Below are 56,647 nucleotides of genomic sequence, written 5' to 3' on the forward strand. Positions count from 1 at the left end.
TTACTGTAATCCTCGTTTCAAAAACAAGGAAGAGGCTTACAATGCCATTTTTCAGTACATTGAATTTTACTACAACCGCAAACGAATGCACGGTGCGCTAGGGTATCTCTCTCCCGCTCGCTTTGCACAGCAATTTACTAAAAAATCCGTTGCGTGACTGTCCACTTTCTTGACAGAGGTCCATTTTTGCACTTAATTTCCATTAACCCTTAGCGGAAGAGGATTTAAGATACGATAATGTCGTTAATTACACTTCGAGACTTCTTCTTCTGACTTTTGCATGGTGATCCCATGAAAAAAAGCTTTTATATGTGTTAACGATTCTGAGCACAGCACAATCTCAGGGTAACGGCCCCCATAACGCTCGGGTCCAGGCAATCCGTAGTCCCGCACGCTCCATATTATTCTGGCTGACACTGCCATATGCAGCTTGTCCAGCTACCAGTTCACAGCCTGCCCTGTAGGCTTCATGCAAGCGTCTTTGCAGCAAAGCGCTCTGTAGCCCACGCCCCCGGAACGCTGGCAGTGTCGCAGCGAGTGCACAGGAAGCAACACCTTCATGAATATGCATTGCCGCTACAGCCGCAGCCTGGCCTTCCCAGTAGCCAAGGAATAGCTTCCAGCCAGAACGATGGAGCAGCCCGATATTATTGCTAATGAAATGCCCTTTAGCCTCCAAGGACATGCCGGAAGATAGACAATGTACCTCAGCATATGTGTCAAAGAGGTCCTCATCCACCACCTCAGCAACAGTGATATTCACGGGAAGCTGGGCTGGCTGCGCAAGCGGCAGTCCATATAACACGGATTGAAAACTGTGCTGGTACAGCCCGAGTGACGCTAATGTTCCCAGCAACGCCGGGCTGCTCTCCGGAGGATCAATTTCGATCTGAAAATTCCGCTCCCTGGCCCGGTAGAAATCTGCAATCGCTCCAAGCTCATCTTTCTCAGCGTCCGTGATCCCTTTGACTGAGTTAAAAAGCGCCCATGGCATCTCCTGTATGTAATAAGCTGTTGCTGCCCCGAAATGCCGAATCTCCACACCCATGGGGTTGCCAGATCGTTCGCCGATCGAAGTTATTCTTGAGGTGAAAAAGCCGATTTCTGCTTGCTGTAGCCGCTTGGCCAGTTCCTTGTTAACTACGGGTAAGCTCATGCTCATTCTCCTGTTCTTTTTCAATAATGCTTGCTATTCCACGTCAAAATCAAAATATTTCCCGGGGTAAGGTTCCTTCTTTAAAGTAAAATGCCACCATTCTTTGCTGTAGGGCTGGAAACCCTCCTTCACCATGGCATCCTTAAGGATTTTGCGGTTGACCATTTGTGTCTTGCTGATCAGCTTCGTATCGTAATATGAAATGGGACCGAAAAAATCATAAGGGCTACCCATGTCCACCACCGCACCGTTTTTTAGATAAGCCAATGTCAGATCCACCGTACTACCTCGTGAATGACCGGATTTACTGGAGATAAAGCCGAGTTTGAACAGATTCTTTTTATCGAGTGCGGGGTAATACTGCTGTTTCATCTTTATGTCTCTGGCGTCCTTCGACCATCGGATAAAATGATTAACCGCCTTTTGCGGTCGGTAGGTGTCATAGATTCTCAGAATATAGCCTTGGCGAGCCAGGTTCTCGCTGACTGCCTTAAGCGCATTAGCTGCGGGTTGTGCCATAATCGCTAGCGGCGCTTTATAGCCATCGATACGTTGTCCGACAAAGTTGTTGCTGCTGTAGTAGCGGATCTCATATTGCGCCGAAGGAATGATCTCGTCCAGGTAAACAAAACCCTGGGGTAGTTTATATTGCTTCTCCGGCGTAGACAACGGCTTGGATTGGTCGGCACTCTCGGAGTTGTGTATACTCCCGGAACTTACCTCAGCATACGCGGCTGAAGCATACCCTCCCAAACCCAAAGATGTCGTTAATAGCATGAGAGCTGCGCCTATACATGACAATCTTCTCAGCGCCTTTGTCTGCTGCTTCATGGTTACAATCTCCTCTTCCCTATCATTACGTTTACCTACTCTGTCGATCATTTTACTAGAAAAATACAATAAAATAACCCCCTAACTTCCGTTAAGGGGCGGAATTCATTATTTCACGTGTTTATCGAGGAACTGTTGCACCTCTGGTGTCAATTCTTCATTCGCACTATCCAGTAGTACCAATAGCTTCTCAATCGTCTGCAACAGCTCGCTACTACCCGGACCATTGATCAACACGGCCTCATACGCAGCACGAAGCTTTGGATTCAGCTTAGGAGTTTCTCCTACAGGTCCATCATAGGCGGGAGTATTGCTGGCACCAAAGAATACACGAGACAGCGACAGGTTCAGCTTTACAGCTTCCTTTCGGTTCGAAGCCGGGTATTTCTTAACAAAAGCTTCTTTGGAAAGCGCCCGTAAGATAACCTGATCCCAGCCAATAACGATCCCGCCATCACGGGTCATCGGCTGATTGGATTCGGCCGCCATAAGATCAATATACTCGGCAATATCCTTTTGAATAAAAGGCTTAAAGATCTTGAATCCTTCATAGTGCATAACCGGATAGTACATGCCTTCACTGCTATCCAGTTTGTAGCCTTTATCACGAGCTTCAATCAGTACAGCTCGAACACTGGGATCAGTAATTTTGCTCAGGAGGCCAGAGTAAGTCAGCTCCTTGGGGCGGGCAGCAGTTCTAATCGCCATCTGCACCTTCTCTCCATACATTTTCTCTGAGAAGATCGGGAGCTGCGCCACTTGGGCATTTTCCAGATGAAGTGTCATTACTGTAGCATACCAGACATCAACATCTTTAATGTGATTAATTAGATAATTGCGTGCTTGGGCCAAGCTGTCTGGGTTCTTCACATATTTTTCGAATTGCTTATACACAGTGTCCGTCTGCTGTGCAGCCGCAGCATGGGCCGCTTGAGGCTGAAATACAGCCGCTCCGGTTCCTGTCCCAAGCAGGACAGAGACTCCCAACAGAATGCTCCTGCTCCATACGCGCCCTACCTGATGATGTGGATTCATAAGTGCCCCCTCATGATAAATTCCAACTCATATTAATGTAGACGTTTTCCAGATATAGAAGGTTACACTTATTTTATTGGACGGATTGGAGCCTTAGGAATCATGTCTTTTCTCCGGTAGATACCGAGTAACAGCCCGACCGCAGCGAATTCGATAATGACATGACTTCCATAACTAAGAAACGGAAAAGCAATGCTGCTCAGTACCATCTTTCCACTCACAATAGACACCCCATAGAGTAGCCGTATAACGAGCATAATGCCGAGTGTCAGAACCAGTGCTCTGCCAAAAGGCTCTAGAATCAGATGTAGAGTCTTGAGCAGCCTGGCTGTAAACCATAACACCATCCCTAGTAGCAGCAGACCGCCTGCCCACCCAAAGCAATTGATGAGGTAAACGGGGAGCATGTCCGAGTGAATGAACCGAGTATTTTCCATAGTACTTCCAAACCCTTGTCCCCACCATCCGGCAGATGAAACTGCATTCTGAACCTGTAAATATAGATACCCATTCCCCTCTGCATAAGCTTGAGGCTGAAATGCACCTATGAGTCGGTCTTGAAGATAATCGGACCTCCAGATTTTCATACTGCCGAGCACCAGTAACGATCCTCCAGCTCCCAGTGCCCAGCGCCATTTTCCAGTACACCAGACATAAATAATCAAGGCAAGCAATGAATAGATGATTAGTTCAGCAAAGGAATGGGCAGCAGCCAATAAAGGAATCGGAAGCATTACTGCTACAAACTCCACCCAATGTTGAGTTAAGTTTGACCCGCCCTTGGGTTTTCGCTCCCCAGTCAATATTCCGGCTAACGCAATCCCCAATAGATATGGAATCCATGAAGTTAAATTAAAAATCCCGATACTTATGAATTGCAGCCTACCATTGATTGTGGAGCCTCCTGTTATAGAGGATATGATCATGGCGTTTAATAATATTAGGTACAATGGCCAAGAAAGCTTTTGCAGTTTGCGGAAATCAACAAAATACAATCCGGTCATGACCACAAGACCAATTACAACATAGACCGACTGATGATGGAACAGGCTTCTCCCCTGCATCGCACTGTCCGCACTGGCATCAGCGGATAACATTGCAATCAAGCTGACTACCGCAAACAACAACACAACTCCCAGCAGTCCCCAATTCATTCGCGGTTTATGTACACGGTTCAGCGTCTTGCCCAGCGACTGCGCATCGCCCATCTGGGCAACTGCCCAAGCCTCTGACTCCGCCAAGGAATAGCCATGTGCTTGTCGATCCTGAATTAACTCTTCCAGATGCCCGGCTAGCTCCTCCCGGATATCGTCATGCATGTCTTTGGCCCGTACCTCCCGGCACACCTGATCCAGAAAAAGCTTACGTTGACTCTCTTCGCTCATCATGCCCCTCCCTCCCCCAGCACGGTGTCTACAGCCCGTCGGAACAACAGCCACTCCGCTCTCTTCTCCTTAAGCTTCGCTCTTCCCTCATCCAGTATCCGATAATACTTGCGCTTCCGTCCATCTACTTCCATCCAGTAAGCTTCCACCCAACGTTCACTCTCCATCGTGTGCAGAATGGGATACAGCGTGCCTTCCTTAAGCGAAAATACACCTTGGGATCGGCTCTCCAGCTCTTTGATCATTTCATATCCGTACAGAGGCTTGTCTAGCAGCAGGGTCAGGATCAACGTCGCCGTACTTCCCTTCAGCATTTCTTTGCTGACTTTCATATGCTAACACTCCTTTCCATAACTGGTTGGCTAAAATAATACCTAGAATCACTATACATAGATTTACTATGTATATAATACACCAATATATGTAAAACGTAAAGACACAAGTAGAAACGGCTTTGCCGTCCTTTAAGGGACGGTATCCGTTTCAGCTAGAAATATAAGGATGATTTATAGCGTTGAACATATACATTCTTATAATTAGAAAAAACACACCCGCCGCAGCGAGTGTGTTTTATTTTTAATGAATATTAGTGCATTGGAGCTTGCGCTTTATGCTGAACAATAACACGTCTAATGAAGAATGCCAGTACCAATCCAACTACAGACATGATCAGACCGAATACAAATGCATTCTGTACACCCTGCGTGAATGCAGGAAGCAGATTGGCCGGATCGGCAGGATTGTCGACACCCTTCAGGTAGTTCTTCGAGCCTGCTGTCATGATGCTGACCGCAAGCGCCGTACCAATGGCACCCGCTACCTGTTGCAGAGTGTTCATGATAGCTGTACCGTCAGGATACAGCTCCATCGGCAACTGGTTGATACCATTTGTCTGTGCCGGCATGAAGATCATCGATACCCCGATCATCAAGGCGCTGTGCAGGACAATAATGAAAGCAACGGTCGAAGCCGCATTGATGCTGGAGAAGAACCACAGTGTAACTGCGACAATCACAAGACCTGGAATAACCAGCCATTTAGGACCGTACTTATCGAAGAGACGACCCATAATTGGCGACATCAGACCATTGATCAGACCGCCTGGCAGCAGCAGCAAACCTGCTTTGAAGGCTGTATAGCCTTGACCTTGTTGCAAATACATCGGCAGAATCAACATGGACGACAGGATAACCATCATACAGATGAAGACCATCGCCACACCGACAACGAACATCGGATATTTGAAAGCACGCAGGTTGATCATCGGCTTCTTCATTGTGTTTTGACGAATAACGAAGAGCAGCAAGGCAACCACACCTACGATGATAGACAAGATTACTTTCGGGCTGCCCCAGCCCTCGGCCTCACCAGCACTACTGAACCCGAAGACGATTCCGCCAAATCCTAGAGACGACAGGATGATGGACAATACGTCGATTTTCGGCTTGGTAACTTCGGTTACGTTCTGCATGTACACCATACCGAACAGCAGAGCAATGACCAGGAACGGCAGCGACAACCAGAAAATCCAGTGCCAGCTGAGGCTTTCGATCAACAGTCCCGCAATGGTAGGCCCAATCGCTGGGGCCACCATGATAACCAGACCGATCATCCCCATTGCAGCGCCTCTTTTTTCAGCCGGAATGATGACAAGGATCGTATTGAACATTAGCGGCAGCAGCAGCGACGTTCCCATCGCCTGTACCACTCTCGCCGTCAACAGAAACTCAAAGTTCGGCGAGATCGCCGCCAGGAAGGTTCCTATAATCGAAAAAATCACTGCAGCCGCGAACAACTGTCTCGTTGTGAACCATTGCAGAAGCATACCGGAAATCGGTACGAGAATACCTAGTGTAAGCAAGTAGGCCGTTGTCAGCCATTGTGCAGTTGACGGTGTAATTTGTAGTACATTCATCAGATCGCTTAACGCGACATTGAGTGCCGTCTCACTGAACATCCCGATAAAACCGCTGAGCAATAAGGAAATCAGAATCGGCATTGTCCTGATTTTTTTTTCTTCTGACTGTTGTTGCTTGTGTAAAGTTGTCTCCACTCTCTAATCCTCCTGAAAATCTGTATTATTCTCTCTCTGTTATGCCAAGCAAAGCCGGAACAATCTTGGCCGCTGCAAGCAGCGGTTGCTCATCCCGGTAAGTCAGCGCCTGAAGCAGTGATCCCTCTAGCAAGGACACCACTGCGGACGCCTGAGTCGTCGCCATTTCTTCTTCGGTACCTTCTGTCAGCAGACGTTCCATAATCACCTCCTGCCAGTCTTTAAATACAGATTGACACGCGGCTCGCAGCTCCTCGCTTATACAGGACGTTTCCACCGCCAACCAGAAGCTGAACGGAACTAAGCCTTCGAACGAAGTATCCACAGCATCCTTGGCCATTCCCAGAATAAAATCCTGTATCCCCCTCGCGGCAGTTTCCCCTGTCACCATATAATGTCTAAGCTTGCAGGCTACAATCTCACTGGTGCGGTTGATGCAATTTAAGGCCAATTCCTCCTTGCCATGGGGAAAATAATAATAGAGCGACCCCTTCGGCGATTCACTGTCCTTAATAATCTGGCTCAGACCCGTTGCATGATAGCCTTGCGTGAAAAATAGCCGCGAAGCAGTATCCAGTATGGCTTCACGTGCATTCGGCTTATTAGACAACCCGACACTTCCTTTGCATTATAACAATTGGTCTACATAATAAAACCACAGCTCAGGAGATGTGTCAATTTTTATTTTCTTAATGTTAAGACATTTTACACCAAGAACGATTTAACCATATCTTCCTCCATCCCCTTCTTTGTTTCGATTACACATCATTTACATAAAAAATACATTTATAAAAAAAAGAAGATGTCTTCCCAAACGTCAGAGCCACCGTTATACTATAATTATTCCAATATGATAGGTGTGATTAACGTGAGCAATGGTACCAAAGGTATTCCGCGACCACTTGTGAAAACCAACCAGAGCTTTATTGTTCTTTCTGTCCTTCTAACCTGGTTCACCGGGCAATACTGGATTCTTGCACTACCGCTCGCAGCCGGATTATCCGGCCTGATCTTCGGATATAACCCTGTTATCAAACTGGCTGCCCCTTTTCTTAGAAAAGAACGTTCCGCTTATGTCCTGGAAGATTGGGATCAGCAACAGTTCAACCAAAGTATCGCTGTGGGCTGCCTTACTGCCGGATTGCTCAGCTTCCTTGTGGGCTGGACCGTTGCCGCCTACATATTCACTGCACTGGTTGCTGTTGCCGCAACTGTAGCCATTCTCGGCTTCTGCATCGGCTGCTTCATCCACTATCAATGGAGAATGTATACCTACCGTCGCAAGCAAAGCAGCACACATTAAGACAGAACAAGAACCCCGGCCGGAGTTATGGACACGATTCCATATTTCTGAGCGGGGTTTATTTAATATATCAACAGGATCATTCGTCGGCTATATCCCAGCGATGGCGATACTTTTCCAGACGCGAATGGAGAAATGTCGGCGCTTCCGACAATAGCAGGCGAATCTTCACAATCCACTCTTCAAAAGAGGAGAATGAGGCGAACTGGTTCGCCATCTCTGGTGTCAGGTATAGAAAATACGGAGCCTTATATCTCTCCGTCAGATGACGAAGTGCAGAATCCAGTGGCGTATACTTCTTCCTCTTTCCTTCCCAGCCTTCAACCGTTATGAAGGATAATCCCTGTTCTCTTTTCCATTCATGCAGCCGATCCTCACGCTTGTAAAAAGATTGGACTGGCTCTTTGGACAAACGGCGCACGGTCTCTTCATGCAGCGGATAAAGCACCAGCTTCGTGAATTGGCGGTCAACAGCAGTCTTCGCCGCAACCGCAAGCTCCTGGTCTTTAATAAGCTCAAATGAATCGTAGAAAATCAGCGTACCTTTACGCTGCTCCACTGGCGGCTCGTAGCCGTAAGGGACGTGAACAATATCTCTTGGCATCATTTTCCTCCTATTTGATATGGTTATGTAGATATAAATGTATGAGTCACTCTTGTTCCAAACAAAAAGGAATGCGTTTACCGCATCCCCTATATATTTACTTCATCATCATTTGATTGTTGTAGTTTTGGATAAAATCGCGCATGCCTGCTCTAACTACATCCATGGAAACATCCGTTTCAGGAATAATCATCACACCTGAATTTGGACCTAAATATCTGGATGCACTAGCCCGTCGGCGTCTAAGGTAATATAATTTTGCCTGACTAGATGGACGTGTCTGTCGTGATACAGATACTACTCTCAACTTATCATTTATATTATGTCTAAGTCTTACTACCATGTAGATCACCGTCCTTATACATAGTATAACTCAATCAGTCGACGTGCTTCAAGGGTACCTATGGCCATTTGGCCCATCCCTGTATAAGCAGCATTAAATTCAGTTATGTAATATTTATCCAAATTACTTTTAGGCTTAAAACAAATAAAACCATCAAATCCAGCTTCGAAGCTTTTCCGGCAAGCTTCACCTAATAATATACTCGATACGTTAGTAAACGTTCTTGAAGGATTGTTGTGACGATTGGTAGGAGCGCTTTCAAGAAGTTCGACATAAACAAACCCCTCATCATATTTATAGGCGATTGCTCCCTGTATAGTTTTATTAGCATCTCCTAATACGAGGAGTTTATACGGTTTTGACAAACTTCCCTTTTGAAGATACTTACTCCAAGTGATTTTTCTTTCCCAGCCCAGACGCTTAAGAGATCGTGCCTCATCTAACTCCAAATCTAATATCTCTGAGTCGTAACTCTCACCGTCACTATGTTTCAAAACCCATTTCCCCATGAGTCCGCCTACTCCCATTAAATTTACTAATTGAGATTATATCACAGACATGGAGAGCTAAGGTGTGATCTTAGTGAAAGGCAACTAAAAAAGATACGATCAGAATATTCGAGGAATTCTTAAGAAATTTGCTAGAATAAACACAAAAAACCGGAACTTCCCTGCAAAGGGCAGCCCGGCAGTTAATCCTACAATTCTTTTTCCCTAAAAAGTTATGTTGTTCTATTCAGCATTGATTACCAGATTTACTTCTCACTGCATTGAGCCATCTGCCGTTCTTGAACAGGCGGTAAGCCCGTTCAATATCAACAGTCTGATTGCGGTCCTCCGACAGGAAAGGAATTTCGGAACGCAGCAGCTCATAGCCCGCCCCGGTACCCTCACCCAAGCGCAAGTCGCCACGAAGATCAATGGCCTGGGCAGCATGAATAGCTTCGATCGCCAGGATGTAAGTTAAGCGGTCAGCAATCTCTCGGAGCTTAGAGACGACATAAGGCGAGTTAGCTGCATGATCTTCAATATCTCCCGCCAGCGACATATAATCGGCAGAGACCGGATTGCTGAGATGACGGATCTCCGCATCTAGTGAAGTAGCTGTTTTCTGCACTGTGCAGAAGCCGACCGAACGGCTTGGATCAGCAGTCAGGAACCGGCTTAGGCCGGTAAAGCCAGGATCACCGAGCTTGATCATCCGGTAGCAGGAGCTTTTGGAGACATGATGCAGAGCACTGCCAAGCATCTCAAACCCCAACGTCCATGTCACAGGATCAAAGTTGGCACAAGACAAAATTCGCCGTTCTTCCGTTAGAACACAAGGATTATCGTCAGAGCTGTTGAGATGAAGCTCCAATTGCTGACGCGTGTAATCCAGAGCGTCCCGAGCGGCCCCGTGAATCTGGCAGGCATCCCGGAAGCTCAGCGGATCTTGCAGCGATTCCGGATTGAATCCGCTCCACAGATCGCTGTTCTTAAGGGCATCCCGAACCCGAGACAGACTTCCCAATTGGCCCGGGAACGGTCGCTTGCGATGCACCGATTCATCCAGCGGGCTGATATTCCCGCGAATGGCTTCCAGGGACAACGCGTAGACGTAATCTGCAGCCTCTAGCAGATTACGAATTTCGACCAGAGCCAAAGCCCCATGGCCTGCGGAGAGTGCATTGGAGCTTACGATGGCCAGCCCGTCCTTTGGACCGAGACTTAGTGGCGCCAGACCCGCTGCCGCCAGTGCTTCAAGAGCAGGCAATCGGCGACCGGCAACATCGACTTCTCCTTCGCCGATCATAGCCAGACCAATATGCGAAATAGTGGTGATATCCGCTGCGCCCACAGACCCGCGTAGCGGCAGAACCGGATGGATACCGAGATTCAGAAATTCTGCATAACGCTCGGCAATTTCCGGCTGGACGCCCGTCGCACCCGCCAGCAGGCTGTTGAGACGGGCCAGCATGACTGCCCGGACCACTTCCTCCGGTGCGTCCGGCTTTACACCCGCACTGTGCGATAGCAGCAAGTTGCGATTATAGGCTGCAAAATAATCAGAGTCGATTACCTTGTCCTTGTTCCAGCCCACTCCCCGATTCAATCCATAGACTGGCACACCTTCGGCGGCGAGTTCAAAAATCACCTTACGAGCCGCTTCCAACCGCTCCTGGGCCTCAGCGTCAATAACTACAGGTATGCGTTCCCGTGCTACACGGTCAACATCGCCAATGCTCAAGCTGTAGCCATCTAATATCAAGTGATTAATCCCATTAACTGAATGATTGGAAACTGCATGATCTCCTGTATCTACTGTTCCAAAGACTGCTGTGTCCTTAGGCATGAACCTCTATCTCCTTACTCTCCTTCTTCTCTTTACTCTCTTTACCTTCTTTCTTCTCTTTACTTTCTTTCTTTTCCTTGTCGAAAGCATAGCTTTGCAGATCAATACCGAGTGCTTCTTCGACTTCAGGATATACGCTAGGGTCTTTGACGCTGGAACTGAGCGGGAGCTTGGATTTATCGATGGAAAATACTGCAATCTCCATCCCCTCTCTTATATCACCTACGCTGACCGGCAATCCCGTCTCCAGATCGAACGTAGTAATAACATCCGGAAAGCTTGTCAAACGCTTGCCCTTCTGATCATCCACAGCCATATATTCATTCATGACATGAAGAATCAGCGTTTTCTTGGGGATTTCTACTTCAATGGTACCGATGTCAAAAGCTCCAGAATAACGCACTTTCTTAGCACTCACTGTGCCTCTGCCGAGGATTTTGCCCTTCGTCTTGCGAACGATCGCCTTCAGCACAGCCTCCGGTCCATCCGGCTCAGCCTTCAGGATCACTCTGCCGAGATCCAGAGCAATAGAAATGCCCCCGATTGCGGCATGCTCCTTGATATACTTGGCTGGCAGTGGATGTCTGGCGGCAGCAATGAAACCGCCTGCCATGTCCGAAGCCGTCCGCAAAATATTGGAAGTTCGAGCGGGTGTTCCTTTGACCACCAGCTCGATATAGCTGCCGTTCTCCGGATTGCCTCCAGCTACAGCCTGTATAGTCTCGTATTCAATGGAGGATGCAAGACCAAGCGAACCCATTTTGCCTGTAGGATGCGCGCGGATATCCCCAGTGGCATCAATGACTGCCAGGCCAAACGCAGCCGCAGGCAGCCAGCCGTTAATCGTACTGGACATGCCATTCTGCGGTGTCATAAATCCGGCTATCTTGCCGTCATATTGGTCAATCACAAGTTGTACTGCTTTGATGTAATCTTTGCCGAGCATTTGCCAATCCCGACCCGCCGGAGCACCTATGGCTGTACAGGTCAGAATGATTGCATTATCTGGCAGTTCATCTACGGACAACAGCTTGGGCCGCCCGAGACCAAGAGCGGCATGGCCGATCTCCAATCCGTGATCGACCCACCCGCCGCCACCGCTGGCGAATACGGAGCCCCCTTTAACCGCTGCTTCCACATCATCTCTTGTCAGTTCACGCATGTGTATTTCCCCCTTGTGTCAATTATGCATTTTCTGAGCTGGGACTTTAGGTTACGCACTGCGTTATTCCGCTGGAATGACCTCATAGCGCGTCGTATCTATCCGTGCGATGCCTTTGTCTTGGACTTCTTCCAGTGACTCGTCATATCCGGCATCCGCATACCGAAGGACTCCGAGGCCTGTATCGTTGTCAAGTGCGGTACGGAGGCGCAAATCACTTGCCTCCGATCCATCAGCCACAATGGTGACGCCTGCGCTGGTCATGTAGCCCGAATACCCGCCGCCACCGGAATGGATCGCCACCAGATCAGCCATAGACGAACAGTTCAGCATCGCGTTCAACAGCGGCCAATCGGAGATGGCATCACTACCATCCTTCATTCGCTCCGTCATAATGTTGGGATGCGTCATGGCTCCGGCATCCAAATGATCACGGGAGAATGCAATTGGACCAGCAAGCTTACCTTCACGAACCAACTGGTTAACCGCCAGTGCCAGCTTGCTGCGATCCTGATGGCCGAACCAGCCGATACGGGCTGGCAGGCCTTCGAACGGAACATACGTATTGGCAAGCTTGATCCAGTTGGAGACGATCTCATTGCCGCTGAATTCCTTCAGGATGTATTCATCAATAATTCGAATATCCTCAGCTTCACCGCTGAGCGCGACCCAGCGGAACGGCCCAATCGCTCTTGCAAACAGCGGGCGCAGAAAAGCTTCTGTAAAGATATCAATATCAAATGCGTTGTCAACGCCGTATTGCACCGCTTGGGAACGGATGTTGTTGCCGTTGTCGAAGACAACCGCCCCCCGTTCCTTGAACGCCAGCATCGCCCGGACTTCCTTGGCGATGGACGCTCCGGCCGCGGCTTGCAGCTCAGCCGGGCGCTCCTTGCGAGCCGCGGCAGCTGATGCCGGTGTATAGCCGCTTGGAATATAGCCGTACAGCAGGTCATGTGCGGACGTCTGGTCCGTCACAACATCAGGCTGTACGCCCCGGCGCAGCAGCTCGGGGTAGACATCGGCGGCATTGCCCAGCAGGCCGACCGATACACTCGTGCCATTGGTTACCGCCTCCTTAATCCAGAACAATGCCTCATCGAGGCTGTCTGTCTTCCGCTGCAGGTAACCGGCCGCGATCCGCTTGTCGATTCGCTCCTCCGCCACCTCTACACACAGGATTGCCGCATTCGCCATATTGCCAGCGAGCGGCTGCGCGCCGCCCATGCCGCCGAGCCCGGCGGTCAGAATGAAGCGTCCGCGCAGAACGCCGCCGAAATGCAGCCGGGCAATACTCTGAAAGATCTCATAGGTTCCCTGGATAACACCCTGTGAACCAATGTACTGCCAGGCAGCGGCGGTGAGCCCGCCCCAAATGATCAGCCCTTTGTCCTGCAACTCGTAGAAGTTCTCGCTGGTCGCCCAGCGGCCCACGAGATTGCAGTTCGCCATGACAACCAGTGGAGCCTGTGCATGTGTCTTGAAGATACCGATCGGCTTGCCGGACTGGATGACAAGTGTCTCATCCTCTTCCAATTGCTTCAGCGTCTCCACGATGGCCCGATACGAAGGCCAGTTCCGCGCCGCTTTTCCCAGCGAAGCGTACACAATCAGCTCCTTCTGATTCTCACCGTTCTCCAGCACATTCTCCAGCATACGCAAGAGCGCTTCTTGCCTCCAGCCCTTGCAGCGCAGTGTTCCGCCTCTCTTCGCAGTAATCCTTGTCACTGTCATCCCCGCTTTCTGTCTGCTATTCTGTCATTGAGGTATGACGGTTTCCGGCGCTTTGGCATACCGGCTTTCCGGCTTGCTGAGACCCAAATGTTCACGCAGTGTGTTACCTTCATATTCCCGGCGCAGCAGACCTCTCTCCTGAAGAATCGGTACTACCTTCTCCACGAAATCATCCAGTGATCCCGGCAAATGCGGGAAAGCGATATTGAAGCCGTCGGCAGCACCACCGTTGAACCAAGCTTCAATGTGATCGGCAACTTGCTCTGGTGTTCCGGCGAAGACTCGCTTGGTGGTGACCCGTTTCGCAAGTTGGATGAGTGTTAAATTCTCATTGATTAGAAGCTCACGAATGCTTTGCAGTCTAGATTTACTCTGATTGAATCCTTCTTCCTCCGGCAGAAACGGCAGCGGCTCATCCAGCGGATAACCCGATACGTCAACCCCAATGTAATGGGATAACAAATCCAGTGCCAGCCGATCAGGGGTCAGGTTCTCCACTTCAGCCAGCCGCTCCGCAGCCTCTTCCTCGGTGTCTCCGAGAATAGGCATCAGACCCGGCAAGATTTTGAGTTCATCCGGCGAACGGCCATATTTAGCCAATCTGCCCTTGATATCTGCGTACAATGCCTGACCCTCAGCGAGCGTGCCGCCAGGAGCGAACACGACTTCAGCTGTAGCAGCAGCCACTTCTTTTCCCGCCTCAGAGGCTCCGGCCTGAATCAGAACCGGATAGCCTTGCGGCGGACGGCTAACATTCAGCGGGCCTTTGACTTTAAAGTGCTTGCCCTCATGATCGAGATTATGAAGCTTATCTTTATCCGCGAAATAGCCGCTCTCCTTGTCGAATAGAAGCGCATCCTCGTCCCAGCTATCCCAGAGTCCTTGAGTGACATCTACAAACTCCTTAGCCCGTTCATACCGCAGCTCATGCTGCAAATGACTTTCCTTTCCGAAATTACGAGCCTCCTCGTCCGTCTGGGAAGTCACAATATTCCATGCAGCTCGCCCGCCGCTGAAATGATCCAGCGTTGCGAGCTTGCGCGCAATATGATACGGGTCGTTATAGGTCGTGGAGATCGTTGCAGCCAGTCCGATATGGCTCGTTACTGCCGCAAGCGCGGACAGCAGGGTGAATGGCTCCGGCCGAACACTGTTGGAATGGCTAACCCCTGACTCAAAACGGTCCCAGACATAGAGCTCATCTGCGTAGAAGAACAGATCGAATCGTCCACGCTCCGCCGTTTGCACAATTCTTTTATAATAATCAAAATTCAGAAGTCCCTCAGCCTCAGATCTTGGGTGTCTCCAGCTAGAAATATGCTCTCCCGCCGGAAAAAACAACATTGCCCCCAGCGCAAGCTGCCGTGTATTATTACTCATAACGTATATCCCCTCTCATTGGTTAATTGTTGGATTATGTCTTTGTCAAGCCGTCAATCGGTTATGAAAAAGCTTACTTGATTAGCCCCTGTGACTTCAGCCATTCACGGGCCACATCAATAGCCGGCTTCTGATCCTGCTCCACCTCAGCATTCAACTTCTGCATAGCACTTTCATCCAATTTCCCTGCCAATTTGTTAAGGGTTGCTTTCAGCTCAGGATGCTTATCCAGCGTCTGCTCACGCACAATCGGGAAAGCGTCATAAGGCACAAACACATGCTTGTCGTCTTGGAGGGCCACGAGATCGTTGGCCAAGATTTGGCTGTCCGTGGAATAAGCGAGCATCACATCGATGAGCTTTTGCTTGATCGCCTGGTACTGCAAGGAACTATTTTGAATGGACTTCGTTTCCTTGAACTTTGGCTTATAAATACTTTCTACGTATGGCCAAGCATCCGGACGGTTCAGGAACTCTTCACTTGCTCCAAAGACCAGTTCGCCTGATTTCTCGACAAGTTGTGATGTGTTCTTTAACCCGTACTTCTCAGCGGTTTCCCTACGTACGGAAAAGACATAGGTATTGTTAAAACCGAGCGGATCGAGCGCAATCAGCTTGTTTTTTTCCTTGAGCTGAGTTACGACGGTCTTAAATGCTTTTTCAGGATCAAATTCCGGCTGCTGCTTTAAAATATTGATCAGTGCCGTCCCGCTGTACTCCACATACGCGTCCACTTCCCCTGAGCCAATGGCATTCCAGAGTAACGTGTTATCCAGTGTCTTGACCTCTGTCTTCAGCTTCGTATCATTCTCGATCAGAAGTTTGAAGGCATTTGCCAAAATATCCGACTCAGCAAATCCTTTCGTGGCCAGGATAATCGTATCCTTGCCCTCCGAAGCCTTGGAATTGGAGCAACCCGCTGCAGTAAGCACAGTAGTGAGTACTAACCCTAGGGTGATAAGCAGCTTGCTTCCTTTTGTTACCGTCCATCTTTTCGGGTTTACAGTTGTCATGATTCATTCCACTCTCCCTGGGTAAGTTCTTAAAATTTATTCAAATGCCGCAGGCCTTTCGGGGTAAGCGCCCGATTTAGCAGCAGCAGTATGAAGTTAATAGAAATTACCAGCAGTGAGACGGGAATGGCCCCCTCCATAATGGTAACTGTGTTGATCATGGCAATGCCTCTGGTGATGATGTCTCCCAGCCCTCCGGCGGCAATATAGGTCGCAATCGTTGCAAGACTGATCGTCTGTACAGCAACCAGCCTAACTCCGGCCATGATGACACTACGCGCAATCGGAAGCTGAATCATTCTCATCATCTGCCATTTGGTCATACCCATTCCGGTTCCTGCCTCAAGAAGAGAAGGATGAACCCCATTGATGCCGACGTAGGTGTTCTGAAGCATCGGAAGCACAGCATATAAGGTCAACGCGATAATGGCGGGGGTAGTGCCGATACCTACCAGTGGAATCATGAACCCGAACAGCGCCAGACTCGGAATAGTCTGAATGGCGGAGACGACGGTAATGATCGTGTTCGCCATCCGCTTGCGGCTGGTCAGAAAAATCCCGAGGGGAACCGCAATAAATCCGGCAATGAGAACGGCAATGAGCGACAAATACATGTGCTCTCCAGTTTTGTGCAGTATCATCGGCCAGTCGGCGGCTAACGTGTCCCATATATGATTCATGCGCTGTGCTCCTCCCGCCCGGTTACAGTCAAAGCTTCGGCCCTTCCAGCTCTCAGTAGTTCAAGAGCTTCTTCGGTTGGAGCCTGATGGTCGATAGATAAACCGTCGATCATGATTTGATGGGCCGTTACTAGCGACAAGTCGTTCTGGAAACGCTCCGGGCCCAGGAATTCAACCACGAATCCATTAGCCGGGTGAGCCAGTAGTTCGGCTGGCGTACTATTCTGCACCACTTCTCCTTCATTGAGCAGAATAATCCGGTCAGCGATCTTCAGCGCTTCATCAATATCATGGGTGACGAAGACAATCGTCTTGTGCAGACGCTGGTTGAGATTAATCAGCTCTTTCTGGAGCTGGACCCGGCTGATCGGATCGAGGGCACTGAACGGCTCATCCATCAGAATGATTGCGGGATCAGAGGCCAGTGCCCGGGCCACCCCGATCCGCTGCTGTTGTCCGCCACTAAGCTCATGGGGATAACGGTTGCGGTACTGCTCCGGCGCAAGACCGATCAGTTGAAGAAGCTTAGTTACCTGCTCTCTGCGCTCCCCCTTGCTAGTGCCTTTGAGTCTCGGAACAATCCCGATATTCTCTTCGATGGTCATATGAGGAAAGAGACCGATTTGCTGAATGACATATCCGATATCCCGTCTCAGACTCACAGCATCCACAGATCCGATATCGTTCCCTTCAACAAGAACTTGTCCCTCACTAGGCTCCTCCAGCCGGTTGATCATTTTAAGCAGTGTAGTCTTACCGCAGCCGGAAGGTCCGATAATGGTTACTATCTGTCCTTTTGGTACCGTGAGGTTAAAATCACGCAGCACTTTTCCTGAACCATAATCCTTGCTTACATTTCTGAACTCAACCGCTACAGCTTCAGCCATACTGCTTCCTCTCCTCTCAAAATGTATTATTCTCATAAGCAAACTTGGTTTTTAGACAAAAACATACCCTGAAATAGCAGAAGAGGCCTTATTCTTCGTCTAAGACGAAAAACAAGACCTCCACAAGTATGGTCAGTCATATTATTGTTATGCGATAATCAACTACCGTAAGACAATAATATTAGTGTGGTACTCTTTTGTCAATCATAATTTAAACTATTCTAATCGGAATTAAAGGCTAATTTCCGCCCCCCATTCGACGTGACAGCTCCGCTGCCGCTTTGGTCACTGCTTCGATGTTTGTCTTGTCCTGCTCGTTGTTGCAGCGGAAGCTGGGTCCGGCTACGGCGAGACTTGCAATAACAGGACCTTGACCGTCCGTAATCGGTGCCGCTATAGCGTACACATCGGGGTCAACTTCACCTTTGGTAATGCTGTAGTTCTGGGCACGAATGGTCGCAAGTTCAGCAGTGAGCGCTTCTCGCTCCTTATCACTATTAAGCAGCTGCAAGATCCGCTCTGTTACCTTGGCGCTTTCGAAAGCCAAAATGCATTTGCCCGAAGCCCCCAAATGTAGCGGCAGAATCCGCCCGTTGTCGATGGAGAATTGAATCAGGCCACGGCTTTTCACATTCTGAATACATACGGCATTGTTGCCTGTTCGGACAAACAGAATCGAAGTTTCCTGTACCTTCTCCGTCAACTCCTCCATAATAGGGAGGGCCAGCGGCAGTAAATCACGTTGGAACTGCATGTTTAGACTCCGCGCCAAATCAAGGATACGCAGGCCGAGGCCAATCTGGTTTTTCCCCCTCCTCTCAATAATTCCATTCTGTTCCAAGGTCTGCAGAAAACGATAAGTTGTGCTCTCTGGAATGGAGACCTTCTGGGCGATTTCACTCACCGTCAGTGTTCCGCTCTCTTCCGCCAAAGCGAATAAGATATCCAGCGCACGGCTTAACGTCTGCGTCCCGTTCATTTTTTGCACTAGCCAACGACTCCTCTTTTATCCAATAGAAGACTTGTAATATTGTGATTTTAGCCTATTTCACGGCAAAATTACAGTTCACTCTGATTAAAAATCCAGCACGCTACGATTTATCTTTACATTCAATCGTAGGACTTTCAGCTGGCGGCTCTCTTCAAGCTTCTGGGCACTGACGCTCTATCTCCTTTGTTATCATTATTAGAGAAGCCTTTATTTTTTCACGATAATATCACGACTCCCTAATATTAACAACTAGTATTTTTATCGGATTAAATATAAATAAAGCGATTTCTCTCTTAAAAATGAATAATTATGCCATTGACATCTAGGGAATTCGACTTAGAATATAATTTATTAATCCTATATATACACTTGGATTTAATGATTCGTCTGTAGCTGTTGTTTCTGCTTAAGTGTCTTTACTTCAACAGCTCGCTATGTACAAAGGGGGAGTAGGGTTCATATTTTCATTGCACGTCTATCTGTAAAGTCACAAGACAAATTATGAATCCCTAGGAGGACAGCGTCATGAATCAAAAGACACTTGTAATCACACTGGGTGCGCTCGCGATTGCAATCAACGTCATCGCAGGCACCGTCGTCAGCAATCTGAAAATTCCTTTTCTTTTTCTTGATACTGTAGGTACCATCTTTATTGCAGCTGTATTCGGACCATTATGGGGCGCACTGGTCGGCTTGCTGACCAACCTTGTGCTCGGCGTCACCTCCGGCTATACCGCCATCCCCTTTGCGCTGGTAAATATTATTGTTGGACTTGTCGTAGGATACGCTGCACGCAAGAACGGCTTCCGTTTCTCTTCCGCATTAATCTCCGGTATCTTACTTGGTATTCTCTGCCCTGCAGTCGGCTCCGTGATCGCCATTGGTCTCTTCGGCGGTTTAACTGGAGGTGTGCAGGACGTTGCTGTACTTTGGTTGAAACAAGCGGGTTCTAGTCTCTTCGCGGCTGCTTTCCTGCCCCGGCTTGGCGAGAACCTGATCGATAAAATTCTGTCTGCACTGCTTGTCTACTATGTAGTTAAAAATCTGCCGCAATCACTAATCAAACGTCCATCTCTGAAAAAGAAAGCTTCCCGTGCAGCGTAGTAAACGTATCGTTGTCGCCTCCCACTGCGTCATTAACCAAAATGCCGTTGTGGAAGGCGAAGCCCGGAGTCCAGGCGTCATGAAAGCGGCAGTCGACTGGACCTACGAGCAAGGGTATGGAATGTTCCAATTACCTTGTCCTGAATTCACATTTCTGGGGCCTAAGCGGCCTCCAATGACCGTAGAAGAATATGACACCCCGGAGTTTCGCGCGCACAACCGCAAAATTCTGCTACCTGTGGTTGAGCAGCTCAAGACTTATCAGGACCATGGATATACGATTGTAGGCGGCCTTGGAATTTCAGGAAGTCCTTCCTGCGATCCTGGCAAAGGTGTGTTCATGCGCGATTTTCTGGAGCTGGCCGCCGAGGGCGGCGTGGAGATTGATTTCTTCTGGCAAATCCCGAACACGGCTGATGGCACCTTCAATCCTGATGATGCCAAAAGCGTATTCGGACCTGTAAATCAAGGCCATACCGAACGGAAGGCGGCCACCATCAATGATTGATATCCGGAACGCCACCTTCTATTACAATGAACCTGATGAAGACGAAGATAATGCCGGCCACAAGCCGGCATTATCTCATGTATCCCTTAAAATTCCCTTCGGCGAATTTGTCGCTTTTCTGGGGCGCAATGGCTCGGGCAAATCTTCCCTGTCCCGGCTGTTAAATGGCATAGAGCTGCCGACCGAAGGAACGGTACTGGTGGAAGGCCATACCACGTCTGAACGCTCTTCCCTACCAGCGATCCGCCGATCCGTCCAGATCGTGTTCCAAAATCCCGAGAACCAACAGGTGGGCATCACTGTCGGAGAAGACATCGCCTTTGGGCTCTCCAATATCGGCTGGCCCCAGGAGGATATCGCAAGCCGTATCGCCTGGGCCATTCAGCTTGTCGGGCTGGAAGCAGATGAGGAACGGCCAGTCAGCAACCTGTCCGGTGGCGAAAAGCAGAAGCTAGCCCTAGCCTCCGTTCTCGCTCTGGCACCGCGGTGTCTCATCCTGGATGAAGCCACCTCCATGCTCGATCCTGTAGCTCGCCGGCAGTTCGTTGAGACCTTGCACGAAGTCAGGAAACAGGTGCCTTTCACCCTTATCTACATTACACACCATCTGGAAGAGGTCACCGGTGCGGACCGCTGGGTGCTGTTCCGCAGCGGCGAGATCGTAGCTGAAGGTACACCCGCCGAACTGGAGCAGGACACCGTTTTACTGGAGAATTGCGGATTGGAGCTGCCTTATTACCACAGGCTTGCCGGGCTATTGCGCCAGCAGGGCGTCTCTGTTCCGGCTGATCTGAACGAACAGAAATTGAGGGATTTATTATGCAGATAAAGCTGAATAACGTTACCTTTACGTACAGCAAACGCCGCAGGAATAAGCCACTTACAGGTCCATTTGTACTGCAGCATCTGGGTCTGAGCGTGGACAGCGGAGAGATGCTCGCCATTGCCGGCAAATCCGGCTCTGGCAAGTCCACCTTTCTCCAGCTTCTTAAAGGATTCCTGGCTCCGTCAGAGGGCACGGTAGAACTGGACGCCACAGATCCGCATCTTGCCCGCCGACCACAGGTGTTTGACCGGGTCGGATTTATTTTTCAGTATCCAGAGCATCAGCTCTTCTCCACCACCGTGTTCGAGGACATCGCCTTTGGCCTCCAAAGCGCCAAGCTCACAACGGAAGAGAAAGACGCCAAAGTGCGTGCAGCCATGGAGGCTGTACAGTTGGATTACGAGCAGTTCAAGGACCGTAGTCCGTTCGAGCTGAGTGGTGGTGAGAAACGTAGGGTCGCCATTGCAGGTGTCGTCGTACTGGAACCAGAAGTGTTGATCCTTGACGAACCAACAGCTGGACTGGATCTTCAGTCCCGGACCGCCCTCTTCGATTTGTTGCATACGATGAACCGGCAACGAGGAATGACTGTGATGTGGGTAAGCCATCAGTTGGAGGAAATTCTGGAGCATGCCTCCCGGCTCATCGCCCTGAAGGAAGGACAATTCCTGGCCGACGGGCACCCCACCAACCTTTTGTCAGATCCGTTGCTACTGGAGGCCTTTGGATGGGAAGAACCGCCCGCTTTGGCTGTAACGCGGTTGCTGCGGGAGCTGGGGGCCGTCTCCAGCAATGAAATCCTCTCCCCGCAGGAAGCAGCAGATATCATCACCAAGCTGCTGAGCAGCCGACAATTATCAGTCTAAAGAAAATGAGGGAATAGTATGTCCGGAAAAAGCTTTTTACTCTATCAGAAACGCAATTCCTGGCTAGAGCGCTGGGACCCGCGGATGAAAATACTGGCAGTGCTGCTCTTCGGAGCGGCGCTTCTACTTACCCATAGCCCGGAGCTGAAAACAGCTCAGTTAATAATTCTAATTATTTTATGGGGAGTTGCCAAGCTGTCTTGGCGGGTATTGGCCTTTACCCTCTTGTCGCTATCGCTCTTCTTCGTTTCGACAATGATTTATCAAGCTTTACTGGTGACCAACGTTGGTGATGCAATGATCACATGGGGACCGCTTCACTTCTCTAAGCCAGGGGCCATCAAGGGGATTATGATGTGTGAACAGATTGCGGGGATCGTGCTGCTGCTCTCGCTACTGGTGCGGACGACTTCCCCCATTCTGCTCGCAGAGGGGCTGGAAATTTTGCTGAAGCCTTTGAAAAAATGGCGATTACCCGTACACGAAGCCGTAATGATGTTCTCCATCGCCCTGCGCTTCCTGCCCATCCTCATGGAGGAATTCGACAAAATTCGCAAGGCGCAGTTAGCTCGCGGAGGCGGTTTCCACCGAAAGGGACTCACCTCCCGCTTCAGCGGCGTGCTGCCGATGCTGATGCCCTTGTTCGTGATGTCCATTCTCCGTGCTAAGGATCTGGCGGTAGCGATGGAATCCCGCTGTTACCAGGGTGACGAAGGTCGTACACCGATCCGAATCTATCGATTCCGTCTCAGCGATTATGCCGTGTTCACCTTTTCACTGGCTAACCTGTTGTTTATTTTTGTGTGGTAATCGATATCTTATTTATAAAAGGGCAGAACCGGATGTTATTCTTTCGGATCTGCCCTTTTCGAGGTAGCTTATAATGTTAATTTTGATAGAGCGTGGTCCTGCATAATCAATGGTTTGTTGTAACAAATTTCTCATGAGCATATAGTGCTGCACCAACCGTACCCGCCCTACTCCCTAGCTCAGCCTGCATAATCCTGCATTTGCTTCCAGAAAGTTTAAGAGCACGGGAATTTACAGTGTCCCGCACACTGTTTAACAATCGGTCTCCAGCTGCCGCCATACCTCCGCCGACAATAATAATCTCAGGATTAAGCAGATTCACAACATTGGCCAGTCCATAGCCAAGCAAAGTTCCAGTTTCATGCATCACTTCAATTGCCAAAGGATCACCAAGATCATAAGCCTCGGAGATCATTAATGCCGTTATGCTTCCATATTCATTCCGAACCCAATTCTGAATGATACTGCTTGCTCCATTGTCCAGCTTATCTTTGAAAGTGTTTACCATACCTACCGCAGATACATATCTGCCTAGACAACCGGAACTTCCGCATTTACACTGTCGTCCATTCCGATACATATTCATATGACCGATTTCTCCTGCACTATAGCTTGTACCGTACATAACCTTTCCGTCATTTACAATTCCCGAGCCAAGGCCTGTCCCCAGAGTAAGCAAGACCAGGTTACGATACCCTCTTCCACTCCCTAGCCGCCACTCCCCATACAAATTCACGCGCACATCGTTGTCAATATAAATAGGAAAATCATAAAAAGGTTCCAGTTCATTCACAATATGAATCTGTTCCCAGTCCGGAAAATTTGGCGAGAAAATTGAGAGGCCCTCTTGCGGGTCCAAAAGGCCGGGAATACCGATTCCCAGGCATTGAATTGAATTAATTCTCACTCCACTATCAGTGGTTAGAATCGTAAGGGCATCCCGAATACGACTCAAGACATGCTGCGGACCTTTAGCTGCTTCGGTGGGTATTGATATTTCTTTTATTACATGATAATCAGTATCAAATATTCCTGCCTTGATGTTGGTTCCTCCCAGATCAATACCAGCTATGTATGGTTTCATCACAATCCTCCTCGAAATTAATACTATCAACTCCCCGATTATACAACGGGCTGACATAACGGTAAATTTAGTTGTCCTTATTGTTGTTCTTCTATTACCAGTCACGCATCGTTCTAAATCTACCAAATCCGAATCAACACCACATTCACAATGCATTCAGTTTGTTTCGCAGCATACTTCGTTGTTTTCGAGTAAATGTGACAAAAGTCATTTGAGTCGATTACTTTTTACACTTATTAATTATTCGGAATTCCTCCATACTAAGCACATACAAAAAACAGACGAGGTGTTCATCATGAATCTATTATCTCTAACAATCTCATTACTCATTATCGTACTTATTTTGCGGGGCGTTATCCAGGGCAGTAAGAAGCCATTGCACGAGTCTGGTCGGAGACTTTTGATTCCGGTTCTCTATATCTCTTCATCTTTGTTTGAATTGTTCGACCCTACGTTGGTGCTTACATCTGGCAGAATTATTAGCTCTATTGCTATAGGTGCGATTCTGTCGATCCCATTAATTCTGGTGACGCAATTTGAGCGTAAATCGGATGGCAAGATGTATTACAAAAGAAACGTATCTCTTTATGTTTTAATTATTGTTATCTTCTCGCTCCGCTTACTTGACTTCTTATTCATTTCTGGGATCGATCCCAAGACACTTGGTTTCCTGAATAATGTATTCACCCTAACCTATATTGCCATTTGGCGAATGGCCAGCTTCATCAAATTTCATAATGCAAAGTCTATCTCTAGCAAAAGGTGGAACAAAGCCGCTTAATCTTAGATTTCTCGTAGCCGGCTGTACCCTGCTTTGATCGACTTTAGTGCAAATTTAAAAAAACAGCTCGGAACCATAAGTTCCGAGCTGTTTCAAATTGGATAACAGGCTGCTATTTTACGAGCCAGCGCCTTTATAACGTCTTACCCCATAATTCCAGGCCATCAGACCAATGCCCAGGAATACCAAACCAACTACAGGCGTCAATAACGCCATGCTCTTCATCTCGTCACGCTGCAGGAAGAGCGCCGCCGGATAAATACCCACAAATGCAAACGGGATAATCCAGGTAAGCAGCACCTGAATCGCCCGGTTATAGATCGTCACCGGATAACGGCCGTACGACTGAATGTTGTACATCAGCGGAAGAATCCCGGTCGGTGCATCCGAGTAGAACGACAGCGAAGTTAAGGCGGTATAGATACCTGTATAGATCGCTACCGCGCTCAGTGTAAAGATGATAAGCACCGGTATTGTCCACCACTCAAACGGAAGGCCAAGATTGGACCCGCTGATGGCCATGATGATAAGGCCGATGAAGGAACCCACGAGCGCTGGCGGGTCGACATTTTCCAGGAAAATCTGAAACAGGTTATGCGCCGGACGCGTCAAAATACGGTCCATCTCACCCTTGACAATATAGCGCTCGCTGAAGCCCCACATGTTCACAAAACAGCTGAACACGCCGAACGGCACCATAAAGAAACCGTAGACGAATACCACTTCGTTCTGATTCCAGCCGCCAAGGCTGTTGGTATGCATGAATATAACAAGAATGAAAATAAAGTTCGTTGCCTGGAACAACAGATCCGATATAACCTCTACCCAAAAGTCGGCACGGTAGGTCAGCCGGGTCTTCATATAATTTTTAAGATACTCCATCACTAATCCAAAGTAATACAAGCTTCCTCAACCTCCCTGCACGAACAGACGCTTCCGCGCCGCATGGTATAGCCAGACAATTGGAATTAGAAGCAGCAGGAACCAAAGAACCTGTACTCCCAGTACATTCCATATTCCAACGCCCTGAACCCGTCCCGTGAATACGGAACCCGGCAGGTACGTGATTGCCTGAAACGGCAATACCTCAAGCACAGAGGACAGCCAGCCTGGGAACAAGCTGATCGGTACGATCAGACCCGAGAACAGATCGACGACAACACGTTTCATCCGCATCATGCCCTCATTATTTTCCACGAAGAAGGCTAGCAGACCGGTGATCACGTTAATCTGCGAGTTAATCAGGAAGCTGAAGAACAGCATAACCAGAAATCCGATCCAGGCAGACGGCTCTGTCGGCAGATTCACCGGGAACAGCAGCATGGCAATGGCCATGCCGGGGATCATGAACAGCATAAAGCGGAACATTCCCTCTCCGAGTCCCTGCATCATTTTGACCAGTACATAGTTATAAGGCCGTATGAATTGGATAGCGATGCTGCCATCCCGAATATCTGTCGAGATTTCCCTATCTAGGTTGTTAAAATAAAACGCACGCGCCATCCAGGAAACTGCAACATAGGTGGTCATCTGGGCAGCTGTAAAGCCACCAAGTGCCTGTCCGTCGCCGTAGATTGCTTTCCAGGTAAAATAATTGACCCCGATATTCAGCGTATAAATCAGGATACCCGAGTAGTAATTCACCCGGTAAGCCAGCATCGTCAGGAAACGGATGCGAATGAAATCCATATAGGCACCGAGCAGCAGCTTACGGCTGTTGCCCCCGGAATCGGGCCTGCGGGTGGAACCACCCGGGGATGAAGCGGCCACACCGAGCATTTTAGACATGAACAGCCTCTTTCCCGGCCTGCGCCCCTTGTGGTTTCTCGGCCGTGCCGGACTGGTAGATGCTGCGCACGATATCGTCCGTATTCGTCTCAATGATCTTGATGTCTGTGATGTCAGCCTGTCCGACCACGCGGCCCAGCACATCAGATACGTTCAGGTCCAGCGGAATCCACGCTTTGGCATTCAGGTCGTTCTCTGCAGACCAGGTCACCGGCATGCCATCCGTCCAATGGTTAAGCTGTCCGAGCTTGGTCGCCGTTCCGAATTGGAACAGCACTTCCCGGCCGGTCCCCCAGCGCTGCTTCAGCTCCTCCAGACCTCCGTCATAAATGATTCGTCCGTCGTCCAGCATAATGACCCGTGAGCACAATGCTTCAATATCCTGCAAGTCATGTGTCGTCAAGAGAATGGTCGTGCCATGCTCACGGTTCATATCCTTGAGGAAGTCGCGAATCTCCGATTTCACAACAATATCCAGTCCAATTGTCGGCTCATCGAGGAACAAGATCGAAGGATTATGCAGCAGCGCCGCCACAAGCTCACAGCGCATCCGTTGTCCCAGACTAAGCTTGCGCACCGGACGATTCAGCAGATCTTGCAGCGCAAGCCGTTCCACCAGCTCGTCCAGTCGCTTCTTGAAATCAGCTTCCGGTACACGGTACACCTTGCGCAGCAGTTGGAACGATTCGATGACGCCGATATCCCACCATAGCTGACTGCGCTGACCGAACACAACGCCGATATTACGTACAAACTTCTCGCGCTCCTCGTAAGGAATAAACCCTCCAACCGAAAGTACGCCGGAGGTCGGCACAAGAATGCCGGTTAGCATCTTGATCGTAGTGGATTTCCCCGCTCCGTTCTCCCCGATATATCCGCAGATTTCCCCTTCAGGAATCGTGAAGGAAATGTCCTTGACCGCAGTTACTTCGGTGTATTCCCTTTTAAATAAATCAGCGAAGGCCCCTTTGAGGCCCTCGCGGTTTTTCTGGACTTTAAATGTCTTTCTTAAGTCCTGCACTTGAATGGCAGCCATAATATACCTCGCTAAGCTAAGAGTTGAATGAACAGATTAATATTATAATGCACAACGTGGAAAAGCACTAGCCAAAATAAGCGGCTTCCAGTTTGTGTCTGGAAGCCGCTTTAGAAAATACTAGTATTAGACGATTCTAATATTGTCGCGCAGCTCACTGTTGGTATCGTCGTTTAGATGACCAGAGCGGGTAACTTTGGTGCGCAGATACTTCTCGTTGAAGGAGGAAACATCGCCCCAGAGCGGTACTCTCTTCACAGCATTCATTCCCGCTGCCTTCAAGGCTTCGAGCTTTCTCGGATTGTTGGTAATCAGAGTGACAGGTTTGTGGCGCAGATGCTGCAGCACGCTGATGGCATCGGAGTAGTTCCGGGAATCATCCGCAAAGCCAAGCTCCAGATTAGCCTCTACCGTATCATATCCTTCTTCCTGTAAAATATAAGCCATCGCCTTGCTGAACAGGCCAATACCTCTACCTTCATGGTTGGCGAGATAGAACAAAGCGCCTGAGCCATGCTCTACAATCATTTTCATAGATTGATGCAGCTGGAAGCCGCAATCACAGCGCTTGCTGCCGAAGATATCCCCGGTATGGCAGATACTGTGCATACGGATTAGCGCATCCTCAGAACCTTCAAAGTCGCCGTAGACCAGTACGCTCGACTGTTGACCTTCGGCAAGATTCAGAGAAGATAAACGTTTAATCAATGCTTCTGTAGCTTCCGGACTGTCTTCTTGAATTAGTTCTTCATCGGTTACTTTCATCCAGTTATACCATTTAAAAGTTACCGTCTCCCCGTCCAGGTTAACTGGCAACGTAATCGGGCCTACCAATATATTGGTGGACTCATCCATCGTAATCTTCTTGATCTTATTTTGCAGAATAGAAATGATATCAGGTTTAATCATGAGTACACCTTCCTTAAGTTCATCTATAGATTATGTTCGTTAAGCAAAATATTGCTGCAATTAGGCTGCACTAAACAAGTAACTATTTGTAAGTTAGTTTACCATTGTAATATAACTTCGTCAAGTTATAATATATATTTTAATATTTATAATTACTTTATGTAAGTTTATGATATAATGAATGCAGAGGTGATGCCAATGAATGATTTCGACATGTGTCCGCGCTTCGAGAAAGCCGTTGATCTTTTGAGCAAACGGTGGGTGGCCCTGATTGCTTTCGTACTCATCCCAGGCCCTCGTCGTTTTGGCGAAATTGAGAACTGTCTTTCGAACCTCAGCGGTAAAGTCTTGTCCGACCGTCTGAAGGAAATGGAGAATGAGGGAATTATCGAACGCAAGGTCTATCCGGAAATGCCGGTACGAATCGAATATTCGCTTACGGACAAAGGTCAAGCGCTAGCCCCAATTCTTGGGGAAATCAGCAACTGGTCTTCCGACTGGATCGAGCTTGGTGTAAAGATTTGATTCCCCGCGGCAAGCAAAAGCGCCCTTTATGACTTCCCATCATACGGAAGCCATAAAGGGCTGCTATTGTTATTGGAGGGATTACTGCGTCCATTGCGCTCACTCACAGATCTTTGCGCTGAAATATCCACAGGCCTACTATTAAGGCCACAATGGTATATCCAGCCGCATACATAACAAAAGTACCCGAAGGAACATTGGCAAAATTGTTGATTCCGAAGGCAGCAGTTTGCAGAGAAACTACGCTCCCCAGCTCTTTTAAATTGAATAGCTCGGATAACATCTTACGCTGCATGCCGTCTACCGGCATTAGTAGTGAAATGATTCCGGTCATATTTTTCAGTCTATCCATAATCTCAGGCTCCAGACCAACAGAGAACGCCAGCTTTTCAATCATTCCCCCCAGCCAGCCTGCTCCATATAGCATGGTCATGAATACACCATTCCCCAGCGCGGAGAACCAACCCGAACCCAGCATGGATACCGTCACCAGTATAGGAACCGCAGATGCAAACAATAGAAACGACAGGATCCATGCCACAGGTTCCATTGGTATTGCGGCATGGAATTTCGTGATCAACATTATGGCAACATATAAGAGCAAGGCATAACCCAGACCCAGTGTAACAAAACCCATCCAGCGACCCAGATACCATTTCCAGCGCGGGAGTGGCCGGGGCAATAAGGCTTGCAGCACCCCTTGCTCCGCTTCTCCGGCTATAGCTGAGAACGAACTGAAAATCGCCAAGAATGCCAACACGAACGAACCGAAGAAAAATCCTAGCGTCAGTATTATAGTACCGTTGGTAAACTTGGCGATCAGTAGTTCCGTATTACCTACTACCCATCTCTCTGGAGATATTCCGTGTTTACCCAGACTGGCTGCCACAAACCAAAAGGCTAGTAGAAAGACAACGGTCATCAACATTGTTAATACCATAACCCGCTTGCGAATCATTTCTTTCCAGGTCATTCCCATGATGATACCCATTATCGCTCACCTCGATGGTTAAGCCCTGATAGAGCGTTCACGAACCATTCTTCCAGACGTTCTTTTTTGCGTGAAACTTCATATAGTGTCATTCCCTGCTGGGTAATCAGCGAATTCAGCCAGCCCACCTGCTCTTCACTATCCAGCTCGGCTTCCAGCCAGACCACACTGTTCTCCTCTGCTTGCACTGGAGCAAAGCTATTTTGGCCTCGCTTCACTTCATCGGGGATGGCTGTTCTGATCTCAAATCCGGTCGTCTCATTCAACCAGGACAGCAAAAAAGGCGAATAGCCGCCAACTTTAAAAAGCCAGCTCATTCGCTTGTAAAGTACTTCGGATACACTCCCATGCCGCAGGATAACGCCATTATTCAGCAGCGCCATCTGGTCACACAGCAGCTCAACGTCCTCCAGAAGATGAGAATTAAGGAATAACGTCTTCCCTTGGCTTTTCAGCCTCTTCAGAATGCTGCGCACTTCACTCCGTCCAATCGGGTCCATAGCTGAAGAGGGCTCGTCCAAAAAGACGATTTCGGGATCACTCACCAGAGCACAGGCCAGTCCCAGCCGCTGCTGCATCCCCTTGGAATAGTGCTTGACCTTGTCACGGCTACGGATGCCGATCCCAACTTCATCCAGAACCTCGCGAACTCTCCTCTCAATGGAAGTGGACTCCACTCGGCTGAGCCGGGCATGCAGCCTGACCACCTCGTAGCCTGTCAGCCACTCCTGGTAACGGTACAATTCCGGCAAATAGCCGATCAGTGACTTGGCTTCCAGTGTACCGATTCTGTGTCCCATCAGAGAAGCGGTGCCGCTCGTTGGCTTAATCAGTCCCACAAGCATTTTGACAAACGTGCTTTTGCCCGCCCCGTTAGGGCCGAGGAAGCCAAAGGCTTCCCCTTTCCCTACAGTAATGGTGACATTTTGGCAGCCACGGCCGTTATCATACATCTTGCCAAGTCCTCTAGTTTCGATCGCAGCAACACTCATGATTGAATCAGCTCCTGCAGCTTCGCTATCATTGTCTCTTTACTACTAAACATGTTGCCTCCATTGAAGTTGAACAGCTGTCCATCTTTCACCCAAATAGCGTTGTAATAATTAGTGTCCTTACCCATAATGTATTTTTCCAGCATAACCTTAACACCAGCGACTTCAATCTGTTCGTTATTGTTGCCCACAACAACCGGCATCGGAATTTCACCTGACAGAACCCCGGTTTGTTCAAGGCTGCGCTTCAGGTTATCCGGAAGTAACGGAAAGTTGATTACAGCTTCCAGTGCTTCCTCTACTTCAATAGAAGGATCTACCGTCAAGATCGGCGTCTTCATTTGCTGTAAGCTTGCCCAGTCCGTTTTCTTCTCTCCTAATTGGTAGTTTACACTTTCAGGGATATGCAGCGTGATCGGCTTGCCATTCACTGATTCCGGCAGCAGCTTTACAGCTCCTAGACGCTTCATAACTTCATTTACCTTGTCGATATTCAAATCAAGTAAAAGATCTTGCGAAGGTGAAACGAATAGTGTTTTTTGAATGTTGTTCTGGAGTGCTGCACTTAAAGGAGAATAGCCTAAATTGTCCTGTACTTGTTCCGGAGACATTTCACCGTAGAAGGTACCTGGAGTACTTGTGAATGTTCCAAAACTATTTACAGCTTCATGAAAGTTGTCCGTGTCAGAAAGCTTGTAGAACATATCCCGCAGTTCGTTCTCGTTGACCGTTGTTACCGTCTCCATGCGGAACTGGTTCAGGATCGCAGCCATAGCCGTGTTGCCAATTGGAGTGGCAAGTATTACGGCAAGAGCAACCACACCAGCTGCGACTGTCACCCATTTGCTACGACGGGTCATTGTCCGGCGAGGTGCTGGCACTTTGTTCTCAATCGAGACATCCGAATCCGCGCTTATCCCGTCTTGCAGCGTCTCTTCTGTTGTTACTCCGGGAAAAACGCTTATCGCAGCAGCTCCCTCATCTATCGCCTGAGTCAACTCCCATTCACTCCAGCGGGGGTTCATCGGCTCCCCGGCAAGGGTGGCTTGCAATCTGGCCCATGCCTCGTCCGTTGCTTGTTTCTCTCTATCGTCGTTATTCAGGGGAAGTTTCGTCATCGGTTTCACCCTCCTTTAATCTGAATGAATTCACTAATCGATTTGTGGCTGAGATTTGGCTGCCGTTTTCCTCAATCTTGTCGTAGCCCGGTTAAGCAGCGTACCTACCACAGGAGCTTTTACCCCTAGCTCACCAGCGATTTCTGCATAACTGTAGCCTGAGTATTTGAGGAGCAGGACCTGTCGGTCACGCTCCGGCAATTCATCCAACCATTCCCGTACATCCTCCTGGTCCAGCTTACGGAGCATTGCGTCTTCACCAGTCAGGGGACCAGCTTCACTGCCTAAGAATAGTTCCTGCTTATCCTGCAGCCGTCGTTCTCTGGCCTTCTTGGTCATATAGTCATATCCGATCCGGGTAAGTACCCTATGGAGCCATGCGCCCAGGGCTGCAGGATCATCTGGCGGACTACGATACAACCTCAGGAACACATCCTGTGCCAAATCGTCCGCAGCACCCTCATCTCTGACCAGCGCAACCAACTTACGCCTTACAATGGGATAGTGTTCATAGAATATATTTTGAAATATTTCTGATTCCGGAATATTCATTGTTTATACCTCCTTATCCGCTGCAGCTATAAGTAAGACGGCTAACAGCCTTTTTTTGTATCAGAAGGATTAGAAAAAAATCATTTTTATCTTAACACATGCAAAAAGACAGCCCTTTAAAAGAGCTGTCTTTTACTTTTTCCAGTCTAATGCTGGAATAAGCTAGAAATCTTCACAATTTGCTATTGAATTATCTAGTAAAATATAGTAATTTTAAGTAGGCAACTAAACCAAATCGAGAGGCGGAATTAAAATGGAAAAAATGTGTATGGAAATGATGATGAGTATGTGTATGGAAGACATGATGGCTAAGATGAACACCATGAAGATGTGCATGGAAAAGATGTCTGAAATGAACATGATGGACATGGATATGGACATGATGATGAAGAAAATGCAAGACTGCGATGAAATGATGACAATGTGCATGACCATGATGCGTGAAGGAATGCAAATGTCTAAGTAATTCCATTGTCTGATTTATTTTTCTTAATCAAGTGAATCCCCAAAATTCACTTTACAAGAAGACCATCTAGTCTTGGCAGAGCAGACAACTGCATGCCATTTTTTTATGTTCACCTATTTCTTGCGTATCTCTTCCCCTACTATCTAATACCGATATATTTACTCTGAATCACCTTCGCTAGTCTGATCCGTTCCAGCTTAAGCTCCCAGATCTTCTCTTTCAGCGAATTCTGATCCTCTGTAGGCTCATTCTCACGCAGCTTGTTGAACAACTCCACCAATACTGCATTAACATCGTCAAATTGTTCCCACAATTCCCGGACACTTTCTTCTCTTTGACTCTGAGCGGATGCTGCCGGAAGGTTCTTCAAAGTCTCGATGATGTCAGCCTGCCACTGTCCATCGTTAATTGCTTTGGCGTAATTTAAAAGATCCAGATAATCATCGACTGACATGTGTACCGACTCCTTACTCTCTGTATACCAAGTATTATACTCGGTATTAAGGAAATTGCAATGCTTTATTCATAAAAAATTGTAAAATCTTCTTTTCTACTATAAAAAAGCCCGGCCCCTCCACACGGAGGAAACCGGACCTGACTTTAGTGAACCTATTACTTGCCTTGTTTATTATGCCAGATTAAGGCATGTAATTGGGGTAGTACCCGCACTCGATTCAACGCAGGGTCGGCGATTACCTTGTTGAACAGCCATTCCAGGCGCTTTAGAAGCCTTCCCGAGATGTCACCAGCCTCCGTAACGTCTTCATTGCCCGGTTGTAAGAAGAGCTGTACATCCTCATACCTTCGGTGAACGGATTTGGCATATTCCAAATCTTCCTCTCCAAAGACCACGACCTTCAGGTTATGTGTCGCGCGTTCATGATTCCTCATGTTTCCCAAAATGCGGTCCAGCACATCCCAATCCGTCTTCATTCCCGAGCTTGGCGGCTTCGGACTGATGGTTAAGACATCCACATCGTAGAACCAATCCTGCCACCGGCTCCCTTGCGTTTCGATTGCTACCTGGATGCCTTTTCTATGAAGAAGGTCGATGAAATGCTTCATCCCCTCACCAATTAGTGCCGGGTTGCCTCCAGAAATTGTGACACTATCAAAATTGCCGTCAGCCAGGACCATCAACTCTTCTACAATCGTTTCCGGTTCCAGCATGCGGAGCTTGTCTTTAGCAGACCCATCCCAGGTAAAAGCCGAGTCGCACCAGCTGCAGCGGTAATCACAGCCGTATGTGCGTACGAACATCGTTTTCACCCCGATGACCGCACCTTCGCCCTGAATGGTCGGACCAAAGATCTCGATGACCGGTAGCTTACTCACAGTCACACCCCCCATAGCGGCGGTAGGACGGCCCTTCTAGCGGAATATCTTCCGCCAATACTTCGGCCCATGACGTTGGCGTCTCCCAGAGCTTCACAGAATATAGCGGCAGCCCGGCTTTCTTCAACTCATAGGCCGCATAGGCTGACAAATTCTCGGCTGTCGTGCGGAATGAGAGATGTGCGACTTTGGAGCCAGAGCTGTACAGTGACTCAAGAACAGGTTCATTGCCTGTGGCGAGAAAAGCATGATCCAGACGATCAATCAGCACCTCCCGCACCCTTGCCTTGATCTCGCTAAAGTCAATAACGAAGCCTTCGTCAGAATGCCCCTCCTGCACTGAGGGAATGCCTTTCAGAACGACCTCCAGCTTGTAGGTATGGCCGTGAAGATTGCTGCACTTCCCCTTGTGGCCGACAAGCTGGTGGGCAGCGTCAAAAGTGAAGATTTTACATACAGAAACCTCGTTCAGCATGAGTCACCCTTCTTTCGCTCCCCTTCATACTGCGTCAGCCCACGACTGCGCAGCAAGCACGCGGGACAAGTCCCGCAGCCGCTTCCAATGATCCCGTTGTAACAGGTCAGCGTGCGCTCACGGATATAATCAAAGTGGCCCAGTTCGTCGGCCATTTTCCAGGTTTCTTTTTTATCCAGCCACATCAGCGGTGTATGAATTACGAATTCGTAGTCCATAGACAGATTTAGCGTCACATTCAGCGATTTCACGAACATATCACGGCAATCCGGATATCCGCTGAAATCAGTCTGGCAGACGCCTGTCACGATATGGTGGTACCCAAGCTGCTTAGCAAGAATTGCCGCAAAAGATAAGAATAACAGATTGCGTCCATCCACAAAGGTGCTGGGAAGCTCATTCTCCACTCCATCTTCAATAGCGATATCCTCCCGTGTCAATGCGTTGGGTGCCAGCTGATTTAACAGTCCTAAATCGAGAATATGTTGCTTCACTTTAAAATCGGCGGCGATTTGCTGTGCCACTTCAATTTCAGCGGCATGCCGCTGATTATAATTGAACGTGACTACCTGGACTTCATCATAGTGTTGAAGCGCCCAGATCAGACAAGTCGTGCTATCCTGGCCGCCGCTGAAGACAACCAATGCTTTGTTATTCATTTTCGAAATCTCCTTTTTTTACAAAATAGGGTTAGCGGTTATCCACTTTCTCCGGGTAGAGGTCATGATTCAGCAGGCGGTGCTCCGCCATAGCTTCATACTTCGTTCCCGGACGTCCCCAGTTGCAATAAGGATCAATCGAAATGCCTCCACGTGGGGTGAATTTTCCCCAGACTTCAATGTAACGTGGGTCCATCAGGCTGATGAGATCGTTCATGATGATATTGACGCAATCCTCATGGAAATCCCCATGATTGCGGAAACTGAACAAATACAGCTTCAGCGATTTGGATTCCACCATTTTTTGCTCCGGGATGTACGAAATGTACAGTGTCGCAAAATCCGGCTGGCCCGTAACTGGGCACAGACTGGTGAATTCCGGGCAATTGAACTTGACAAAGTAATCGCGTCCAGGGTGCTTGTTATCGAACGACTCCAGCACTTCTGGCGCATAGCCAAATTGGTATTGTGTTCCCTGATTGCCCAGCAGTGTAACTTCCTTCATTTCATCTTTCAATCTTCCTTCGGACATGACAAAAAATCCCTCTCTTTTCCTTCGGCCAACGCCGGAATTGGAAAGAAGAACGAGATTTCGAAAACCTGGCTCTACTAAGAATAAACGAGTGCCGACCAATGGACAGAGCAATCCCGTTTATACGCGGAACATCATTCGCTATAGCATCTGACGTCCCTTAAGGGTCTTAGTTTTTTATAGAGGGAGTTTGCGAACCTCTCCTGCGCACATGGCACAGACTTCTTCTTTAACAGATATACTGCGTCTTGAACTATACCATGGGGTATGCTGGATGACAAGTATAAAAAATATAATGATTAAATGGATTGATCATTAATGTGATAAACTATTTTGCCAGCGAAAAAATGACGGATTCATTCTTGGCGAACAGGGTAACTTATAGCCTATAGATCATCTTGTAAAGGATGGGATTAGGTTATGGAACAGCAGGTACAGCAGTTCTCGGATTGGCTGAATACACAGGTGAACAAGACAATTGTCATTGAGAAGCAGGAGCTTTCCGATACGGACACCATTCATTTCAAGCTGGAAGCCGTCGATTTTCGTGATGCGGATGATGTCATTGATGATTATCTGGACAGTGCACTGATTCTCAGGGGCTCGGGAAGCACCTTGAACAGAGATGGCGAATTGGTGCGCTTGCCCCAGGCCAACTTTGAAATTGCAGTCAGTGGGCTGCAGCTGAATCGCTCGGACGCGGAGATCGCAGAGGTGAAGACAGACCGTGCCCATTACACCCTGTCTAAAGAATGACACCTCGGGCTATATAACACCCTCATGTATTTTGTAACAAGAAAACAGCGCTTAATTCGATTAGGACGACAAAGAGGCTACGGATACTTGCCCGCAGCCTCTTATTCCATATTTCACTACTCTTCGCCGATAATCTCCACTTCGGTTTCCAGCTCTACACCAAATTTATCCTTCACGATTTCTCTGACATGCTGGATCAGACCGATATAGTTGCTGGCCGTGGCGTGATCAACATTTACGATAAAACCAGCGTGCTTACGGGACACCTCGGCACCTCCAATGCGAGTTCCCTGAAGCCCGCTTTCCTGGATCAACTGCCCGGCAAACCGTCCTGGAGGACGCTTGAAGACACTGCCACATGATGGATATTCCAGCGGCTGTTTCGATTCCCTAAGGAACGTCAGTTCATCCATAACCGACTTGATGGCTGTAGCTTCCCCCGGCTGAAGAGCAAACCGTGCCTCCAGAACAACGTATTCGCCGCTTGAGAAGATGCTCTTCCGGTATCCCCACTGCATTTGGTCACCCTGAAGCGTAATCAGTTCACCGGCCTTGTTCAAGACAACAGCGCTGTGTAGTACATCTTTGACCTCACCACCGTAGGCTCCTGCGTTCATATAAAGAGCGCCTCCTACTGTGCCAGGGATACCGCAAGCAAACTCTAGACCCGCCAATCCCTGATCCAACGCATAGCGCGATACATCAATAATTTTGGCACCGCATTCTGCATACAACAGTCCGTCACGCACTTCCATGCCTGTCAGGTCCGAGGTCTGCAGCACAATGCCGCGTATTCCCCCGTCGCGAATAATGACATTGGAGCCATTGCCAAGTACCGTGAGCGGAATATGCTGCTCATTCGCATATGTAACAATTTTCTGAATTTCCTCATAAGTAGCGGGAGCTGCCAGTATATCTGCTCTTCCCCCCATTTTGGTAAAGACCCGGTCCTTTAATTCTTCATTACTTTTAACGACGCCTGCTGTGACCAGCGCTTGCAGATCGTCCTGAACTTTACTGATATTCATATTGCATACCCCTTTGATGGAATAGAAATAAACCCGCTTGACGGGACATAAACATGTAACTATAATGATTACAGGTCAACCATTAAAAATTAATTTCATTATGGAAAGGAAGTTAACTCATGTCAACTTTAGTTATCGTAGCACACCCCAACCTTGAACAGTCCAAGATCAATAAATACTGGCAGGAATACCTCAAAGCGAATACAGATGTTACAGTGCACAATCTTTATGAAACGTACCCTTCGGAGACTATTGATGTGGAGCGTGAGCAGAAGCTGGTAGAACAGTATGACCGCATTGTGCTTCAATATCCCTTCTATTGGTACAGCACACCGCCGCTTTTAAAAAAATGGTTTGATTCCGTACTTACCTACGGCTGGGCTTATGGCGAGAACGGCAATAAGCTGCATGGCAAGGAATTGCAGATTGCATTGTCTACCGGCGGCAACAAGGAAGCTTATTCACCAACCGGGTATAACAAATTCAGTATTGAAGAGCTGCTTAGACCTATTGAAGCTACTTCCAATCTCATTGGCACGAAACTACAGCCTTACTTCGTTCTCGGTGGCGCAATGACCATTACAGATGAAGAAATTCAGGCTTCTGCAATCGAATATGCCAAACTAATCACTACTTAAGATATAAGGGTAGATGATCAGGCAACCACAACTTTAACAACGAACAGGCTCCCTTGTCAATGACGGGAGCCTGTTCTTCTATACATATATTCATATTATGGATGATTTTATGGCAATATGACCTTTTTCCGCCTCAAGGCTGCTATAATCCAACAGCTTTGTAGGCTGCAAGCTCATACGGAAGGCACAACGGCACGCCCGTGCGCGGATCAGGTACGATATCGGCCTCGATTCCGAATACTTCACGCAAGACCGGTGGGGTCATTACGTCAACGGGTGCTCCTTCGCTAATCACTGTACCGGACTTGATCGCCACCATATGCTGAGCGTAGCGGGAAGCATGGTTCAAATCGTGAACCACCATGATGATGGTACGGCCCTTCTCTTCATTCAGCTTTTGCAGCAATTGCAGCACTTCCAATTGATGCGCCATATCAAGGAACGTTGTCGGTTCATCCAGGAACAGGATATCTGTCTCTTGAGCCAATGCCATGGCAATCCAAGCCCGCTGACGTTGTCCCCCGGAGAGACGATCAATCGGGCGGTCATGGAAGTCCGCCATACCGGTCTCAGTGATCGCATTAGAGATAATCGCACGATCTTCCGGTGTCAATGTACCAAAGCCCTTCTGATGCGGATAACGTCCGTAGCTGACCAATTCCGCTACGGTAAGTCCGTCTGGTGCTGTTGGATTCTGTGGCAAAATCGCCAGCTGACGAGCTACTTCTTTGGTGGAGAGATTATGAATGGATTTGCCGTCCAGCATTACACTGCCGCTCTTCGGCTTCATGATCCGTGCCATCGTCTTTAGAATCGTCGACTTCCCGGAGCCGTTAGCCCCAACCAGCGCTGTTATTTTCCCTGTTGGAAGTGTCAAGTTCAATCCCTTGACGATAGTGGCTTCCGAGTACCCGATACTTAGCTGTTCTGTATTCAAACGTTCTGACATGATCTTCACTCCCTGTAGTTTTTCGGGGGATGCCCGTTATTATTGGATTTGCATAGTATATTAAGCTCTTGACTTGACTAATAAGTATAAATAATAAGGTGCGCCGATTACAGCCACTATATATTGGTATAATCTATAGAATTCGAATCCTGAGATGAAGCCGTTCAACGACTTGTCTCGTTAATGAGTAATAACAAGAATCATTCTCATTATCGCAAATATATGAAATATGTACAATATCCTAATGACGAAAAACTTCAGCAGATCCATCCAGATCAGCATCAGAGCTGCTAAACTCGCCATCGCCAGCTTTGTACTGCCAGCTTTATTTCTTTTTAATGCAAATATTCAAGATCCCCCTTGTATGCACTTCCCTCATATTCTAGAGTCATTCCCTCTTATCTTAACTCTTTTAAATGATATTGATTCTCATTATCCATGTCAACATAAATATTAAAAATTCTGCACGGTTAGCGCTCTTTGACACAAACAATACAAAATAAAAAAGAAGCCGCATCGCGACTTCTCTTATAGAGTACAACTACTTCCGAGCTATTTGTTCAAATGATAAGGTACTGTGGCGACCACAACATCCTTTTGGTTCATTAAGTAGGAACGAATCAGAAAACTGGTCTGATTGTGCAACAGAGCCTGCCACCAATGCTTCGTAATGAACTGCGGAATCAAGATCGTGATATGATCCGTTGAAGCGGTCTTCCACTCCACGGTATCGATGAACTTAAGCAGCGGGCGGATAATGCTACGGTACCTGGAGCGCAGGACGATCAACCGCACACCCGGATTCCATTCTTCCCACTTCTGCTCCATCCGGTGAATCTCCTCTTCATCAAAGCCGACGTACACAGCAACCACATTATCCGTTAACGACTTGGCGTAGCTGAGCGAATGCAGAACGGCACGAGTAACGCCAGCTACCGGCACAACCACGGTGCTTCCTTTAATAACTGGTTTATCTTTGTCGAGACAGATACGCAGCTGATCCGCTGTATTCATGTAGTGACCATGTATGCGGTAGAACACGAACATTACAATTGGCAGGAAGATAAAGGCCATCCACACACTGGAGAATTTGGTGATGATAAAAATAAGCGTAATCGTCAATGTCGTCAGCATGCCGATGGTATTGACAGCAAATTTACTTTTCCAGCCTGTCGGCTTCAATTTATACCAGCGAACCATCATGCCGAGCTGCGACAGTGTAAACGGAATGAACACACCGACAGCATACAGCGGGATCAATCCTTCTGTATTCCCGTGAAATGCCGCTACCAAGAGTGCAGACATCACACCGAGGAAAATAATCCCATTCGAGAAACCGAGCCGGTCACCACGGACCATGAACGCATGCGGCATGTATTTGTCTTTAGCGAACATGCAGGCAAGCAGCGGGAACGCTGAGTAAGCGGTATTCGCTGCCAGGAACAATATAACAGCGGTAATCCCTTGAATGAAGAAATACAGCACACCGCGTCCAAAGGTGGATTCCGTGATCTGGGATACAACAGTAGCTTTCTCGTCAGGCACAATGCCATACCAGTAAGCCAGGACGGTTATGCCCGTGAACATGATCCCCAGAATGATGCCCATGGCCATCAGGGTTTTTGCCGCATTTTTCTCAGCAGGCGCTTTAAAGTTCGGAATCGCGTTAGATACTGCCTCGACCCCCGTCAATGCTGAACAGCCGGAGCTAAACGCCTTCAGGAGCAAGAACAAGCTGACATTGGATACCGCCGTCCCGATCTCGGGAACATGAGCATGAGCACCGCCCGTAGCATATTTTATAACCCCTGAAATAATTAAGACGAAAATGGAAATAACAAACAGGTATACCGGAACAGCGATAAAGGATGCGGATTCGGTTACACCGCGTAGATTAAGTATCGTTAGAATGATAATTACGGTAACTGCAATAAGAACGGTATGACCATGCAAGCTTGGAAAAGCCGATGTAATCGCATCTGTACCTGCTGAAGCACTTACTGCAACCGTTAGAATGTAATCCACTAACAAAGAGCCGCCAGCCAAAAGCCCGGTCGGAACGCCTAGATTGTTCTTAGCTACGATATAAGCACCGCCGCCTTGTGGATAAGCAAAGATCGTCTGCCGGTAAGATAAAATCAGAATCGCCAGCAGGCCCAATACGGCAAGTGCAATTGGCAGTGAGTACCAGATCGCGGTGAACCCTGCAGCGACCAGTACAATCAGAATTTGTTCCGTTCCGTAGGCCACAGACGAGAGCGCATCTGAAGACAGAACAGCCAGTGCTTTCACCTTGGATAACTTTTCATGATCGAGTTCGTTGGATTTCATCGGACGTCCGATCAAAAGTCGTTTTACTTTGCTTACCATTGTAGAAACAGTTCCTCTCTTTGTGAGTTGAATCGGTCATACCGTGCGCCGTTTTCACGGGTGGATTTCATAAATGCAGGCACAAAAACAAGCATACGGAAATGATCCGCATGCCTGGGGCATGGTCATTATCCCACCTTTGCTTACGAGGTTAGCTGGCGGATTCGGGCTGTGGTAGCCCTACGGTTCGGCCGTATAGGCCCGTTCCGATTCACCCCTTTGGCAACGCTCTGCCAAGATTGGTTCCCCCGTTTTTCCTAGGAAAATTCAGCGCATATTCAACTTCTCACAAGGTCTAATATTAGTCTACAAAGTGCATCCAGTAAAGCGGTGAAAAAAATGAAAAAAGAATGAAAAAACATTCAAAACCCGCAAATTTTATATCGGGAACTGTCCGCTCTTTCATTCTCTTCTATTATCCCTTCAGCCCGTGTTTTTATAACATTTTTACGTTATTTGTGACGAAACAGCAGGGAATATTTATTGGTTGTACTTGCTTATGCTTCTTCTGTTTCCTGCTCCAGCGGCTTGCGGCCGAACCAGAGCAAAATCGTGATCAAAGTAAAGGCGATAAGCGCCATAAACGGAATGGTGATAAAACCAAAATAATTCAAATAATCTTTGTTACAAGGTACTCCCACTGTGCAGGGAATAATCTTACTTAGAGCAGGAATCTTCTGTTCTGCATAGTGATACAGTGAAATGCTTCCCCCAATAATGCTCAGCGGCAACACATAAGGAATAATGCGCTTGTCTCCCCGGTACGTAGCGATCCCTAGCAGAAATAACTGAGGATACATAAAGATGCGCTGGAACCAGCAGAGCTTACAGGGCTCATACTTTAGAACCTCGCTTAAATAAAGGCTGCCTGCCACGGCCACCACTGACACAAACCAGGCCAGGTAAAGAGCGTTACGGCGGCAAAATAGGGAGAATTTATTCATTTCACTTGGCCTCCGCCGCTTTGGCTGCAGTATTTACTTCCGCCGAAATGGCGTCAAAGTTAAACGGTTCTGCGGACTTCACGCCATTAATGAAGATGGTTGGCGTATTATTAACCCCTGCGTCGGAAGCTGTCTTGATGTCTCTTTGCAACTCGTCATAATACGTACGTTCCTTAATATCCTTACGTAGCAGCTCCAAATCAATGTTCAGCTTTTCCTTCTCAGCTAAGCCTACCAGATAATCCTCAGTAGCCCACTTGGCATTCTCATCTCCTTGATTTGCATATACAGCATCAAAGAACTTCCAGAACTCATCGGCATTCTGATGATAAATGGACAGAGCGGCGAGTGAAGCTGTTTCGGAATCAGGACCGATAAAGGCCATATTCACAAAATAAAAAGAGGCTTTTCCTGGCTCAACCAGTTCCTTCACGATTTGCGGTTTGATTAACCCCGTGAATTGGGCACAAGCGGGACATTTGAAGTCTCCAAACTCTACAATTTTGACCGGCGCATCCTCTTTACCCAGTCTAGGCAGCTCACTGTAATTGAAGCTCGTTGGTTCTGCCGCTGTAGTGGTGGAGGAAGAATCCTTCGCTGCCATCATAAATAGGACTACAAAAATAATGACTACAAAGGCAATCGTACCAATAACAAACATTCTGTTCGTCTGTTTCTGTTTTTCTTGTTCGTCGCGGTTTCTCTTCTGATTGCTCATCTGAGAAGCCGCTGGACTCTTCTTCTTAGGTTTGCTCAAGGATCGTTCCTTTCTGTCCTTTGTGGACGGGCGTAGTATAATATTTTAAAATTATATAATTAAAGAACTCTCTTTGGCAATCGATAGTATTGGTTTGTGGCAGGTAGCGTGTCAACGTAACAAAAAAAGGCACAGCGCCATTAAATGACGCTATGCCTTGTTCTATTTATCTATGGGGTGCCGAACTAAGCTCCGGCTTCTTCAGCGAGAATCTCTACCTTGAGCAGCTTGATTCGGGAGATCCGCTTATGGTCCATTTCCTCAACACTAATCAAATGATTATCAAATGTTATGGACTGACCCTTCTGCGGCGGATTCACTTCCAGCTTGGAGTACAGCCAGCCACCTAGGGTGTCATAATCATCGGTCTCCATGTGAAGGCCCAGAAGGTCATTGATCTCCTCGATCAGCATCAAGCCATCGATGGAGTATTCATCCTCCCCCAGCTTCTCCACGCCGGGGCGCTCCTCATCGAATTCATCCTGAATTTCCCCTACGATCTCTTCCATAATGTCTTCCAGGGTAACCATCCCAGAGGTGCCGCCATATTCATCAATGAGGATGGCAATCTGGGTCTTGGCCCGCTGCATCACCTTGAGCAATGCACTGATCTGAATCGATTCTGGTACGGTAAGGATTGGGCGAATCAATTCATGATACTGGGGAACACGTTCCCTGATCAGGTCCTTGATGTGAATGAAGCCTAGAATATGGTCCTTGTCGCCATCACAGACGGGGTAGCGAGTTCGCATACCTTCAAAAGCAATATTAATGTTCTCTTCCACGGATAGATGATTGTTCAGACAAATCATTTCTGTACGCGGAATCATGATCTCTCTAGCCATCGTGTCGGCAAATTCAAAGATATTGTCAACCAGCGTCATTTCAGTGTTGTCGATCAGTCCGCTTTTATTGCTTTCCTGCATCAGAATCCGAATCTCTTCCTCCGTATGGGCTGTTCCAAGCTCAGATGGAGGCGTCAGGCGGAACAGGCGTAGCAAACCAAGTGCGAGATTGTTGACAACCCAGATGAATGGAAACATCAGCTTGTAAAAAACATTCATCGGTCTCGCGGTTAGCAGAAGTACAGCTTCAGCCTTGTTGACAGCAATCGTCTTCGGTGCAAGCTCGCCAAGCACAATATGCAGCACAGTAATTAGCATGAAGGCAATAATCAGAGAAATGACATAAACAGCTGTTGTGCCAAAGCCTATACTGACCAGTAGCGGACCAACCAGTGTCGCAATAGCCGGTTCACCGAGCCAGCCCAGCGCGAGTGATGCCAGGGTAATTCCAAGCTGACAAGCCGACAGATAGGCATCCAGGTTGTGAACAATCGGTTTTGCAGACAGCGCTCGTTTGCTGCCCTCTTCAATAAGCGAATCAATGCGCCCGCTGCGCACTTTCACCATTGCATACTCCACGGAAACAAAAAATCCGTTCAGCAGCACCAATACAATCATTAAACCTACATTTAATATACCGGGTAAAGGATCACTCAAATTTTGCTCCTATCCACCGTTCTCACACGGGCGGATAGGCCCACCTCCTTCGTTTTCTCAAAATGTCAGCATGTAAATCGTCAGTATTCACCATCAATTCCCCAATGCTTTCAGCTCCTGTCTATAGTCACGAATATAAATATATACATTATTATATATTTATAATCTACACAGTCAAACCGCAGCGTATGACGGCATAATGAGGTTTCGCCTCAATTCTTTGACTTTTACTGATGAATTTGAGCTCTCAAGCGATATTCAAGCTGTTTCCAGCCTTTTCATAACAAAAGCCTCTCTCCAGTAGAGCGGAGAGAGGCTTAAAAATCAATTTTAGCGATAGTAACGCGTACCAACGTTGCCAGGAACACCAGGATATTGATAAGTAAGAGGTTCGTCGAACGTCGCGTAATCGAAATTGATCATAAGTAACATAATGCGCTGTCCTGTTGTCGGGTCGCTGATGATGATGTGGTCACGTCCGGCCGCTTCTAATTTACCCTTGAAGATTTTGGCGTTCCAGTCCTTGTTGTTCTCATAGGTCATGTAGAATGTGCCAACCTTGCCTAAATTCAAGCGCAAAATATTCTCGATGTAGGATTGTTCATAGACAGGGGGGGCTGGAGTTGAAACCACAGTTCCTGCTGGAGTCATCGGACTCCCACTGGTTACCTGGGGAGGTACCGCTTGCATTGTGCCACCCATTGTTCCCATTGTTCCCATTGTTCCCATTGGGGCCATTGGCATGCTGCTTGTCGTACCCACGCTGCCTGAAGATACACTTCCGATCGTGTAAGTAACAGGACGGTAAGGTTGTTGAGCGATCATTGATAAAAAACCTCCTAAAAATTATTCGGGAGCTTGCGCCCCCGGGCCTAATACACGGCTGGACAGTCTCCGGCGGTCGGAGCAAAGAAGCAATGGGCTTTAAAGCGGCCGGTGTTATCCTGATTGTACCAGGTGTCAGGGCAATCGCCCGCCGGACGGAAGAACCAAAGAGCATTACTGGCAGGCCACGTCCGTTCTCCACCGATGGCTCTTCTGGCCAGACGGATATCGGCATCTCTCGCTCGCTGGTAAAAGTAACCCTTCGTCGGCGCTTCAAAACCTCCCGGACTTTGATACACCATATCATTGATATTGCGGATGTTTTTGAAGTCAAGGCAATTGCCCAAAATGCGGTTGACGCCGACATTGCCTACCATCAGCATCCCAAGATCTCCATCCTCCTCGGCTTCCGCTCTCATTAGCCGTGCCAGTACTCTTACATCTGCCGAGTTCGCTTTGATGACGGCCACACGCGTCCCTCCTTGTATAATGGCTACTTCGCAGAACAGCAATTTCGCTCTTTACTGCACGTTGTATTGTATGTGCATTCGCCTAAGAGGTGACAGTCCGCAGGCAATTTTAGCTTCACGGCCTTAATTTCAGTAGATTATGATTATCCTATGGCTCGTAGATCATCTTGCGGGTCATCCCGCCATCAATCACAAGCTGGGCGCCCGTCACGAAATTATTGCCTTCTGCGCTAAGGTATAGACAGGCACGGGCAATATCCTGCGAGGTGCCGACCCGGCCCGCTGGGTGCTGTTGGTGATCGATTTCACGCAGGCCGCTATAATCCTCTGTTTCAATCCAGCCTGGACTGATACAGTTTACAGTGATACCATCCGGCCCCAGTGAAATCGCCATGGCATGTGTAAGCGCGGTGATCGCGCCTTTGGAAGCTGCGTACGCTTCTGTATGAGGCTCTGACATTAGGGAACGTGTAGAGGAGAGATTGATCACAGCGCCCCCCTGCGGGTTCCCCTTCATGATTTTCGCTGCCTCACGGGTTGCCAGAAAACAGCTTCTTGCATTCGTATTCAAAACTTTGTCCCACGCCTCAGTCGAGAGCTCGTATATCGAGGCGGTATGTGGATTAGCGATCCCGGCATTGTTGATCAAAATGTCAATGGTACCAAAGGTTTCGACTGAACGCCGCATTAGAGCGACAATATCGGCCTCCCGGCTCACATCACATAAGACGAAGAGTGCCTTTCCCTCATGACTGGTAATTTCATTCACCGTCTGGCGCCCCCACTCTTCTTCCAGCTCAGCAACGACCACGTTTGCACCTTCCTTGGCATAGCTTATAGCTATGGCCCTACCGATTCCACGCCCTGCCCCCGTTACAATAACAGTCTTGCCCTTGAAGCTCATCCCTGTCACGTTCCTTTCATCTATATGAATTAGTAGACATCATAAATATCCCCCTGCTCCGTGAACCGGAAACAAGGGGATTGTACAGGAAGCATAAGAGTATTGCAACGGCTACCTAGAGATCTTTAAGAATGTCCGGCAGATGTAAAAGAAGGCAGGCGGCGGAATCCGTGATATCTGGTGCCCTGATAGCTAAGCAGTCCCCGGTCTCCTTCCACACTCATCCCGTATTCTGAGCCGTCCACCTTGAACTCCATTCGCGTTCCGTCCTCCAACTCATAGGTCAAATAGTAGTATGTTGTACTGGTCCGGCTCGATCCGCCTTCGTCCTGAAGCTGCTGGTGTTTGACTTCGCTTCGTTTGCTCACGATATGGGCAGGGGCAGTCAGCTGGGGCGAGCTATTGTTCCGACTCCATTGCAGCAGACCCCTGCCTGCAGATATAGCGACAATGCCAACCATCACAACGAGAAAGATCGGTATCACTGTTCCGGCAAAATCAAACATCCATGAAGGATCTGGGCCCATTCCCATGACATATTCCTCCTTATTCCCTGCGAGATTCCTCCGGCAGCCTGCTCCGGGCGTTCCTGTACATGTATATGCCTGTTCCAGCTCATACAGCATCAAGAGTTGCTTCGCGGCACAAGAAAATATACCATAGCTACAAAAAACACAAAAAGACCACTTCCTTCTTCTATCCTACAAGAAATGAAGTGGTCTTTAGTTATTCGATTGTGCTTCCAGGTTAAGCATGTACTAGGTCTAGAAAGTGCTTGGTTTCATCTTCTTCGATTGGAAGCATTCCGTTCTCTGCCCAACAGGCTCTGCATTGTTCTTCGGTCTCACACAAGTGTGCATCATCACAGTTGTAGCATAATTGCAGAAGGTTTCTAGTCATATAATCCGTTTCAAAAGTTGTCATAGTAATCGCTCCTATCGGATGGTTAGTTTGTGAAAAAAATAACTTTCTTTCTATGTGTTAAATATATCACAAGGTGAAGACTTTGTCATGTGATTTTTTTCACATTTATGAGGAAAATTTTAAATAAGTTTTTTAGAAAAAATAATACAAACAGCAGGCTCTCATTGAACCTGCTGTTTGTCGTTAAATATATTATAATACCCGCCAGCTTGCCCCACCGTTGGTGGTCTGTAGAAGAATAGATCGCTTATCTTCTTTCTTCTCAATCAAGAGCCAGCCTACCTCTGCGGAGAAGAATTGCAGCTTGACGATCTCCGGGTATTCCAGCAGTTTGGACTCTAGTACACTGCTTGACTTGAGGGCAGTCCAGGTCGCCCCCTGATCTTGCGTCTGATATAACGTGTTCCCATCCAGAATCCATCCAGTCGACAAATTCAGGAAGGTAGGGCCGAGATGGCGATTACCGCCCGTTCTACTCTTAAAACCAAAGGCCATGAACTTCCAGCTTTCCCCGCCGTTGGCTGTGAAATAGCCGTTGTAAGTAATGCTGTTGTCCTCATCCTTCTGGCAACCCACAGACATCCAGCCTGCGGTTCTTCCCCCACCGAAGAATTCCGGCCTGCCGGTAATCACCCGGTCACAATCTTTAAAACGCTCGTTCACTTGAAAAGGCGCACCCTGCTGCCAGGACTTCCCACCATCCTTGGTTGTATAAATCTTAGGCAGTCCTCCCGTCTGCAGCGTGACGAAGCCATGCATGCTATCTCTGAAGATCATCCCCGTTGTTACACCCGTCATAGGAATCGCCGGGTTCGGCAACTTAGGGTTATATTGTTCATTCTGCATCACATTCTTCCAGGTCGCCCCGCCGTCTACCGTGGAGTACAGTGCTTTACTCTCTTTGGTAGCGGTAGTATCCCAAGAGGTCATCAACCAGCCGTGGGTCGGAGAATAGAAGTACATCGACGAAATCGGATTGGCATCTGGTAACGAGGATACTTTCCAGGTCTGCCCCCCATCCTTCGTTCGTAGCACGATCGTCTCCGTCATCCCGTAGGCACTTCGGATGATCCAGCCATTACTTGGATCGGTGAAGAATATTTCCTTACCATAGACAGGATTGGAAGGAAACTGCACATTGGCGGAGGGCGAAATATTGGCCCAGGTCATGCCGTTATCCTTCGTTATATACATACGCAGTTCATTCTTAGTTACGCCCCAAGCCAGTCCTTCAGCTTCGCTGAGCAGCTGAAAATCTGTCAGACGGGTCTGAATCTGATACTTGGGATTATTCTCCGCATCGACATTCCGTGCATCAGGTGTAATCAATGTAATCGTCTGCCCTTCTTCCGGGGGCTCCGTAGGCTGCGGTGTCTGAGCAGGCGTCGCCGGCTTAGACAAACAGGCGGTCAGGATCAGCATGGACAGCAGGAGCAGAAGCCCAACGCTCAGAATCTTGGAACCTTGAGTTTTGGACGGCAATGCGCTCTCTCCTCTCAGTTAATGGAATTACATGATCGTTCGTTACGTTATTTGCCGTTCTCGTTCAGCTTGCTGTTGCGATATCCATACAGTGCATAGATCAACAGGCCGATGACCAACCAGATTAGAAATCCGATCCAGGTCGTACTGCCGAGATTGTACATCAGATAGGCGCAAGCTGCAGCACTAAGCAACGGAAGAAAAGGTACCCAGGGTACCTTGAAGCCCCGCTTCAAGGTGGGTTGATTATAACGTAAGGCAATGACGCCAATGGAAACAACTAAGAAAGCAAACAATGTTCCAATACTAGTCAGATTCGCCAGGCGGCTAAGCGGAACAAATCCGGTCAAGATCGCGCTGACTATTCCCATCATCCAGATGCTGCGATTTGGTTGCTGTGTGGCCGAGTTGACCTTAGACAGGCTTTTCGGCAGCAAACCATCACGTGATATTGCATAGATCAAACGAGTCTGTCCATACATCATAACAAGCAGCACTGTAGTCATTCCTGTAATGGCTCCCAATGAGATCAATCCGGCAATCCAATTCTGGTTAACAAGCCGCAGTGCATAGGATACCGGGTCGCTTACATTCAGATCGTAATAAGGAACAATACCGGTTAGGACCAGGGACACGGATATGTACAGCACCGTACAGATCACAACGGATGATATGATCCCAATCGGTATATCTCGCTGCGGACTCTTGACCTCTTCAGCAGCATTGGAGATCGCATCGAAGCCGATATAGGCAAAGAACACGGTCGCGGCTCCATTTATGACCCCATGCATACCGAAGGGGAGGAAAGGTGACCAGTTCTCCGGCTTTATATAGAAAATCCCCGTGAAGATAAACAATAAAACTACCGCCAGCTTGACTACAACCATAAACGCATTAAAACGAGCCGTTTCTTTCGCTCCGCGGGTTAGCAGCAAAGAGATTAGAAGAATAATAATGACCGCAGGCAGATCGATAAAAGTACCTTTGTCCGCATTATACGCCCCGGAGAGCAATGTAGGCAAATGTATACCGAACCCTTCTAGCAGTCCCTGAATATATCCAGACCAACCACTACCTACCGCTGCGACTGCTACTCCATACTCGAGCACCAAATCCCAGCCAAGAATCCAGGCAAGCAACTCGCCAAAAGCAACATAACTGTATGCGTAAGCACTCCCGGATACGGGTAATGCGGAAGCCAGCTCCGAATAACATAGGGCGGAGAGCACGCAAGCAAAGCCTGCCAGGATAAAGGAAAGAATAATTCCCGGTCCTGCATGCTCGGCTGCTGCAACTCCGGTTACGACGAATATTCCTGTTCCGATGACTGCCCCCACACCAAGTGCTGTCAAATCAAAGGCACCCAATGTTTTGTTTAATTTGTTCGTGTCGCCACCCAGGACTGCGGTCAGCGATTTTTTGCGAAATAAATCCATTTCTTACTACTCTCCTGTCAATTAATTAAATTATACAACTAGATGCTCATTCCAGCCGGAGATTTGCCCCCGATATCAGTATGAGCACCATAGCAGCTCTCATAAACAACATTAATGCGGAAAAAGTAAACATGCCCCTTCTCCTCTATCCTTAAATTGTACGTCGACAGGTCCGCTTTCGGGTATTGGATTAAATGCAATCCTCTTGAAAACACTATCTGTAACGATTATGATGGATAAGATTGGACACAAAAAATTCGCAATTCGGAGGAGATGGAACAATGGCCCCCCCAAAGCCCAACCGCGTAGTCGTAATCGGTACAGGCGCCGTCGGAACGACAACCGCCTATACTTTGTTGTTGCGTAGACGGATGCAAGAACTGGTATTGATTGACGTTAATCATCAGAAAGCGCTCGGTGAAGCGCTTGATATGAATCACGGCATGCCTTTTGTTGGCGGAGTGAAACTATGGGCAGGTACTTATGAAGATTGCCGAGATGCGGATATCATTATTGTGACCGCCGGCGCCTCCCAAAAACCGGGCGAGACCCGAATTGATCTGCTGAGAAAGAACATTTCAATTTTCAAAGACATCATTCAGAAAATTGCGAAATACAATCAACATGCCATCCTGCTGATTGCTACGAACCCGGTTGATATTTTGTCCTACGCGACATTGAAAATAAGCGGTTTTGACCGCAGACGCGTCATTGGCTCCGGTACCGTGCTTGATAGCGCAAGATTCCGTTATCTGATCGGACGCCACAAGGAGATTGATCCGCGCAGTATCCACGGCCAGATCATCGGTGAGCATGGCGACTCCGAGCTACCAGTGTGGAGCCTCGCGAATGTGGCCGGGATCGAGCTTGGTTTTGACGAAGAAGAACGCAAAGAGATTTTTGAGGATACCAAGAATGCCGCCTATGAAATCATCGATGCCAAGGGGTCCACATCCTATGCAATTGCCCTGGCACTCGACCGGATCGTCGTTTCGATCCTTCATAATGAAGGTGCGGTCCTGAACGTCTCGACACTGCTCAATAACTACAATGGCGTCTCCGATGTGTTCCTTGGTGCACCTTGTATTGTTGACCGCTCCGGCGTGCGCGAGGTCCTTGATCTTCCACTAAATGAAGAAGAACAAGCCCTCTTCCAAAAATCCGCTGAGAAGCTCAAGTCCGAAATTGCGAAGCTTGAATTGTAAGCTCTTGTACAAGCTGCTGCCAGTCTTTGGACTGGCGGCTTTTTGTTTACGCCTCTATTCTTCCCAGCTGCCGTCACGATCCCCTAAATCTACCCAAAGTCAGTTGTTGCTTCATCAATCTAACGGAAAGGCCTTATTGGCTTGCAATTAAGCAATTAGTTAGCTAACGGACTCCAGCGCCCTTATGGGCAGAAATGTTGTGCAAAATCCGCTGTTTGGGAGGAAATAGCGTCATCTGTGTCCACTGCATGTTCTACAACCAGCTTCCTCTGCAAATAACGGCGATAGGGTCCGTTAGCTCCCTTGCATAAGCTTCAACCTCTGAACGGTTTGTTTTGAAAAAATAGGTTTGGCAAGCACTGATGATGACGTTGATCTTGATAGCTTTGAGCCGCCATTCGCTAAACGAATCGATCAAATGAATTTCTATGGTCAGCAATTAGATTCTATAGTCTGATTCTGTAGTCCTTTAGTTCAGGTACGAAGTTAACATAATAATTATTATGTAATTATAAGAACACTAACGGACTACCGCTGCGGCAACGAGATTTGCAGTCTCGCCATAGCTTCTTCCTTCTCCCGGCTCGTAATATGCGTATACACCGTTGTCGTCTGGATCGATGAATGGCCCAGCAGCTCCTGAAGGGTTCGCAGATCCGCTCCTTTGCGCAGCAGCATAGTTGCGAAGGAGTGACGCAGCTTGTGACTGGAATACGGTCGCCGCTGAGAAGCCGGAATCTCTTTCTGAAAACGGTCGAACGTGTCTGTAGCGATCTGCTGAATGGCTCGGATCGAGAGCCGCCGCCCCTTTTGCGAGATGAACATGGCCTCTTCTTTGTTTCGCCATGGCTCCAGACGCCCGGTCAAAGCCTGATCCAGAAAAGGCACAATATCCTCTGGCACCGGGATGTTCCGCCACTTCCGTCCTTTACCGAACACTCTGAGCGAACGTCTTTCTACATTATAATCACCCATATTCAGCGTATGGACCTCCCCTACCCGAAGACCCATATACGACATCAGCAAAAAGATGGCCAGGTTGCGCTGTCTGTACTTTCCTTCAATGGCAGTCATAAAGCGCTGTAAATCGCCTTCATCCAGATAGACGGGCTCCCGATTCTTTTCGGTTTTAGATTTCTTGATACCTGCCGCAGGATTGTCTCTATGCAGTTCCAGTTCGATCAACGCCTTGAAAAAACAGTTCACCGAAGCATGCTTGCGGTTACGGGTGGCATCACTGACCCCACGTTCGCGGACAGAAGTCAGGAAGGAGACAACATGCAGCTTCTTCACCATATCTAGTCTTTTACCGTTCAGACTACCCAGAAACTCCCTAACATCAGCAAGATAGGATTTCTGTGTATAAGGGGTGTATCCGGCATCCTTCATCCAGATGAGGAAGGCATGCAATTCTTCTTCATATTCTTCATTCAAATCGTCCATGCCTCAGCAGCCCCTCTCTGTGATTTCGACAATCTATTGTACCATAAATTGCCCCTCGCTGAAGTGGTCTTTCTTCCTGGTAGGATATACCCTATACGCTTGCTATCGCTTGATTCCACTCTATCCCGTGACTTTGCACTGTCAATAGAAACTCGGATAGAGCAGGTGATCTCCATTTTTTATGATGATAAGCAATTTGTGTAGCTACACGCTGAGATTCATCATTCCAGTTCAACTTGGCCATCTTTCCTTCAGCAAGCTCATTTTTCACTGTCACCAGTGGTAAAAAAGATAAACCCAGTCCTGCCATCACACACTGCTTGATTGCCTCAATGCTCCAGAATTCCAGATTGGGGTCGGGAAAAACACCATGACTGTTCAAATAATGCTCGAACAACGTCCGGTAAGTACAGCCAGTCTCCGTATGAAGGATGGTCTCCCCTTTTAAATGAAGCGGGTGTACTTCTTCATGAATCAGCAGCGGGTGATCCAGCGGAGCAATCAGTGCCATCTCTTCATGGATCAAGGTCTCCACATACAGATCTTTATACTCTGTCTCAGGTTGCAGTAGAAAAGCTATATCCAGCTCTCCGGAACGCAAAAAGTCGGTCAGTTCCCAGCAAGCCCCCGGCTTAAGAATAATCTGGACCTGCGGATAGCGGCCACGGAATTCCCGAATAATTCCCGGCAGGCGAAAAGCTGCCAGCGATTCGGGCGCGCCGATCCGCAAGGTACCCGAGATTTCACTACCAGAGCGCAGCGCATCCTGAGCCATGGTATGCATCCTGGAGATTTCCAGGGCATAGGGCAGCAGACGACGTCCCGCATCGGTCAGAATGATTTTTTTGCTGATCCGGTCAAATAAAGGCTGACCTAACTCTGCTTCCAGTGCCTGAATCTGAGCGGTAATACTGGATTGTGCATAATCCAGCTTCTGCGCCGCACGGGTAAAGCTGCCGGTCTCAACCACGACTAAAAAGGTAAATAAATGACGTGATTCCATAGGACCTCCTGTCTATGAATATACCCATCGGTTTTTTAGATGGATAAAATTTAATAATTCTGTTTTTCCAATGGATCTATTATCTGATACGCTATAACAAAATACAAGGAAAGCAGGATCAATATTAATGAAGCAAATATTTCAACGCCATATTGGCATGCCACAAGCAATCGCACTTTATATAGGGGCTGTACTGGGTTCTGGTGTCCTGATCGTTCCCGGACTAGCTGCGGAAATGGCGGGACCCGCCTCTCTCTTGGCCTGGGGATTCATGTCACTCCTGATCTTGCCAATGGCACTCTCCATGGGGCTGCTCTCAGCCAAGTTCCCCAATGCCGGAGGGGTGTCCCACTTTGTCACCTTGGCCTTCGGACCAAAGGCAGGGGCGCTGGTAGGCTGGTTCTTCCTGATGTCCGTCCCGATTGGCGGCCCTGTCGCAGCCTTGACCGGAGCGGGTTATATGACTGCCGCTATGGGCTGGGACAACAATGTCAGAATCGCTCTAGCCGCTGGCATCTTAGCTATCGGGCTAATCACCAACTGGATCGGTATGCAGCTAGCCGGTAAAATTCAGGTGGCCGTCGTCATCGCTATCGTAGCTGTGCTCGTATTCTCTTTTGCCGCGGCGCTGCCTCGCATGGAGAGTATTCATTTTACGCCTTTCCTGCCGCATGGCTGGATGAGTGTCGGGCAGGCCGCAGCCATATTGTTCTGGTGTTTTATTGGTTGGGAGGCGGTTTCTCATCTTTCCGAGGAATTCAAAGACCCGCAACGTGCAGCCGTGAAAGGGGTCACGATTGCTGCAATTATCGTCGGCGTCTTGTACTTTCTGTCTGCATTAGCCACCGTAGGCACCCAAAGCTATCTCCAAGGCGGCTCTGACGCATCGCTCATCTGGATTATCAGCCAACCGCTCGGTCGCTGGGGCGGATTCATTGCCGGACTTACCAGCATGTTCATCTGTACAGCGACTATTATTGCTTATTCCGGCGCAGCTTCCCGGGTTGCTTTCGCTTTATCTCGGCAAGGGTATGCGCCCAAATGGATGGGAACTCTGTCAACACGGTATAATACACCCACTGGAGCCATCGGCTTTCTGTTGGGATGCTTTGTGATTGTGTTCGTACTATATGGAAGCGGCCTGCTCTCCATTACAACGCTGATCCAATTTCCGAATGCAACGTTTATCCTGACCTATATTGGCGGTTGTGCCGCCGGGATTCGTCTTTTGCGCGGCAATCAGTTAGGCGTAACGATCAGTTGGATTTCTTTAGTGGCCACGCTGGCTGTCTTCCCGTTTACGGGTTGGGCGATTGGTTACCCCTTGATTATTTCACTAATGTTTGTTTGGGTGGTTTATCATAAAAAAAGTAAAGATGAAACTCTAACTATACATTAGACATAAAAAGCTCCCCGCACAGTACCAGGCTTTGATCATTTCACCTGTCTACCGTATGGGGAGCTTATCAGCTTTTCTATAAATTTCTGTCAGTATTAGTCCAATGTTTTTTTAAATCTCATGCAAGCTATAGATAGCATTGCCAAAGTGAAAATACATAAGACGGTTACCTGCGTAATTAAAAACTCAATCCCGACTCCCTTTACCATTACGCCTCGGGTTATTTCAATAAAGTAAGTCAGAGGGATTAAATAGCTTAATGCATCAATAACTATGGGCATCGCTTCCCTTGGAAAAATAAAACCAGATAACAAGACACTAGGCAGCAATATTAATGAGGTGTAGTTCATTGCCTGCACTTGAGT

The 56,647-nt window shown here is 48.2% G+C and carries 61 protein-coding genes and 2 riboswitches (1 of these 63 cut by a window edge); of the genes, 14 read left to right on the forward strand and 47 right to left on the reverse strand.

Annotation, left to right across the window (positions count from 1 at the left end; all coding sequences use genetic code 11):
• Positions 1-157: IS3 family transposase (locus tag AC3Y23_RS23285; protein WP_379203961.1), on the forward strand; the 157-nt coding region annotated here is incomplete at its 5' end.
• Between the two features lie 183 nt (positions 158-340).
• Here the strand turns inward: AC3Y23_RS23285 and AC3Y23_RS23290 are convergent.
• The 7 genes from AC3Y23_RS23290 to AC3Y23_RS23320 form a co-directional block, all read right to left on the reverse strand.
• Entirely contained in the window at positions 341-1,156 is an 816-nt protein-coding gene (locus AC3Y23_RS23290) for a GNAT family N-acetyltransferase (RefSeq protein ID WP_379203564.1), read from the reverse strand.
• A 33-nt stretch (positions 1,157-1,189) separates the two neighbouring features.
• Positions 1,190-2,038 carry a M15 family metallopeptidase gene (locus tag AC3Y23_RS23295; RefSeq protein WP_379203566.1) on the reverse strand — a complete coding sequence of 283 codons (849 nt, stop codon included), beginning with the start codon at positions 2,036-2,038 and terminating at the stop codon, positions 1,190-1,192.
• 57 nt (positions 2,039-2,095) lie between these two features.
• Positions 2,096-3,022, reverse strand: coding sequence for a hypothetical protein (locus AC3Y23_RS23300; protein WP_379203568.1), 927 nt, complete (start codon positions 3,020-3,022; stop codon positions 2,096-2,098).
• 68 nt (positions 3,023-3,090) lie between these two features.
• On the reverse strand, positions 3,091-4,410 hold the full coding sequence (locus AC3Y23_RS23305) for an FtsW/RodA/SpoVE family cell cycle protein (protein WP_379203570.1): 1,320 nt from the start codon (positions 4,408-4,410) through the stop codon (positions 3,091-3,093).
• A complete protein-coding gene (locus AC3Y23_RS23310; protein ID WP_379203572.1) occupies positions 4,407-4,739 on the reverse strand; it encodes a PadR family transcriptional regulator in 333 nt (110 codons plus the stop codon). The genes AC3Y23_RS23305 and AC3Y23_RS23310 overlap by 4 nt, the downstream gene beginning before the upstream one ends.
• 254 nt (positions 4,740-4,993) lie before the next feature.
• Entirely contained in the window at positions 4,994-6,406 is a 1,413-nt protein-coding gene (locus AC3Y23_RS23315) for a DHA2 family efflux MFS transporter permease subunit (protein ID WP_379203963.1), read from the reverse strand.
• A gap of 79 nt (positions 6,407-6,485) precedes the next feature.
• The gene (locus tag AC3Y23_RS23320) at positions 6,486-7,070 is read right to left on the reverse strand and encodes a TetR/AcrR family transcriptional regulator (RefSeq protein ID WP_379203574.1); all 585 of its coding nucleotides are present in this window, start codon (positions 7,068-7,070) and stop codon (positions 6,486-6,488) included.
• A gap of 258 nt (positions 7,071-7,328) precedes the next feature.
• On the opposite strand from AC3Y23_RS23320, the gene AC3Y23_RS23325 reads away from it, so the two are divergent.
• Positions 7,329-7,763 (forward strand): DUF4395 domain-containing protein, encoded by a 435-nt coding sequence (locus AC3Y23_RS23325; protein WP_379203576.1) that lies wholly within the window; start codon positions 7,329-7,331, stop codon positions 7,761-7,763.
• A gap of 79 nt (positions 7,764-7,842) precedes the next feature.
• On the opposite strand, the gene AC3Y23_RS23330 is transcribed toward AC3Y23_RS23325, so the two are convergent.
• The 10 genes from AC3Y23_RS23330 to AC3Y23_RS23375 form a co-directional block, all read right to left on the reverse strand.
• Positions 7,843-8,367 (reverse strand): hypothetical protein, encoded by a 525-nt coding sequence (locus AC3Y23_RS23330; protein ID WP_379203577.1) that lies wholly within the window; start codon positions 8,365-8,367, stop codon positions 7,843-7,845.
• 357 nt (positions 8,368-8,724) lie between these two features.
• Positions 8,725-9,219 (reverse strand): hypothetical protein, encoded by a 495-nt coding sequence (locus AC3Y23_RS23335; RefSeq protein WP_379203579.1) that lies wholly within the window; start codon positions 9,217-9,219, stop codon positions 8,725-8,727.
• Positions 9,220-9,445: 226 nt separating this feature from the next.
• Complete coding sequence (locus AC3Y23_RS23340) at positions 9,446-11,044, reverse strand: HAL/PAL/TAL family ammonia-lyase (RefSeq protein WP_379203581.1); 1,599 nt, start codon at positions 11,042-11,044, stop codon at positions 9,446-9,448.
• Positions 11,037-12,206 (reverse strand): thiohydantoin desulfurase, encoded by a 1,170-nt coding sequence (gene ertC / locus AC3Y23_RS23345; RefSeq protein ID WP_379203583.1) that lies wholly within the window; start codon positions 12,204-12,206, stop codon positions 11,037-11,039. Before ertC ends, AC3Y23_RS23340 begins: the two co-directional genes overlap by 8 nt.
• A gap of 63 nt (positions 12,207-12,269) precedes the next feature.
• The gene (gene ertB, locus AC3Y23_RS23350) at positions 12,270-13,940 is read right to left on the reverse strand and encodes a thiourocanate hydratase (RefSeq protein ID WP_379203585.1); all 1,671 of its coding nucleotides are present in this window, start codon (positions 13,938-13,940) and stop codon (positions 12,270-12,272) included.
• A gap of 24 nt (positions 13,941-13,964) precedes the next feature.
• Positions 13,965-15,320: an LLM class flavin-dependent oxidoreductase gene (locus tag AC3Y23_RS23355; protein ID WP_379203588.1), complete on the reverse strand. Its 1,356-nt coding sequence runs from the start codon at positions 15,318-15,320 to the stop codon at positions 13,965-13,967.
• Between the two features lie 73 nt (positions 15,321-15,393).
• Positions 15,394-16,332 (reverse strand): ABC transporter substrate-binding protein, encoded by a 939-nt coding sequence (locus tag AC3Y23_RS23360; RefSeq protein WP_379203590.1) that lies wholly within the window; start codon positions 16,330-16,332, stop codon positions 15,394-15,396.
• Between the two features lie 29 nt (positions 16,333-16,361).
• Positions 16,362-17,012 carry an ABC transporter permease gene (locus tag AC3Y23_RS23365; protein ID WP_379203592.1) on the reverse strand — a complete coding sequence of 217 codons (651 nt, stop codon included), beginning with the start codon at positions 17,010-17,012 and terminating at the stop codon, positions 16,362-16,364.
• The gene (locus tag AC3Y23_RS23370; protein ID WP_379203595.1) at positions 17,009-17,899 is read right to left on the reverse strand and encodes an ABC transporter ATP-binding protein; all 891 of its coding nucleotides are present in this window, start codon (positions 17,897-17,899) and stop codon (positions 17,009-17,011) included. Before AC3Y23_RS23370 ends, AC3Y23_RS23365 begins: the two co-directional genes overlap by 4 nt.
• Positions 17,900-18,137: 238 nt before the next feature.
• Positions 18,138-18,878 (reverse strand): IclR family transcriptional regulator, encoded by a 741-nt coding sequence (locus tag AC3Y23_RS23375; protein WP_379203965.1) that lies wholly within the window; start codon positions 18,876-18,878, stop codon positions 18,138-18,140.
• Positions 18,879-19,415: 537 nt separating this feature from the next.
• On the opposite strand from AC3Y23_RS23375, the gene AC3Y23_RS23380 reads away from it, so the two are divergent.
• Genes AC3Y23_RS23380 through AC3Y23_RS23400 form a run of 5 tightly spaced genes read left to right on the forward strand, consistent with a single transcriptional unit; the run spans position 19,416 to position 23,004 of the window.
• Positions 19,416-19,994: a CD3073 family putative ECF transporter S component gene (locus AC3Y23_RS23380; protein ID WP_379203597.1), complete on the forward strand. Its 579-nt coding sequence runs from the start codon at positions 19,416-19,418 to the stop codon at positions 19,992-19,994.
• The gene (locus AC3Y23_RS23385) at positions 19,984-20,502 is read left to right on the forward strand and encodes a CD3072 family TudS-related putative desulfidase (RefSeq protein WP_379203599.1); all 519 of its coding nucleotides are present in this window, start codon (positions 19,984-19,986) and stop codon (positions 20,500-20,502) included. Before AC3Y23_RS23380 ends, AC3Y23_RS23385 begins: the two co-directional genes overlap by 11 nt.
• Entirely contained in the window at positions 20,495-21,331 is an 837-nt protein-coding gene (locus AC3Y23_RS23390) for an ATP-binding cassette domain-containing protein (protein ID WP_379203601.1), read from the forward strand. The genes AC3Y23_RS23385 and AC3Y23_RS23390 overlap by 8 nt, the downstream gene beginning before the upstream one ends.
• A complete protein-coding gene (locus AC3Y23_RS23395) occupies positions 21,322-22,194 on the forward strand; it encodes an ATP-binding cassette domain-containing protein (RefSeq protein WP_379203603.1) in 873 nt (290 codons plus the stop codon). Before AC3Y23_RS23390 ends, AC3Y23_RS23395 begins: the two co-directional genes overlap by 10 nt.
• Positions 22,195-22,212: 18 nt before the next feature.
• A complete protein-coding gene (locus AC3Y23_RS23400) occupies positions 22,213-23,004 on the forward strand; it encodes an energy-coupling factor transporter transmembrane component T family protein (protein ID WP_379203605.1) in 792 nt (263 codons plus the stop codon).
• 106 nt (positions 23,005-23,110) lie between these two features.
• Here the strand turns inward: AC3Y23_RS23400 and AC3Y23_RS23405 are convergent, their stop codons facing one another.
• Positions 23,111-24,088, reverse strand: coding sequence for an ROK family protein (locus AC3Y23_RS23405; protein WP_379203607.1), 978 nt, complete (start codon positions 24,086-24,088; stop codon positions 23,111-23,113).
• A gap of 295 nt (positions 24,089-24,383) precedes the next feature.
• Between AC3Y23_RS23405 and AC3Y23_RS23410 the strand changes: the two genes are divergently transcribed.
• On the forward strand, positions 24,384-24,869 hold the full coding sequence (locus AC3Y23_RS23410; protein ID WP_379203609.1) for a CcdC protein domain-containing protein: 486 nt from the start codon (positions 24,384-24,386) through the stop codon (positions 24,867-24,869).
• Between the two features lie 117 nt (positions 24,870-24,986).
• Here the strand turns inward: AC3Y23_RS23410 and AC3Y23_RS23415 are convergent, their stop codons facing one another.
• The 4 genes from AC3Y23_RS23415 to AC3Y23_RS23430 form a co-directional block, all read right to left on the reverse strand.
• Complete coding sequence (locus tag AC3Y23_RS23415; protein ID WP_379203611.1) at positions 24,987-25,751, reverse strand: ABC transporter permease; 765 nt, start codon at positions 25,749-25,751, stop codon at positions 24,987-24,989.
• A 27-nt stretch (positions 25,752-25,778) separates the two neighbouring features.
• Entirely contained in the window at positions 25,779-26,573 is a 795-nt protein-coding gene (locus AC3Y23_RS23420) for an ABC transporter permease (protein WP_379203967.1), read from the reverse strand.
• A 76-nt stretch (positions 26,574-26,649) separates the two neighbouring features.
• A complete protein-coding gene (locus AC3Y23_RS23425; protein WP_379203613.1) occupies positions 26,650-27,693 on the reverse strand; it encodes an ABC transporter ATP-binding protein in 1,044 nt (347 codons plus the stop codon).
• 126 nt (positions 27,694-27,819) lie between these two features.
• A complete protein-coding gene (locus tag AC3Y23_RS23430; protein WP_379203615.1) occupies positions 27,820-28,602 on the reverse strand; it encodes a GTP cyclohydrolase II in 783 nt (260 codons plus the stop codon).
• A gap of 198 nt (positions 28,603-28,800) precedes the next feature.
• Between AC3Y23_RS23430 and catR the strand changes: the two genes are divergently transcribed.
• The gene (gene catR / locus AC3Y23_RS23435; RefSeq protein ID WP_379203617.1) at positions 28,801-29,127 is read left to right on the forward strand and encodes a catDE operon transcriptional regulator CatR; all 327 of its coding nucleotides are present in this window, start codon (positions 28,801-28,803) and stop codon (positions 29,125-29,127) included.
• Between the two features lie 103 nt (positions 29,128-29,230).
• Here the strand turns inward: catR and AC3Y23_RS23440 are convergent, their stop codons facing one another.
• Genes AC3Y23_RS23440 through AC3Y23_RS23455 form a run of 4 tightly spaced genes read right to left on the reverse strand, consistent with a single transcriptional unit; the run spans position 29,231 to position 32,780 of the window.
• Complete coding sequence (locus AC3Y23_RS23440; protein ID WP_379203619.1) at positions 29,231-30,118, reverse strand: ABC transporter permease subunit; 888 nt, start codon at positions 30,116-30,118, stop codon at positions 29,231-29,233.
• Positions 30,118-31,110 carry an ABC transporter ATP-binding protein gene (locus AC3Y23_RS23445; RefSeq protein ID WP_379203621.1) on the reverse strand — a complete coding sequence of 331 codons (993 nt, stop codon included), beginning with the start codon at positions 31,108-31,110 and terminating at the stop codon, positions 30,118-30,120. Before AC3Y23_RS23445 ends, AC3Y23_RS23440 begins: the two co-directional genes overlap by 1 nt.
• On the reverse strand, positions 31,107-32,228 hold the full coding sequence (locus tag AC3Y23_RS23450; RefSeq protein WP_379203623.1) for a hypothetical protein: 1,122 nt from the start codon (positions 32,226-32,228) through the stop codon (positions 31,107-31,109). Before AC3Y23_RS23450 ends, AC3Y23_RS23445 begins: the two co-directional genes overlap by 4 nt.
• Before the next feature lie 33 nt (positions 32,229-32,261).
• Positions 32,262-32,780, reverse strand: coding sequence for a sigma-70 family RNA polymerase sigma factor (locus AC3Y23_RS23455; protein WP_379203625.1), 519 nt, complete (start codon positions 32,778-32,780; stop codon positions 32,262-32,264).
• A gap of 253 nt (positions 32,781-33,033) precedes the next feature.
• Between AC3Y23_RS23455 and AC3Y23_RS23460 the strand changes: the two genes are divergently transcribed.
• Positions 33,034-33,246 carry a hypothetical protein gene (locus AC3Y23_RS23460; protein WP_175370154.1) on the forward strand — a complete coding sequence of 71 codons (213 nt, stop codon included), beginning with the start codon at positions 33,034-33,036 and terminating at the stop codon, positions 33,244-33,246.
• A gap of 139 nt (positions 33,247-33,385) precedes the next feature.
• Here AC3Y23_RS23460 and AC3Y23_RS23465 read toward each other — a convergent pair whose 3' ends face one another.
• The 5 genes from AC3Y23_RS23465 to queF all read right to left on the reverse strand — a co-directional run bounded on the left by AC3Y23_RS23465 (position 33,386) and on the right by queF (position 36,247).
• The gene (locus AC3Y23_RS23465) at positions 33,386-33,700 is read right to left on the reverse strand and encodes a hypothetical protein (RefSeq protein ID WP_379203628.1); all 315 of its coding nucleotides are present in this window, start codon (positions 33,698-33,700) and stop codon (positions 33,386-33,388) included.
• Between the two features lie 158 nt (positions 33,701-33,858).
• Positions 33,859-34,581 carry a 7-carboxy-7-deazaguanine synthase QueE gene (gene queE / locus AC3Y23_RS23470; protein WP_379203630.1) on the reverse strand — a complete coding sequence of 241 codons (723 nt, stop codon included), beginning with the start codon at positions 34,579-34,581 and terminating at the stop codon, positions 33,859-33,861.
• A complete protein-coding gene (locus AC3Y23_RS23475; protein ID WP_379203632.1) occupies positions 34,574-35,056 on the reverse strand; it encodes a 6-pyruvoyl trahydropterin synthase family protein in 483 nt (160 codons plus the stop codon). The genes queE and AC3Y23_RS23475 overlap by 8 nt, the downstream gene beginning before the upstream one ends.
• Positions 35,050-35,715: a 7-cyano-7-deazaguanine synthase QueC gene (gene queC, locus AC3Y23_RS23480; RefSeq protein WP_379203634.1), complete on the reverse strand. Its 666-nt coding sequence runs from the start codon at positions 35,713-35,715 to the stop codon at positions 35,050-35,052. Before queC ends, AC3Y23_RS23475 begins: the two co-directional genes overlap by 7 nt.
• Before the next feature lie 31 nt (positions 35,716-35,746).
• Positions 35,747-36,247 (reverse strand): preQ(1) synthase, encoded by a 501-nt coding sequence (gene queF, locus AC3Y23_RS23485; protein WP_379203636.1) that lies wholly within the window; start codon positions 36,245-36,247, stop codon positions 35,747-35,749.
• A 163-nt stretch (positions 36,248-36,410) separates the two neighbouring features.
• A riboswitch (PreQ1 riboswitch) is annotated at positions 36,411-36,454 on the reverse strand.
• A 213-nt stretch (positions 36,455-36,667) separates the two neighbouring features.
• On the opposite strand from queF, the gene ymzB reads away from it, so the two are divergent.
• Positions 36,668-37,003 (forward strand): protein YmzB, encoded by a 336-nt coding sequence (ymzB, locus tag AC3Y23_RS23490; protein ID WP_379203638.1) that lies wholly within the window; start codon positions 36,668-36,670, stop codon positions 37,001-37,003.
• Between the two features lie 116 nt (positions 37,004-37,119).
• On the opposite strand, the gene murB is transcribed toward ymzB, so the two are convergent.
• The gene (gene murB / locus AC3Y23_RS23495; protein WP_379203640.1) at positions 37,120-38,031 is read right to left on the reverse strand and encodes a UDP-N-acetylmuramate dehydrogenase; all 912 of its coding nucleotides are present in this window, start codon (positions 38,029-38,031) and stop codon (positions 37,120-37,122) included.
• Between the two features lie 119 nt (positions 38,032-38,150).
• On the opposite strand from murB, the gene AC3Y23_RS23500 reads away from it, so the two are divergent.
• Entirely contained in the window at positions 38,151-38,669 is a 519-nt protein-coding gene (locus tag AC3Y23_RS23500; protein ID WP_379203642.1) for an NAD(P)H-dependent oxidoreductase, read from the forward strand.
• Positions 38,670-38,811: 142 nt separating this feature from the next.
• Here the strand turns inward: AC3Y23_RS23500 and AC3Y23_RS23505 are convergent, their stop codons facing one another.
• The 11 genes from AC3Y23_RS23505 to bcaP form a co-directional block, all read right to left on the reverse strand.
• Entirely contained in the window at positions 38,812-39,618 is an 807-nt protein-coding gene (locus AC3Y23_RS23505) for an ABC transporter ATP-binding protein (protein ID WP_379203644.1), read from the reverse strand.
• 552 nt (positions 39,619-40,170) lie between these two features.
• Complete coding sequence (locus AC3Y23_RS23510; protein ID WP_379203646.1) at positions 40,171-41,988, reverse strand: APC family permease; 1,818 nt, start codon at positions 41,986-41,988, stop codon at positions 40,171-40,173.
• A gap of 125 nt (positions 41,989-42,113) precedes the next feature.
• Positions 42,114-42,271: riboswitch (cyclic di-AMP (ydaO/yuaA leader) on the reverse strand.
• A gap of 214 nt (positions 42,272-42,485) precedes the next feature.
• On the reverse strand, positions 42,486-42,932 hold the full coding sequence (locus AC3Y23_RS23515; protein WP_379203648.1) for a disulfide oxidoreductase: 447 nt from the start codon (positions 42,930-42,932) through the stop codon (positions 42,486-42,488).
• Position 42,933: 1 nt separating this feature from the next.
• Positions 42,934-43,650, reverse strand: a complete 717-nt coding sequence (locus AC3Y23_RS23520) for a DsbA family protein (protein WP_379203650.1) — start codon at positions 43,648-43,650, stop codon at positions 42,934-42,936.
• A gap of 224 nt (positions 43,651-43,874) precedes the next feature.
• Positions 43,875-45,191, reverse strand: coding sequence for a hemolysin family protein (locus tag AC3Y23_RS23525; RefSeq protein ID WP_379203653.1), 1,317 nt, complete (start codon positions 45,189-45,191; stop codon positions 43,875-43,877).
• A 330-nt stretch (positions 45,192-45,521) separates the two neighbouring features.
• Positions 45,522-46,016: a spore coat protein GerQ gene (gene gerQ / locus AC3Y23_RS23530; protein WP_379203655.1), complete on the reverse strand. Its 495-nt coding sequence runs from the start codon at positions 46,014-46,016 to the stop codon at positions 45,522-45,524.
• Positions 46,017-46,063: 47 nt separating this feature from the next.
• Positions 46,064-46,486, reverse strand: a complete 423-nt coding sequence (locus AC3Y23_RS23535; protein WP_379203657.1) for a cell wall hydrolase — start codon at positions 46,484-46,486, stop codon at positions 46,064-46,066.
• 148 nt (positions 46,487-46,634) lie between these two features.
• A complete protein-coding gene (locus tag AC3Y23_RS23540; RefSeq protein ID WP_379203659.1) occupies positions 46,635-47,390 on the reverse strand; it encodes an SDR family NAD(P)-dependent oxidoreductase in 756 nt (251 codons plus the stop codon).
• Positions 47,391-47,515: 125 nt separating this feature from the next.
• Positions 47,516-47,917: a DUF2500 domain-containing protein gene (locus tag AC3Y23_RS23545; RefSeq protein ID WP_379203969.1), complete on the reverse strand. Its 402-nt coding sequence runs from the start codon at positions 47,915-47,917 to the stop codon at positions 47,516-47,518.
• Positions 47,918-48,506: 589 nt separating this feature from the next.
• Positions 48,507-49,796: a WD40/YVTN/BNR-like repeat-containing protein gene (locus AC3Y23_RS23550; protein ID WP_379203661.1), complete on the reverse strand. Its 1,290-nt coding sequence runs from the start codon at positions 49,794-49,796 to the stop codon at positions 48,507-48,509.
• Positions 49,797-49,843: 47 nt separating this feature from the next.
• On the reverse strand, positions 49,844-51,232 hold the full coding sequence (bcaP, locus tag AC3Y23_RS23555; protein WP_379203663.1) for a branched-chain amino acid transporter BcaP: 1,389 nt from the start codon (positions 51,230-51,232) through the stop codon (positions 49,844-49,846).
• A 281-nt stretch (positions 51,233-51,513) separates the two neighbouring features.
• Between bcaP and AC3Y23_RS23560 the strand changes: the two genes are divergently transcribed.
• A complete protein-coding gene (locus AC3Y23_RS23560) occupies positions 51,514-52,437 on the forward strand; it encodes an L-lactate dehydrogenase (protein WP_379203665.1) in 924 nt (307 codons plus the stop codon).
• A 253-nt stretch (positions 52,438-52,690) separates the two neighbouring features.
• Here AC3Y23_RS23560 and AC3Y23_RS23565 read toward each other — a convergent pair whose 3' ends face one another.
• From AC3Y23_RS23565 to AC3Y23_RS23575, 3 genes are all read right to left on the reverse strand, one after another.
• Positions 52,691-52,876: a hypothetical protein gene (locus AC3Y23_RS23565; RefSeq protein WP_379203667.1), complete on the reverse strand. Its 186-nt coding sequence runs from the start codon at positions 52,874-52,876 to the stop codon at positions 52,691-52,693.
• Between the two features lie 89 nt (positions 52,877-52,965).
• On the reverse strand, positions 52,966-53,880 hold the full coding sequence (locus AC3Y23_RS23570) for a tyrosine-type recombinase/integrase (protein ID WP_379203669.1): 915 nt from the start codon (positions 53,878-53,880) through the stop codon (positions 52,966-52,968).
• Between the two features lie 91 nt (positions 53,881-53,971).
• Complete coding sequence (locus AC3Y23_RS23575) at positions 53,972-54,883, reverse strand: LysR family transcriptional regulator (RefSeq protein ID WP_379203671.1); 912 nt, start codon at positions 54,881-54,883, stop codon at positions 53,972-53,974.
• A 127-nt stretch (positions 54,884-55,010) separates the two neighbouring features.
• On the opposite strand from AC3Y23_RS23575, the gene AC3Y23_RS23580 reads away from it, so the two are divergent.
• Positions 55,011-56,282 carry an APC family permease gene (locus AC3Y23_RS23580; protein WP_379203673.1) on the forward strand — a complete coding sequence of 424 codons (1,272 nt, stop codon included), beginning with the start codon at positions 55,011-55,013 and terminating at the stop codon, positions 56,280-56,282.
• 95 nt (positions 56,283-56,377) lie between these two features.
• Here AC3Y23_RS23580 and AC3Y23_RS23585 read toward each other — a convergent pair whose 3' ends face one another.
• A protein-coding gene (locus tag AC3Y23_RS23585) for an ABC transporter permease (RefSeq protein WP_379203675.1) crosses the window boundary here: on the reverse strand, positions 56,378-56,647 show its end. It continues 879 nt past the right edge of the window; 270 of the gene's 1,149 nt are visible here — the last part of the coding sequence; its start codon lies beyond the right edge, outside the window — the gene reads right to left on this strand; its stop codon occupies positions 56,378-56,380.

This window comes from Paenibacillus sp. MAHUQ-45, from assembly GCF_058133325.1.

Excerpts from the sequence above, each read along its gene's own strand:
- AC3Y23_RS23570 (WP_379203669.1), bottom strand. The coding sequence starts at position 53,880 with ATGGACGATTTGAATGAAGAATATGAAGAAGAATTGCATGCCTTCCTC.
- AC3Y23_RS23330 (WP_379203577.1), bottom strand. The coding sequence starts at position 8,367 with ATGCCAAGAGATATTGTTCACGTCCCTTACGGCTACGAGCCGCCAGTG.
- AC3Y23_RS23355 (WP_379203588.1), bottom strand. The coding sequence starts at position 15,320 with ATGAGTAATAATACACGGCAGCTTGCGCTGGGGGCAATGTTGTTTTTT.
- AC3Y23_RS23375 (WP_379203965.1), bottom strand. The coding sequence starts at position 18,878 with ATGAACGGGACGCAGACGTTAAGCCGTGCGCTGGATATCTTATTCGCT.
- AC3Y23_RS23440 (WP_379203619.1), bottom strand. The coding sequence starts at position 30,118 with ATGGGTATCATCATGGGAATGACCTGGAAAGAAATGATTCGCAAGCGG.
- AC3Y23_RS23390 (WP_379203601.1), top strand. The coding sequence starts at position 20,495 with ATGATTGATATCCGGAACGCCACCTTCTATTACAATGAACCTGATGAA.
- AC3Y23_RS23580 (WP_379203673.1), top strand. The coding sequence starts at position 55,011 with ATGAAGCAAATATTTCAACGCCATATTGGCATGCCACAAGCAATCGCA.
- AC3Y23_RS23305 (WP_379203570.1), bottom strand. The coding sequence starts at position 4,410 with ATGATGAGCGAAGAGAGTCAACGTAAGCTTTTTCTGGATCAGGTGTGC.
- ertC (WP_379203583.1), bottom strand. The coding sequence starts at position 12,206 with ATGCGTGAACTGACAAGAGATGATGTGGAAGCAGCGGTTAAAGGGGGC.
- AC3Y23_RS23560 (WP_379203665.1), top strand. The coding sequence starts at position 51,514 with ATGGCCCCCCCAAAGCCCAACCGCGTAGTCGTAATCGGTACAGGCGCC.
- AC3Y23_RS23465 (WP_379203628.1), bottom strand. The coding sequence starts at position 33,700 with ATGTCAGTCGATGATTATCTGGATCTTTTAAATTACGCCAAAGCAATT.
- AC3Y23_RS23290 (WP_379203564.1), bottom strand. The coding sequence starts at position 1,156 with ATGAGCTTACCCGTAGTTAACAAGGAACTGGCCAAGCGGCTACAGCAA.
- AC3Y23_RS23450 (WP_379203623.1), bottom strand. The coding sequence starts at position 32,228 with ATGACGAAACTTCCCCTGAATAACGACGATAGAGAGAAACAAGCAACG.
- AC3Y23_RS23430 (WP_379203615.1), bottom strand. The coding sequence starts at position 28,602 with ATGATTAAACCTGATATCATTTCTATTCTGCAAAATAAGATCAAGAAG.
- AC3Y23_RS23520 (WP_379203650.1), bottom strand. The coding sequence starts at position 43,650 with ATGAGCAATCAGAAGAGAAACCGCGACGAACAAGAAAAACAGAAACAG.
- AC3Y23_RS23510 (WP_379203646.1), bottom strand. The coding sequence starts at position 41,988 with ATGGTAAGCAAAGTAAAACGACTTTTGATCGGACGTCCGATGAAATCC.
- queF (WP_379203636.1), bottom strand. The coding sequence starts at position 36,247 with ATGTCCGAAGGAAGATTGAAAGATGAAATGAAGGAAGTTACACTGCTG.
- AC3Y23_RS23380 (WP_379203597.1), top strand. The coding sequence starts at position 19,416 with ATGAATCAAAAGACACTTGTAATCACACTGGGTGCGCTCGCGATTGCA.
- AC3Y23_RS23575 (WP_379203671.1), bottom strand. The coding sequence starts at position 54,883 with ATGGAATCACGTCATTTATTTACCTTTTTAGTCGTGGTTGAGACCGGC.
- murB (WP_379203640.1), bottom strand. The coding sequence starts at position 38,031 with ATGAATATCAGTAAAGTTCAGGACGATCTGCAAGCGCTGGTCACAGCA.
- ymzB (WP_379203638.1), top strand. The coding sequence starts at position 36,668 with ATGGAACAGCAGGTACAGCAGTTCTCGGATTGGCTGAATACACAGGTG.
- AC3Y23_RS23315 (WP_379203963.1), bottom strand. The coding sequence starts at position 6,406 with ATGCCGATTCTGATTTCCTTATTGCTCAGCGGTTTTATCGGGATGTTC.
- AC3Y23_RS23300 (WP_379203568.1), bottom strand. The coding sequence starts at position 3,022 with ATGAATCCACATCATCAGGTAGGGCGCGTATGGAGCAGGAGCATTCTG.
- queC (WP_379203634.1), bottom strand. The coding sequence starts at position 35,715 with ATGAATAACAAAGCATTGGTTGTCTTCAGCGGCGGCCAGGATAGCACG.
- AC3Y23_RS23405 (WP_379203607.1), bottom strand. The coding sequence starts at position 24,088 with ATGAAACCATACATAGCTGGTATTGATCTGGGAGGAACCAACATCAAG.
- AC3Y23_RS23335 (WP_379203579.1), bottom strand. The coding sequence starts at position 9,219 with ATGGGGAAATGGGTTTTGAAACATAGTGACGGTGAGAGTTACGACTCA.
- AC3Y23_RS23295 (WP_379203566.1), bottom strand. The coding sequence starts at position 2,038 with ATGATCGACAGAGTAGGTAAACGTAATGATAGGGAAGAGGAGATTGTA.
- AC3Y23_RS23505 (WP_379203644.1), bottom strand. The coding sequence starts at position 39,618 with ATGTCAGAACGTTTGAATACAGAACAGCTAAGTATCGGGTACTCGGAA.
- AC3Y23_RS23500 (WP_379203642.1), top strand. The coding sequence starts at position 38,151 with ATGTCAACTTTAGTTATCGTAGCACACCCCAACCTTGAACAGTCCAAG.
- AC3Y23_RS23395 (WP_379203603.1), top strand. The coding sequence starts at position 21,322 with ATGCAGATAAAGCTGAATAACGTTACCTTTACGTACAGCAAACGCCGC.
- AC3Y23_RS23460 (WP_175370154.1), top strand. The coding sequence starts at position 33,034 with ATGGAAAAAATGTGTATGGAAATGATGATGAGTATGTGTATGGAAGAC.
- catR (WP_379203617.1), top strand. The coding sequence starts at position 28,801 with ATGAATGATTTCGACATGTGTCCGCGCTTCGAGAAAGCCGTTGATCTT.
- AC3Y23_RS23515 (WP_379203648.1), bottom strand. The coding sequence starts at position 42,932 with ATGAATAAATTCTCCCTATTTTGCCGCCGTAACGCTCTTTACCTGGCC.
- AC3Y23_RS23540 (WP_379203659.1), bottom strand. The coding sequence starts at position 47,390 with ATGAGCTTCAAGGGCAAGACTGTTATTGTAACGGGGGCAGGGCGTGGA.
- AC3Y23_RS23455 (WP_379203625.1), bottom strand. The coding sequence starts at position 32,780 with ATGAATATTCCGGAATCAGAAATATTTCAAAATATATTCTATGAACAC.
- AC3Y23_RS23340 (WP_379203581.1), bottom strand. The coding sequence starts at position 11,044 with ATGCCTAAGGACACAGCAGTCTTTGGAACAGTAGATACAGGAGATCAT.
- AC3Y23_RS23310 (WP_379203572.1), bottom strand. The coding sequence starts at position 4,739 with ATGAAAGTCAGCAAAGAAATGCTGAAGGGAAGTACGGCGACGTTGATC.
- AC3Y23_RS23475 (WP_379203632.1), bottom strand. The coding sequence starts at position 35,056 with ATGCTGAACGAGGTTTCTGTATGTAAAATCTTCACTTTTGACGCTGCC.
- AC3Y23_RS23415 (WP_379203611.1), bottom strand. The coding sequence starts at position 25,751 with ATGGAGTATCTTAAAAATTATATGAAGACCCGGCTGACCTACCGTGCC.
- gerQ (WP_379203655.1), bottom strand. The coding sequence starts at position 46,016 with ATGATCGCTCAACAACCTTACCGTCCTGTTACTTACACGATCGGAAGT.
- AC3Y23_RS23370 (WP_379203595.1), bottom strand. The coding sequence starts at position 17,899 with ATGGCTGAAGCTGTAGCGGTTGAGTTCAGAAATGTAAGCAAGGATTAT.
- AC3Y23_RS23360 (WP_379203590.1), bottom strand. The coding sequence starts at position 16,332 with ATGACAACTGTAAACCCGAAAAGATGGACGGTAACAAAAGGAAGCAAG.
- AC3Y23_RS23410 (WP_379203609.1), top strand. The coding sequence starts at position 24,384 with ATGAATCTATTATCTCTAACAATCTCATTACTCATTATCGTACTTATT.
- ertB (WP_379203585.1), bottom strand. The coding sequence starts at position 13,940 with ATGACAGTGACAAGGATTACTGCGAAGAGAGGCGGAACACTGCGCTGC.
- AC3Y23_RS23400 (WP_379203605.1), top strand. The coding sequence starts at position 22,213 with ATGTCCGGAAAAAGCTTTTTACTCTATCAGAAACGCAATTCCTGGCTA.
- bcaP (WP_379203663.1), bottom strand. The coding sequence starts at position 51,232 with ATGGATTTATTTCGCAAAAAATCGCTGACCGCAGTCCTGGGTGGCGAC.
- AC3Y23_RS23365 (WP_379203592.1), bottom strand. The coding sequence starts at position 17,012 with ATGAATCATATATGGGACACGTTAGCCGCCGACTGGCCGATGATACTG.
- AC3Y23_RS23445 (WP_379203621.1), bottom strand. The coding sequence starts at position 31,110 with ATGAGTGTTGCTGCGATCGAAACTAGAGGACTTGGCAAGATGTATGAT.
- AC3Y23_RS23425 (WP_379203613.1), bottom strand. The coding sequence starts at position 27,693 with ATGGCTGCCATTCAAGTGCAGGACTTAAGAAAGACATTTAAAGTCCAG.
- AC3Y23_RS23545 (WP_379203969.1), bottom strand. The coding sequence starts at position 47,917 with ATGGGCCCAGATCCTTCATGGATGTTTGATTTTGCCGGAACAGTGATA.